The 57,671-nt window shown below is 71.4% G+C and carries 50 protein-coding genes; 23 read left to right on the top strand and 27 right to left on the bottom strand.

The window, feature by feature from the left end; all coding sequences use genetic code 11:
• Positions 1–36 precede the first annotated feature (36 nt).
• The gene (locus IH26_RS0124875) at positions 37–648 is read right to left on the bottom strand and encodes a TetR/AcrR family transcriptional regulator (RefSeq protein WP_030438642.1); all 612 of its coding nucleotides are present in this window, start codon (positions 646–648) and stop codon (positions 37–39) included.
• 81 nt (positions 649–729) lie between these two features.
• Between IH26_RS0124875 and IH26_RS0124870 the strand changes: the two genes are divergently transcribed.
• A complete protein-coding gene (locus tag IH26_RS0124870) occupies positions 730–2,178 on the top strand; it encodes an MFS transporter (RefSeq protein ID WP_051808479.1) in 1,449 nt (482 codons plus the stop codon).
• A gap of 207 nt (positions 2,179–2,385) precedes the next feature.
• Positions 2,386–5,547, top strand: a complete 3,162-nt coding sequence (gene fxsT / locus IH26_RS0124865; protein WP_157437377.1) for an FxSxx-COOH system tetratricopeptide repeat protein — start codon at positions 2,386–2,388, stop codon at positions 5,545–5,547.
• 11 nt (positions 5,548–5,558) lie between these two features.
• Here the strand turns inward: fxsT (IH26_RS0124865) and IH26_RS0124860 are convergent, their stop codons facing one another.
• The 4 genes from IH26_RS0124860 to fxsT (IH26_RS53945) form a co-directional block, all read right to left on the bottom strand.
• Complete coding sequence (locus IH26_RS0124860) at positions 5,559–6,857, bottom strand: HEXXH motif domain-containing protein (protein WP_030438639.1); 1,299 nt, start codon at positions 6,855–6,857, stop codon at positions 5,559–5,561.
• A complete protein-coding gene (locus IH26_RS0124855; RefSeq protein ID WP_051808478.1) occupies positions 6,854–8,098 on the bottom strand; it encodes an FxsB family cyclophane-forming radical SAM/SPASM peptide maturase in 1,245 nt (414 codons plus the stop codon). Before IH26_RS0124855 ends, IH26_RS0124860 begins: the two co-directional genes overlap by 4 nt.
• The gene (locus IH26_RS0124850) at positions 8,095–8,289 is read right to left on the bottom strand and encodes a hypothetical protein (RefSeq protein ID WP_030438637.1); all 195 of its coding nucleotides are present in this window, start codon (positions 8,287–8,289) and stop codon (positions 8,095–8,097) included. Before IH26_RS0124850 ends, IH26_RS0124855 begins: the two co-directional genes overlap by 4 nt.
• A 196-nt stretch (positions 8,290–8,485) precedes the next feature.
• On the bottom strand, positions 8,486–11,392 hold the full coding sequence (fxsT, locus tag IH26_RS53945; protein WP_157437376.1) for an FxSxx-COOH system tetratricopeptide repeat protein: 2,907 nt from the start codon (positions 11,390–11,392) through the stop codon (positions 8,486–8,488).
• A gap of 299 nt (positions 11,393–11,691) precedes the next feature.
• On the opposite strand from fxsT (IH26_RS53945), the gene IH26_RS0124840 reads away from it, so the two are divergent.
• Entirely contained in the window at positions 11,692–11,847 is a 156-nt protein-coding gene (locus IH26_RS0124840) for a hypothetical protein (RefSeq protein WP_157437375.1), read from the top strand.
• A gap of 11 nt (positions 11,848–11,858) precedes the next feature.
• On the opposite strand, the gene IH26_RS0124835 is transcribed toward IH26_RS0124840, so the two are convergent.
• The 4 genes from IH26_RS0124835 to IH26_RS0124820 all read right to left on the bottom strand — a co-directional run bounded on the left by IH26_RS0124835 (position 11,859) and on the right by IH26_RS0124820 (position 14,402).
• On the bottom strand, positions 11,859–12,560 hold the full coding sequence (locus tag IH26_RS0124835) for a polysaccharide deacetylase family protein (RefSeq protein ID WP_245665485.1): 702 nt from the start codon (positions 12,558–12,560) through the stop codon (positions 11,859–11,861).
• 138 nt (positions 12,561–12,698) lie between these two features.
• Complete coding sequence (locus IH26_RS0124830) at positions 12,699–13,679, bottom strand: hypothetical protein (protein WP_051808477.1); 981 nt, start codon at positions 13,677–13,679, stop codon at positions 12,699–12,701.
• Positions 13,680–13,710: 31 nt separating this feature from the next.
• Positions 13,711–13,944, bottom strand: coding sequence for a hypothetical protein (locus IH26_RS0124825; protein ID WP_157437374.1), 234 nt, complete (start codon positions 13,942–13,944; stop codon positions 13,711–13,713).
• 77 nt (positions 13,945–14,021) lie between these two features.
• A complete protein-coding gene (locus IH26_RS0124820) occupies positions 14,022–14,402 on the bottom strand; it encodes a PPOX class F420-dependent oxidoreductase (RefSeq protein ID WP_030438632.1) in 381 nt (126 codons plus the stop codon).
• Between the two features lie 195 nt (positions 14,403–14,597).
• Between IH26_RS0124820 and IH26_RS0124815 the strand changes: the two genes are divergently transcribed.
• The 4 genes from IH26_RS0124815 to IH26_RS0124800 are packed head-to-tail and all read left to right on the top strand — an operon-like array spanning position 14,598 to position 18,038.
• Entirely contained in the window at positions 14,598–15,323 is a 726-nt protein-coding gene (locus tag IH26_RS0124815; RefSeq protein WP_030438631.1) for an ABC transporter ATP-binding protein, read from the top strand.
• A complete protein-coding gene (locus IH26_RS0124810) occupies positions 15,320–16,075 on the top strand; it encodes an ABC transporter permease subunit (RefSeq protein ID WP_030438630.1) in 756 nt (251 codons plus the stop codon). Before IH26_RS0124815 ends, IH26_RS0124810 begins: the two co-directional genes overlap by 4 nt.
• A 17-nt stretch (positions 16,076–16,092) precedes the next feature.
• Entirely contained in the window at positions 16,093–17,379 is a 1,287-nt protein-coding gene (locus IH26_RS0124805) for a sensor histidine kinase (RefSeq protein ID WP_030438629.1), read from the top strand.
• 14 nt (positions 17,380–17,393) lie between these two features.
• Entirely contained in the window at positions 17,394–18,038 is a 645-nt protein-coding gene (locus IH26_RS0124800) for a response regulator transcription factor (RefSeq protein WP_030438628.1), read from the top strand.
• 5 nt (positions 18,039–18,043) lie between these two features.
• Here the strand turns inward: IH26_RS0124800 and IH26_RS0124795 are convergent, their stop codons facing one another.
• Together IH26_RS0124795 and IH26_RS0124790 are read right to left on the bottom strand one after the other, a co-directional pair.
• Positions 18,044–18,715 carry a QcrA and Rieske domain-containing protein gene (locus IH26_RS0124795; protein ID WP_030438627.1) on the bottom strand — a complete coding sequence of 224 codons (672 nt, stop codon included), beginning with the start codon at positions 18,713–18,715 and terminating at the stop codon, positions 18,044–18,046.
• Positions 18,715–19,290, bottom strand: coding sequence for an RNA polymerase sigma factor (locus IH26_RS0124790; RefSeq protein ID WP_030438626.1), 576 nt, complete (start codon positions 19,288–19,290; stop codon positions 18,715–18,717). Before IH26_RS0124790 ends, IH26_RS0124795 begins: the two co-directional genes overlap by 1 nt.
• 119 nt (positions 19,291–19,409) lie before the next feature.
• Here IH26_RS0124790 and IH26_RS0124785 point away from each other — a divergent pair, with 119 nt between their 5' ends.
• Positions 19,410–20,285: a ZIP family metal transporter gene (locus tag IH26_RS0124785; protein ID WP_030438625.1), complete on the top strand. Its 876-nt coding sequence runs from the start codon at positions 19,410–19,412 to the stop codon at positions 20,283–20,285.
• Between the two features lie 9 nt (positions 20,286–20,294).
• Here the strand turns inward: IH26_RS0124785 and IH26_RS56075 are convergent, their stop codons facing one another.
• On the bottom strand, positions 20,295–21,467 hold the full coding sequence (locus IH26_RS56075) for a GGDEF domain-containing protein (protein ID WP_157437373.1): 1,173 nt from the start codon (positions 21,465–21,467) through the stop codon (positions 20,295–20,297).
• A gap of 154 nt (positions 21,468–21,621) precedes the next feature.
• Between IH26_RS56075 and IH26_RS0124775 the strand changes: the two genes are divergently transcribed.
• Positions 21,622–22,938 (top strand): ABC transporter substrate-binding protein, encoded by a 1,317-nt coding sequence (locus IH26_RS0124775; protein ID WP_157437372.1) that lies wholly within the window; start codon positions 21,622–21,624, stop codon positions 22,936–22,938.
• A gap of 304 nt (positions 22,939–23,242) precedes the next feature.
• On the opposite strand, the gene IH26_RS0124770 is transcribed toward IH26_RS0124775, so the two are convergent.
• Together IH26_RS0124770 and IH26_RS0124765 are read right to left on the bottom strand one after the other, a co-directional pair.
• A complete protein-coding gene (locus IH26_RS0124770) occupies positions 23,243–23,794 on the bottom strand; it encodes an N-acetyltransferase (RefSeq protein ID WP_211268747.1) in 552 nt (183 codons plus the stop codon).
• A 126-nt stretch (positions 23,795–23,920) separates the two neighbouring features.
• Entirely contained in the window at positions 23,921–24,508 is a 588-nt protein-coding gene (locus tag IH26_RS0124765; protein WP_034215911.1) for a TetR/AcrR family transcriptional regulator, read from the bottom strand.
• A 77-nt stretch (positions 24,509–24,585) separates the two neighbouring features.
• Between IH26_RS0124765 and IH26_RS0124760 the strand changes: the two genes are divergently transcribed.
• On the top strand, positions 24,586–25,224 hold the full coding sequence (locus tag IH26_RS0124760) for an NAD(P)-dependent oxidoreductase (RefSeq protein ID WP_030438620.1): 639 nt from the start codon (positions 24,586–24,588) through the stop codon (positions 25,222–25,224).
• 43 nt (positions 25,225–25,267) lie between these two features.
• Here IH26_RS0124760 and IH26_RS0124755 read toward each other — a convergent pair whose 3' ends face one another.
• A complete protein-coding gene (locus IH26_RS0124755) occupies positions 25,268–25,630 on the bottom strand; it encodes a hypothetical protein (RefSeq protein WP_211268746.1) in 363 nt (120 codons plus the stop codon).
• Between the two features lie 181 nt (positions 25,631–25,811).
• On the opposite strand from IH26_RS0124755, the gene IH26_RS58225 reads away from it, so the two are divergent.
• Positions 25,812–26,303 carry an ATP-binding protein gene (locus IH26_RS58225; protein WP_245665483.1) on the top strand — a complete coding sequence of 164 codons (492 nt, stop codon included), beginning with the start codon at positions 25,812–25,814 and terminating at the stop codon, positions 26,301–26,303.
• Here IH26_RS58225 and IH26_RS0124750 read toward each other — a convergent pair.
• On the bottom strand, positions 26,204–27,877 hold the full coding sequence (locus IH26_RS0124750) for a S53 family peptidase (protein ID WP_030438618.1): 1,674 nt from the start codon (positions 27,875–27,877) through the stop codon (positions 26,204–26,206). The two genes, IH26_RS58225 and IH26_RS0124750, sit on opposite strands and share 100 nt — an antisense overlap.
• Positions 27,878–28,350: 473 nt before the next feature.
• Between IH26_RS0124750 and IH26_RS0124740 the strand changes: the two genes are divergently transcribed.
• Positions 28,351–30,192, top strand: coding sequence for an ABC transporter ATP-binding protein (locus IH26_RS0124740; RefSeq protein WP_051808472.1), 1,842 nt, complete (start codon positions 28,351–28,353; stop codon positions 30,190–30,192).
• Here IH26_RS0124740 and IH26_RS0124735 read toward each other — a convergent pair.
• The 4 genes from IH26_RS0124735 to IH26_RS0124720 form a co-directional block, all read right to left on the bottom strand.
• Complete coding sequence (locus tag IH26_RS0124735) at positions 30,189–31,655, bottom strand: response regulator (protein WP_157437371.1); 1,467 nt, start codon at positions 31,653–31,655, stop codon at positions 30,189–30,191. The two genes, IH26_RS0124740 and IH26_RS0124735, sit on opposite strands and share 4 nt — an antisense overlap.
• Positions 31,656–31,665: 10 nt before the next feature.
• Entirely contained in the window at positions 31,666–33,711 is a 2,046-nt protein-coding gene (locus tag IH26_RS56070; protein WP_051808471.1) for a hybrid sensor histidine kinase/response regulator, read from the bottom strand.
• 31 nt (positions 33,712–33,742) lie between these two features.
• Positions 33,743–36,208 carry an aminotransferase class I/II-fold pyridoxal phosphate-dependent enzyme gene (locus IH26_RS0124725; RefSeq protein ID WP_051808470.1) on the bottom strand — a complete coding sequence of 822 codons (2,466 nt, stop codon included), beginning with the start codon at positions 36,206–36,208 and terminating at the stop codon, positions 33,743–33,745.
• Between the two features lie 105 nt (positions 36,209–36,313).
• A complete protein-coding gene (locus tag IH26_RS0124720) occupies positions 36,314–36,868 on the bottom strand; it encodes a hypothetical protein (protein WP_157437370.1) in 555 nt (184 codons plus the stop codon).
• A 43-nt stretch (positions 36,869–36,911) separates the two neighbouring features.
• Here IH26_RS0124720 and IH26_RS0124715 point away from each other — a divergent pair, with 43 nt between their 5' ends.
• Positions 36,912–37,586, top strand: coding sequence for a response regulator transcription factor (locus IH26_RS0124715; protein ID WP_030438612.1), 675 nt, complete (start codon positions 36,912–36,914; stop codon positions 37,584–37,586).
• A 4-nt stretch (positions 37,587–37,590) separates the two neighbouring features.
• Here the strand turns inward: IH26_RS0124715 and IH26_RS0124710 are convergent, their stop codons facing one another.
• The 3 genes from IH26_RS0124710 to IH26_RS0124700 form a co-directional block, all read right to left on the bottom strand.
• The gene (locus IH26_RS0124710; RefSeq protein WP_030438611.1) at positions 37,591–38,958 is read right to left on the bottom strand and encodes a sensor histidine kinase; all 1,368 of its coding nucleotides are present in this window, start codon (positions 38,956–38,958) and stop codon (positions 37,591–37,593) included.
• 51 nt (positions 38,959–39,009) lie between these two features.
• Positions 39,010–40,635: a proprotein convertase P-domain-containing protein gene (locus IH26_RS0124705; protein WP_051808469.1), complete on the bottom strand. Its 1,626-nt coding sequence runs from the start codon at positions 40,633–40,635 to the stop codon at positions 39,010–39,012.
• A gap of 277 nt (positions 40,636–40,912) precedes the next feature.
• On the bottom strand, positions 40,913–41,641 hold the full coding sequence (locus IH26_RS0124700) for a class I SAM-dependent DNA methyltransferase (RefSeq protein ID WP_030438609.1): 729 nt from the start codon (positions 41,639–41,641) through the stop codon (positions 40,913–40,915).
• 128 nt (positions 41,642–41,769) lie between these two features.
• Here IH26_RS0124700 and IH26_RS0124695 point away from each other — a divergent pair, with 128 nt between their 5' ends.
• Entirely contained in the window at positions 41,770–42,579 is an 810-nt protein-coding gene (locus IH26_RS0124695; protein ID WP_030438608.1) for an SAM-dependent methyltransferase, read from the top strand.
• 241 nt (positions 42,580–42,820) lie between these two features.
• Positions 42,821–44,593, top strand: a complete 1,773-nt coding sequence (locus tag IH26_RS0124690; protein ID WP_157437369.1) for a putative bifunctional diguanylate cyclase/phosphodiesterase — start codon at positions 42,821–42,823, stop codon at positions 44,591–44,593.
• Here the strand turns inward: IH26_RS0124690 and IH26_RS0124685 are convergent.
• The 3 genes from IH26_RS0124685 to IH26_RS0124670 all read right to left on the bottom strand — a co-directional run bounded on the left by IH26_RS0124685 (position 44,574) and on the right by IH26_RS0124670 (position 50,499).
• On the bottom strand, positions 44,574–47,036 hold the full coding sequence (locus tag IH26_RS0124685) for an IPT/TIG domain-containing protein (RefSeq protein WP_030438606.1): 2,463 nt from the start codon (positions 47,034–47,036) through the stop codon (positions 44,574–44,576). The two genes, IH26_RS0124690 and IH26_RS0124685, sit on opposite strands and share 20 nt — an antisense overlap.
• Before the next feature lie 215 nt (positions 47,037–47,251).
• Complete coding sequence (locus IH26_RS0124680; protein WP_063763741.1) at positions 47,252–48,775, bottom strand: serine hydrolase; 1,524 nt, start codon at positions 48,773–48,775, stop codon at positions 47,252–47,254.
• Between the two features lie 368 nt (positions 48,776–49,143).
• Positions 49,144–50,499 (bottom strand): mycothione reductase, encoded by a 1,356-nt coding sequence (locus tag IH26_RS0124670; protein ID WP_030438604.1) that lies wholly within the window; start codon positions 50,497–50,499, stop codon positions 49,144–49,146.
• A 158-nt stretch (positions 50,500–50,657) separates the two neighbouring features.
• On the opposite strand from IH26_RS0124670, the gene IH26_RS0124665 reads away from it, so the two are divergent.
• The 4 genes from IH26_RS0124665 (at position 50,658) to IH26_RS61395 (ending at position 53,638) form a co-directional block, all read left to right on the top strand.
• On the top strand, positions 50,658–51,512 hold the full coding sequence (locus IH26_RS0124665; RefSeq protein ID WP_030438603.1) for a LysR family transcriptional regulator: 855 nt from the start codon (positions 50,658–50,660) through the stop codon (positions 51,510–51,512).
• A gap of 320 nt (positions 51,513–51,832) precedes the next feature.
• A complete protein-coding gene (locus tag IH26_RS0124655) occupies positions 51,833–52,738 on the top strand; it encodes a LysR family transcriptional regulator (protein WP_030438602.1) in 906 nt (301 codons plus the stop codon).
• 13 nt (positions 52,739–52,751) lie between these two features.
• Positions 52,752–53,222, top strand: a complete 471-nt coding sequence (locus tag IH26_RS61400) for a hypothetical protein (protein ID WP_030438601.1) — start codon at positions 52,752–52,754, stop codon at positions 53,220–53,222.
• A gap of 11 nt (positions 53,223–53,233) precedes the next feature.
• Entirely contained in the window at positions 53,234–53,638 is a 405-nt protein-coding gene (locus tag IH26_RS61395; RefSeq protein ID WP_051808466.1) for a helix-turn-helix domain-containing protein, read from the top strand.
• Here IH26_RS61395 and IH26_RS0124640 read toward each other — a convergent pair.
• Positions 53,616–54,632, bottom strand: coding sequence for a helix-turn-helix domain-containing protein (locus tag IH26_RS0124640; protein WP_030438599.1), 1,017 nt, complete (start codon positions 54,630–54,632; stop codon positions 53,616–53,618). The genes IH26_RS61395 and IH26_RS0124640 overlap by 23 nt on opposite strands.
• A gap of 255 nt (positions 54,633–54,887) precedes the next feature.
• Here IH26_RS0124640 and IH26_RS0124635 point away from each other — a divergent pair, with 255 nt between their 5' ends.
• Genes IH26_RS0124635 through IH26_RS0124620 form a run of 4 tightly spaced genes read left to right on the top strand, consistent with a single transcriptional unit; the run spans position 54,888 to position 57,451 of the window.
• Positions 54,888–55,892 carry a DUF4331 family protein gene (locus IH26_RS0124635; protein ID WP_030438598.1) on the top strand — a complete coding sequence of 335 codons (1,005 nt, stop codon included), beginning with the start codon at positions 54,888–54,890 and terminating at the stop codon, positions 55,890–55,892.
• Between the two features lie 40 nt (positions 55,893–55,932).
• Entirely contained in the window at positions 55,933–56,649 is a 717-nt protein-coding gene (locus tag IH26_RS0124630) for a hypothetical protein (protein WP_051808465.1), read from the top strand.
• On the top strand, positions 56,646–57,212 hold the full coding sequence (locus IH26_RS0124625) for a cytochrome c oxidase subunit 3 (protein WP_030438596.1): 567 nt from the start codon (positions 56,646–56,648) through the stop codon (positions 57,210–57,212). The genes IH26_RS0124630 and IH26_RS0124625 overlap by 4 nt, the downstream gene beginning before the upstream one ends.
• Positions 57,213–57,214: 2 nt before the next feature.
• Positions 57,215–57,451: a cytochrome C oxidase subunit IV family protein gene (locus tag IH26_RS0124620; RefSeq protein WP_030438595.1), complete on the top strand. Its 237-nt coding sequence runs from the start codon at positions 57,215–57,217 to the stop codon at positions 57,449–57,451.
• The last annotated feature ends 220 nt before the right edge of the window (positions 57,452–57,671 follow it).

Raw genomic sequence — 57,671 nt, 5'->3', positions numbered from 1 at the left:
ACTACCGCCAGCGATACCAATGCTCATCGACGCTGCTCAGCGCCCCGCGAAGCCGTGGGTGAGGGTGTCGAAGAGTCGCTCGAAGCGGGCTCGGTGGTCGGCGAGCACGTCGTCGCGGGGGTCGTCCGCGATGAGGCGGCGGGCCGTTTCCACCAGGACGGTGCCGTAGCCGGCGATGAAGAAGGCGGCCAGCAGGGCGGCGTCGCCGTCGAAGGACGGGTCGTGGGTCAGCTCGTCGGCCAGGGTCTGCTGGAGCTCGGCGGCGATCTCGCGGGCGCGGGCCGTCAAGGCCGGGGAGGCTGCGACCGTACGGAAGAACGGTGTTGACCTGTCGTTGACGCCGGAGAGCGGGTGGCGGTCGTCGACCAGGCGGAGCGTCGTGGCGCGCAGCGAGGCCAGGACGTCGACGCCCGGGGCGCGGTCGCGGACGGCGGAGCGCAGCAGTTCGACGGCGTCGACGGTGCGGTCGAGGAACAGGTCCTCCTTGCGCGGGAAGTGCTTGAAGACCGTCACGCTCGACACCCCGGCCTCGCGCGCCACCTCGGCCACGGTGACCCCGTCGAAGCCGCGCTCGAGGAACATCCGCGCCGCGACCTCGGCGATCCTCGCCCGGGTCTGCGGGCCGCCGCGCGCTCCCGTCCTGGGCATGAGGGACCTCACTCTCTCTTGTGCGACTAAGCTTAGTGACTTAACTTAGTCGAGTAACTGACGCCGTGAAAGGAGTCTGCCATGCGGTCGCTGCGGGATGCCTGGGTCGCCCTGGCGGGGCTGTCCGCCGTCTTTCTCTTCGAGATGCTGGACAACTCGATCCTGAACGTCGCGTTGCCGACGATCGGCCGCGAGCTGCCCGCCTCGACCACCGCCCTGCAGTGGGTGACCGGCGCGTACGCGGTGGTGTTCGGTGGCCTGATGCTTGCCTTCGGCGCGGTCGCCGACCGGTTCGGCCGCCGCCGGGTCATGCTGGTCGGGCTCGCCCTGCTCGGCGTGGCCAGCCTCGCGACCGCCTTCGTGACGACCGCCGAGCAGCTGATCGCGGTCCGGGTGGCGATGGGCGTGGCGGCGGCGATGACCACACCCGGCTCGATGGCGCTGGCCTTCCGGCTCTTCGAGGACGACGGGCTGCGCGTCCGGGCGATCAACATCATCTCGACGGTGGGCCTGGTCGGGCTGGCGATCGGCCCAACCGCCGGCGGCTTCGTGCTCGCGGTCGCGCCCTGGCAGGTCCTGCTGCTGGTGAACGTGCCGATCGCCGGGCTGGCCTTCCTCGGCATCCGGTTCGGCATCGCCGCCGACGACCCGGCCGGCCTGCACCGCGACCCGCTCGACCTGGCCGGCGCGCTGCTCGGCACGGCGACGATCGTGCTCGCGCTGGTCGCGCCGACGCTGTTCGTCAACGAGGGCGCCGGCTCGTGGCTCCCGTGGGCGGTCACCGCCGCGGCCGTCGCGTCGGGCGGCCTCTTCGTCCTGCGCGAGCGCTCGGCGCGGCACCCGCTGCTCGACCTCGAGCTGGTAGCGCATCCGCTGGTCGCCAGCGGCCTGGCGTTCAAGGCCGCAGCCGGGCTGGCCACCGCCGGCCTGGGCTACCTGGTGACCCTGCAACTGCAGCTCGACTGGGGCTGGTCGCCCGCGCTCGCCGCCATCGGCCTGCTGCCGCAGGTGATCGTCCTGGTCGCCGGCGGCGCGCTGCTCAACCCGTTCGTCAAGCGGGTCGGCCTCGAGCGGGCCGCGTGGCTGAGCGCCGCGACGGTGGTGGCCGGGCTCGCCGTCTACGCCCTGCTGAGCGATTTCGGGTACGTCTGGGTGGCCCTCGCCCTGGTCATCGTGGCCGCCGGGATCCGGGTGGTCGGCGTGGTCGCCGGCACGAACGTGCTCCGCGGCCTGCCCGCCGACCGGACCACGATCGGGGCGGCGCTCACCGACACGGCCACCGAGGTCACCTCCGGCGCCGGCATCGCGATCACCGGCACCGTCCTCGCGGCGGTCTTCACCGGCAGCATCGCCACCCCGGACTGGAGTGCCGCACAGACCGCGCAGTTCGAGCACGCGGTCACGATCGCCGGGCTCACCCTCACCGTGCTGGCCGCCGCCCTGGTCGGATGGGGTTTCCTCCGCAGCCGACAATCGGTCACCCGCGAGCCCGATCGCCGGGTGGTGGTATCCAGTTCGGTAGGTGAATGATTCCGAGGCACGGTGCCGCAACGACCCCGGGAGATCGATATTCGCGTCGCACCAATTCGCGTGCGACGGCGCGCCGCGCACCATTCAGTGATTCCGGCGATTCCACGCCGTACCGTACTTGGATATCCTTTCCTTCCGAGGATCTGCGGCGCGTCGGAGTGGATACCCGTGTCAGAAGCGCGTTTTAGCCAAAGCCAACTCGACGGTTTGATCGATTCTCTGCTCCAGGTCCCCGGCTTGGCCGACCGCGCCGCACGGGACGCCCGGGTGCAGGAACTGCGCAGCGCGCTGAAGCGCCCCTTCGATCCACCGCGACACGACGCCGTGCAGGACGACCTGTCCACCACCGTCGCCGCCGCGGTGGCCGTCTCGGGCGGCCTGCGCACCCTGGCCCGGATAGTGCACCAGCACCACCCGGGTGAGGCCTCGTCCCGCTTCATGGAGCTGGCCAACGATGTCGTCGGCCCGTTCCTGCTGGCCCAGCCCGACCGCGATCGGCTGCGGGACAGCCTGACCCAGATCTCGATCGTGGACATCGCCGACGCGGTCACCGTCATCGGCGACGTTCCGGAGCTGCGCACGCTGCAGATCTGGCGCGACATACCGGCGGCCATCCGCGTCATGGAGCGGCTACCCCTGTCCGAGTCGGGCGTTCCGCCGCTGCTGGCCTTTGTGGATCGTCTGGCCGACATCGAGACCGGCCCGGTGGAGGCCGATCTGCGGGAGTGGCTCGCCATCGTCGCCAGTGGCATCACGGCCGAGAGCACCCGGCCGTCCCAGCGGCCGGGGCCGGTCCTGAGCGGCGACACCCGCACGCGCGGGCGACGAGCCGACGAGCCGGGCCTGATCTGGAGCGGCGTGCCGATCCGCAACCGCAACTTCACCGGTCGCGTGGCCCTGCTCGACCGCCTGGCGGAGGCGCTGCGGACCAGTTCCACGACGTCCGTGCTGCCGCAGACCCTGCAGGGCCTCGGCGGTGTCGGCAAGACCCAGCTGGTCATCGAGTTCGTCTATCGCCACCTCGACCAGTACGACCTGGTCTGGTGGATCCCGGCGGAGCAGACGGCCACCGTGCTCAACTCCCTCGCTCAACTCGCCGACCGGCTGGGCCTGCCCTCCGCGGAGGACCGGCAGGAAACCGCCCGGGCCGTGCTCGACGCCCTGGCCGGGAGCGATCTCGCCTGGCTGCTCGTCTACGACAACGCCGACGATCCGTCGAGCCTGCAGCAACTGGTGCCCTCCACCGGTGGCCACGTCATCGTGACCACCCGCATCCAGGAGTGGAGCAAGGTCGGCGTCGCCATCGAGGTCGACGTCTTCAAGCGCGAGGAGAGCATCGAGCTGCTCGCCAACCGCAGCCGGGACGTGCATGGCAATCCGCGCATCTCCGCGCTGGAGGCGGACGAGCTGGCCGAGCGGCTCGGCGATCTCCCCCTCGCGCTGGAACAAGCGGTCGCCTGGTATCTCGCCACGGCCATGCCGGTCCGGGAGTACATCGATCTGCTCGACAGCCACACCAAGGAACTGCTCGACGAGGGCAAACCGGCCAACTACCCGCTGACCGTCGCCGCGTTCGTCGGCCTGGCGGTGGAAAAGTTGCGGGACGCGGCCGAGGCGACGGCGCAGTTGTTCGCGCTGTTCGCCTATCTCGGCGGTGAGCCGATCCCGCTCTCGCTGCTGCGGCACGGCAGCAAGGCCGCGGTCACCGAGCCGCTGCGTACCATCCTCGGCGCGTCGATCCCGATGAACCGTACCGTCCGCGATCTGAGCCGGTACGGCCTCGCCAAGGTCGACCCGTTGCAGCGCATCCAGGTGCACCGCCTGGTGCAGCGCGTCCTGCGGGACACGCTCAGCCCCGAGCAGCGCGAGGAGACTCTCCGCAACGTGCAGAACCTCCTCGCCGCCGCCAACCCCGGCGACCCGGACGAGCACGGCGAGTGGGAACGACAACGCGACATGGGCCCGCACATCGAGCCGGCCGACATGATTCACTCGCAGACGTACGCGTCGCGGCAGGCGGTTCTGGACCACTCCCGCTACCTCTACCTCAGCGGTGACTACGAGAACAGCCGCTATCTCGCCGATCAGGCGGCCAAGGCGTGGGCCGACGTGCCGGGCGACCCCCAGCTCGGCCCGGACGGCGAGCAGACGTTGATGGCCAAGGCCCAGCTCGCCAACGCCACGCGTACCCTGGGCGACAGCCAGACGGCCGCCGCCGTCATGGCCGACACGTACCGCCGCTTCCCGGCCAATCCGCTGCTCGGCCCACGGCACGAATTCACGCTGATCACCGGCAACCAGGTCGGCCTGGACCTGCGGATCGCGGGCCGCTATCAGGAGGCGTTCGAGTTCGACCGGGAGAACGTCGAGCTGCATCGGGAGGTCTTCGGGCCGGGCGAGACGTACACGCTGCGCGCCGAGGCCAACCTCGCCGTCGACTACCGGATGCTCGGCCGGTTCCTCGAGGCCCAGGCCCTGGACCGGCAGATCGCCGCGCACTGGGCGGATGTCGACGCCTCCGACCCGCGGGCCCTGTACGCCTACATGAATCTGGCCCGCAGCGAGTACGGGCTGGGTGCGTACGGCGCCGGGCTGGAACGGCTGGAGGCGTGGCGGGGTGTGCTTCAGGACCGCTCCGGGCCCGGGCACAGCCAGGTCCTGCTCGCCGGCCGGACGTACGCCATCATCCTGCGCAAGGTCGGTCGGCTGGCCGAGGCGGCCGAGGTCATGCGGGAGATCCGCGACCGTACGGAGAAGCGGTTCACCCCCGACCACGAGTTCGCGGTGGCGGCGACGATGAGCTACGCGAACGTGCTGCGCGAGGTCGGCGAGGTGGAGGAGGCGCTCCGGCACATCGCCGACGCGCTGCGCCGCTACCGCGCGAACTTCGGCCCGACCCACCCGCTGAGCCTCGTCGCGCAGGTCAACGAGGCCATCGCCCGGCGTTCCGTCGGCGATGTCGAGGTGGCGCAGACTCTCGACGCCGACTGCTTCGATCAGCTGGGCCGGGTGCTCGCCCCGGACCACCCCTACACGATCTGCGCCGGAGTCTCGCTCGCCACCGATCACGCCCGGGCGGGTCGGCACCAGGAGGCGCTGCAACTGTCCCAGGCGATGCTCGATCTGAGCCGGGAAGCGGACCGCGGCGCGGCCGACGCACGGGACGGCGCCGAGCACCCGTACGTGGTCATGCGGGCCATCAACCTCTCCCACGACCTGCGAGCGACGGGCTCGGCCGAGGCCGCCGAGGCGCTCTTCCAGGAGTCACTGGCCAGCCTGCGCCGCGCGCTCGGCAGCGGTCACCCCGAGGTCGTGCTGGCCGAGCAGGGCTACCGGCTGGAGGGCGACATCGAGCCGCCCCCGACGTAAGAACGGCCGGGTCAGGCGGACGCCGTCGCCCGATTGCGCTCCCGCCAGGCTTCGTGGACGCGGTGCAGGTCGTCCTCGGCCGTACGCACCAGGTCCGCGGGAGCCACTTCGGCGAGCATCTCGTCGGTGGTCTTGCGCAACTCGGCGATCAGCCGGGCTCCGGCGGGCGTCACCGCACCCGACTCCTCGATCGAGCGGAGGCCGCGGTCCACCTGAAGCCGTGATTCCACGAAGCGACGCTCGGCGAGCTCCGCCATCCCCGGCGCGCGGCGGAGGGCCCGCCACGTGTCCGCCACGCCCACGAAGGCGTAGACACCCTGCAACAGGCCGGGGAGCGGGCGCGGGTCGAGGCGCCACGGCGCGAAATACCGGCGCTCGTGGCGCGGGTCGGTCAGCGGGATGAGGTCCAGCAACGCACTCAGCTTGGAGTGCTGGAACTCGTGCACCATCGTTACCGCGAACTCCTCGGGCGACGGCGGGAGCGTGAGGCCGAAGACGCCGAAGGCGTGCCTGATCGTCGCGCTCCGGGCGGTGCGCGCATCCTCCTGCACGAGCGGGACCAGGGTGCGCAAGCCGGCCGCGAGTTCCCCGGCCCGGGCCGGCACCAGCTCGGCGAGCAGGCTCCAGGCGCGGGCGAACGCCTCCTGCCAGAGCGCCACCTCCGCGTCGGGCAGCCGGTTCGCCGGGGGCGCATGATGCCCGTGCCGGTACGGGTGCACGTCGTCCAGCCCCAGGGTGATCGCCAGCCCGCCCGCTTCGGCTCGCAGCGCCCGCACCGGATGCCAGCCTTCGCCGGCCAGATCGAGGGTTTCCTCGCCGTCCGGCGTCCACACCCGTACGCGAAGGTGTCCGCCCTCGACGAACGCCTCCGCCCGGGCGGCTTCCGGCACCTCCAGGGCTCCCCGGCCGGGAAGGACGATCGCGCCGTGGTACACCGGCGCGTCGGCCGACCCGTCGATGCCCGCCGATGCGCAGGCCGTCACCGCGAGCGCGCCGAGATGCTGGAAGTCGACCGGCGCGGCGCTGCCGTGCTCGATCGCCCGGGTCGCGATGCCGGTCCAGGATCCGACCAGCGGCGCGCCGATGACCTCGCGGAATCGATCCGGCGCGGCCCACCGCACCCGTTCCAGGGTCGCGGTGACCTCCGCGCGCCCGGGCAGGTCGTCCGGCCAGTTGTCGAGCAGATGGCCGATCAGCAGGAGATGCTTACTGACCTGGGCCTCCGTGAGCCGATCGATGGCCTCCGGGCCGCCGGCGCCCGAGGCCAGCGCGGTGAAGGTCTCCGGTGAAAGGCTGTGATACCTGGTCATGGCGCTCCCGAGGAGGACACCAGCTGCCGGACGTCGTCAGCTAGGCGGCCGTACACGTGGTTGATGAGCTTGGCGAGGTCGGCACAGTAGACGGACGGGTTGCGGAAGCCTTCGCCCCGGCGGTACCGATGGGCGTAGTGGCCGCCCCCGCACACGCGATGCAGCGGACAGTCCAAACAGTCCGGAGAGAGCGCGCGCAGCCCGATCTGCCGGGCGATCATTCCCGGGTCGGCCAGCACCGCGTCGAGGTCGTCGTGCCGCACGTCCAGGCCGGTGGCGCAGGCGCCCTCGTACGCCGACTTGAGTGCGTCGACCTGTTCGAACGCGCCATCCGACTCGACCACGACCACCCCGGACGGGCTGAGGCCCACCTGTTCGCTTCCGCTGTCGCCGCCGAACACGAGCCGCATGATGTCCTCGAACAGCCGGATCCGCACCGGCGGTTCGGGACCGGCGGTGTACCAGTGGTCGAAGATCGCGATGAGCCAGTCGGCGTACGGCGTCTCGCCGGCGCCCGGCCGGCCGGGTGGCTCGTCCCAATTCGCGTGCGGCAGGAGGAAATCGATGGCCGGCGGCTCGAACTTGAGAAGTTGCTCGTAGCCGGCGACCGGATCGGTGTCCGGGGCGACGGTGCAGAGAATGCCGCCGAAGACCGGCCGGTTCTCCGGCCGACGCAGGAGCTCCAGAGCCGCGGCGACGGCCGCGAAGCTGCCTCGCCCGTTGCGCGTACGCCGATGCCGGTCGTGGTCGGCCTCGACGCCGTCCAGGCTCACGCCGACCCGGATATCGTGCCGGCGGAGCAGCTCGATCATCGCCGGGTCGAGCCGTACGCCGTTGGTCTGCATGCCCATTTCGACCTTGCAGGTCCCCGGTAGCGACGCACGCACGGCGGTCGCCAGTTCCGCCAGCCGGCCGCGGCCGTACAGCAGAGGTTCGCCGCCGTGCAGAACCACCCGGACGCTCCGCAGATCATGTACACGGACGTGGTCGGCAAGCCGGTCGAGAGCCGCTCGCCATGTCTCCGCCGACATGGCGGCCGGTCGCCCTCGCCAACTCTGGTCGGCCAGCTCGTACACATAGCAGTAGTCGCAGGCGAGATTGCAGCGTTGGTGAACCTTCAGGACCACCTCTCGCAGGGGGGTGGGCCGCCACCCGCTCGCGCGGAGGGCGGCGACGTCCAGCGTGACGTACGGCCAAGGCGCGGCCGCACGCTGGGCGGTACGCACCGGGTCAACGGTCATACGTCTGGGGTGACGGACTGGAACGCCGAGATCACACCGTGCGGATCGTCGATGCTGGCGATGACTTGACGGAGTGACCGGGCCAGGACGCCGGAGGCCGCATTTATCAGGTCGAGAGGGATGTTCGAGACGTCGATCAGCGGGATCGGTTGTGGCTCGGCGGCCTCATCGGGCACGGAAACGGCGTTCACGGAATATCCTTCCCGCCACGCTTTCCGCACCGCGGAACGGCAGCGTACACGCGGCGTTTTACTGTCCGAATTTTACCAAATGCGCAGAATGTCCATTGCACATGGTAGACCTCCCGTGGGAAATTTAGCGACCTGCCGCCGATCGCCGTTGTCAAGAGTTGTCAGATCAGGTTTGTCAATTCTTGTCAGCACCGCGTCAGGTGGACGGCGGCTCGATATCGCATTCGATCCGAATCCCGGCGGCCACATCGGCCACCATGGAATGGTCGCGCCCCAGCGTACGACGGAGATCCGCCAGGACCTCGTCGAGCGTGGGCGCCGAGGCACCCGGGCTGCGGCGATCGATCGTCAAGTTGGCCGCCGCCGCCAGCGTGTCCGAGTGATAAATTCCGCGCACCTCCTTCGCGATCGACCAGGCTCGCTCGGAAAGCGTGAGCGCGGCGTCCCGCTCGTCGGCGAGGGCCATGTCGGTCGCTAAGTTGATCATGGCGACGATCGTGAACGGGTGACGCTCACCCACCCCGGCCGAAAGACCCCGGTAGGCCGCCTCGTCGGCCCGCCGGGCCTGGTATCGCTCGCCGCGCGCCCGCAGGACGACGGCCAGGTTGACCTGAGCGGCCAGGGTCAGCGGATTCGACGAACCGAAGGCATGCTCGTACGCGGTGACCGCGTCGACCGCGTACGCGTAGGCCTCGCCGGGCCGCCGCCGGTCCCGCAACGCGTTCGCATAGCTCATGACGGTCGCGAGGGTGTATTCGTGATCGGCGCCGAACGAGGCGACCAACTCGTCGTACGTCTCGCGCAGGAGCTCGGCCGCGACGTCGACCGCGCCCATCCTGCGCCGGGCCAGCGCAATGGTGCGGCGGGCGTGCAGGATCCCGTGGTCGCCGGGCCGCAACAGGCGCTGCCCGATCTCCAGCGAGCGTGTCTGCACCTCGATGACGTCCCGGTACCGGCCGAGACCGTAGAGATCCTCAGCCAGGGCGTTGACCGACAGCAGGGTGAGGCGGTCGCCCTCGCCCCGGAAACGCCGGTGATGATTCACCTCCTGCCGGTCCACCTCCTCCGCCGCGGCGAAGTCGCCGAGCAGCCGGAGGGAGACGGCGAGGTTGTGCCGGCTCGCGATCGTCCGGTCGTGTTCCGCTCCGTATCGGAGCACGTGCCGCTGCCAGCTCGCCTGGTCGACCGCGAGCGCCTGCTGGTACTCACCGGCGATCCGCAGGTCGGCCGCGTGGCTACGGGCCATGTCCAGGGCGTACGGATGGTCCTCGCCGTACTGCGGATTGGCCCGGAGCCGCTGCATGGCATCGGCTGTCAACTCCCGGGCTTGACGGTATCGGCCGAGCGCGCGCAACGCGTTCGCCCATTCCCGGGTGGCGAGCAGGACCAGGCCATGATCGGGGCCGAGCAGGTCGGACCCGCGCCACGCCTGCACCGCCGCCTCGCCGAGCCGCCGGGCGTCGTCGTAGTCACCGATCAGGTAGCGGTACCGGATCTGGTGGTGGACCGCGACCAAGGCCGGCATCTTGTGCGCGTGGATGAGATCCGCGGGCAGAACGTGCGGCGCCATCGCGCGGTGCATGTCCCAGAGCCCGAGGTCGTCCGGCCAGCCCTGGTCGGCCGCGGTCAGAATCTCCTGCACGTTCTGACGGGCCCGCTCCTGATCCTCGCCCGAGAGCGCGTCGCGCAGGGCAAGGCGCATCAGCGGCTGGACCTCGATCCGCTGGTCCTCGGTGTGCAGCCGGCCCAGGCCGAACTTGTTGATGTCCTGCACGGCCCGCCGCAGCTCGATCGGATTGCTCAGGGTCCGTCGTAGCCGGGGCGAGACGTCACCGGCCGCGCCGCGCCGGAGCAGCGGGATCGACACCGGCTCGGACCCGAACCAGGCGAAGAGCTCGAACACCAGCACGGCCGCCGGGTTCGCGGTGTCCAACCGGTCCAGGGCGATCTGCAGGGCGGCCGCCACGGTGTACGGGTAGTGGGCGGGCTCCGCGTCCGCGCTGGAGAGCAGTTGCGGCTCCGGATCGTCCAGCCCCGCCAGCAGGTCGTCCCAGGACTGTTCGGTGGCCAGCCGCAGCGCGGCGAAACCCTCGAGAGCGAGCGGCAGCCGCCCGAGCCGCTGAGTCACCTCGCCCGCCTGGTGACCGGTCATCTGGCCGTCCCGCTTGCGCAGGAACTGAATGGCTTCGGCCAGATCGAAGTCGGGCACCTCGAGACCCATGTTGCCGCTGCCGTGGGACCAGGCGGGATCGCGGCTGGTCACGATGACGTTGCCACCGACGGACGGCAGGAAGCCGCGGATGTCGTCGCCCTCCGCGCCGTCGAAGACGAGCAGATAGTTGACCTGCTGAGACTCCAGCCGGCCGAGCACACCGGCGATCGTCTGCTCGGAGTTGTGGCGCAAGGGCAGGCCGAGCCGCTCGGCGAGACTGACGAGCGAGGCCCGGGCCTGTTCGGGCCGGTCGGAGGGCACCCACCACACCACGGAGTACTGATCGGCGAAACGGTGCACGTACTCCCGGGCCAGTTGGGTCTTGCCGACCCCGCCGAGGCCGTAGAGCACCAGCGGCGCGTGCGGATGGTTCTGATGATGCTGGCGCATCGTGTCCAGCAGGATCTCCCGCCCGGTGAAGTGCGAGTTGCGCTCCGGCAGGCTGCCGACGATCGGCTGCTCGGCCGGACCGGCCACGCGGTCGGCATCGAGCCCGGGAGCGGGCGGCAAAGGCGGCGGCACGGCCTCCGGTTCCGGAGCCGGTTCCGGAGCCGGAACCGCTGGTTCGGGCCGCTGAGCCGGCCTGGTCCTGATCCAGAGCCGGTGAGTGTCCCGAAGCAGGGTCGCGAGATTCTGCTCGGAGACCGCCATCACGGCGAGCACCGTGACGATGGACTGCACCTTGCCCCAAGTCGGAATCTTGTCGCCACGGAGCACGGCGCTCACCGTCTCGTGCGAGACCGATTCCAGCATGGACTGCTTGAAGATCGCCCGACTGATCGCGCGGGCGGCGGGCCGCCCGGCAAGGTCGTAGAGCAGATGCATCGCCTCGACGAAGTCACGATTCGGCCCCGGGGGAAGCCGATCCCGACCCGGGAGTGCGATGGCCACGCAGCACGCTCCGAACCGCGCAGAGTGTCGTCAAGTTATGTCAGATGCTCAGGATCCCACGGTCCACGATGGCGGAACAACCTCCGAAAATTCCGGTCCCGTCGACCTTGGCGGCTCGCCGGGGGTGGGAAGCGGAATTGGATCACGACAATCCATTTCGCAACGAAAATTGTAAAGGTGCGTCGGTGTTAAGTCAGCGCGCGGGCGGGAACGCCCGGCCTCGGTTCACGCTCAAGGAGTATCGGAACTCATTGAGGAGAACCCCGGCGATGGAACACTTCGACCCCACCCTGCTAGGCGTGGCGCTGCTGGTCTGGCCCGCGACGAAATCGCTGGTCTACACGGGCGCGGCGGCGGTCAGCCTGTGGTCACGAAAACCGAGCCGCCGCGCGGAGGCACGACGGCTGCTGCGGCTTCTGGCTGCCGCCGGAACCGACCGGAACAACGGCCGCTGATCCGGCCGATTTCAGTTGACGTAGTTCTCCAGCAGGGCCGGGGTCAGGCCGGACTGGTGGATGGCGGTCAGGGCGGCGGTGACGTCGCTGACGAAGGCCGGCCGGAAGTGCATCAGGATGATGTCGCCGGGCTCGATGCGGTGGACCGCGGTCTGGTAGTAGACCTTGCCGTTGTTGACCGTCTCGGTCCAGTCGAAGGCGGCCTGCAGACCGCAGTCGTGGACCGCCCGCAGGGTGTTGTCGTCGTAATTGCCGTACGGCGGACGGAAGAACCGGGGCGTGATGTGGAACGTGGCGTGCAGCAGGTCGCGGGCGCCGCAGATCTCGTGGCGCTGGGTCGCATACGGCAAGCCGCGCATGCTCGGGTGGGTGAGCGTGTGGTCCTCGATCACGCCGCCCTCGCTCGCCAGCCGCTGGAAGAACGGCGGGTTCTTCGCGGCGACCGGGCCGATCAGGAACATCGTGAACGGGATGTGCGCGGCCGCCATCAGCGGGCCGGCCGTGGGCAACTGGACCTGGCCGTCATCCATGGTCAGGAAGGCGACCCGCTGGCGCACCGCGAGCCGGTGATACATCGGGGCCAGCGCCCCGGTCGGCGCGGTGATCGGCTCGGCCGCCGGCGGCGGCCCGAAGGCCGGCAGGCGCTTGCCGTCGAAAACCGGAACGGGAGTTACGCCTTCCGAGGGTGCGGCGGAGGCGCTCGCCCGCACCACGGACGCTGCGTGCGGTGCGCTGTGACTGCTGCACCCCGCCGCGATCAATATAGCCGCCACCAGGGGAAATGCCACTACTAGCGTACGGCGTCCGGATCGGTGGAAACGCATGGCCGCCACCGTAGTCAGCGCTTCCTGTCAACCTCCTGTGACCCAGGCCCGGTGCAGATTCATCATCGAGCGGATCCCGGAACGGATCTCCTGCAGATAGCGGTCGGGGTTGGTGGCGCCCGGCGCGAGGGGCACGCTCGCCCGGCCCGGGTCGAAGCCGACCGTGTCGATCCCGCAGCCGTACCGCAGGGCGAGCATGCGCACAGCGTCGGCGTGCTGGAACGGCACGTAGATCGGGGAGGTGACCACCAGGATCCGGTCGGTGGCGCGCAGGTCGGTCCGCCGCGCCCAGAACTCGTACGTGTCCGCGGTGTGGGCCCGGCGCTCGGCCGGCTCGCTCGACGGCGCGGCGAGCACGTGCACGTCGACACCGGCCGGGTGCCGGTAGGTGCGTACCGACCAGGAGCTGTGGCCGACCGGGCCGTCCGACGCCTCGATCGTCGGGGGCCCGTCGAGGTGGAAGGCGGCGCGCAGGCCGGCGTCCATCGCGTCCACCTCGTAGTCGCAGCCGGCGAGGCCGGGCACCTCCTGCTCGGCCCGGCCCAGCGGCCGGAAGCTGCCGAGCGCGGCCAGTTCGGGGACGGCGACCCGGCCCCGGTCGATCAGCCGCGCCGCGTATTCGGCGCGCTGCAGGCAGGACCGGGCCAGGCCGCCGAGAACGAGCAGGTGGTCGTACGACCGATGGGCCGGCGGTCGCGCGTCGACCAGCTGCAGCGCGGTGGCGGCGTCGTGGACCAGCCGGGCGGTCGGCGCGTCGAACCGCGGCGCCTCGACCTGGTCACGCTCGGCCCCGCCCTTCCTCCGGCGATAGTCCCAGTGCTCCCGGGAGAAGTCGTCCAGCCAGGTCAGCAGCGCGCCGAGGCCGGCCGAAGGCAGGGTGCCGCCGAACCGGTCGACGAGCGCTCGGATCGGCTCCGCGGAGATCCACGCCTCGATCTGGGCCCCGAGCGCCTCCGCCCGGAAATCCGGCTCGCAGACGGGCAGCGGGACGGGGGCGAAGCCGGACATGACTCCCATGATGCCGGGCCGCCGTTGGTGGTCAGCCGCGCAGCCGCGCCGTCCACAGCCGACCCGCCTGCTGCCGGTCGAGGATCTCTCGGATCTCGTGGGTCTGCCCGTCCGAATACGTGTCGAGCAGGGCATGCAGGTCGTTCAGTTCGGCATGGCTGACATACGCCGCGAGCTCCGCGCCCAGCTGCCGCCGGCGCCGCCGGTTCGCCGCGCGCAGCAACAGATCGGCCCGGAACACAAATAGACGAGCTCGTAACTCCATGGCGGCCCTCCGGCGTCATCGACGGCCAGACCTGTGACTCAGCTCACCATACGCCCGGAAGGCCGGACATGCGCGGGTCAGATCGTGACGGTGATGCCGATGACCGGAGCCTTCCGCAGGTGGAAGGTCTTCGCCAGCCAGTTGCCGACCCGGGAGAGCAGGTATTTGCGGGCCACGATCGCCCGGGCCGTCCGGGTGCCGGCGTCGTCGAGGACCTGGGCGGTGCCCTCCGCGGTCGGGGCGCCCTCAGCGATGCGGCCGCGGAGGTCGCAGACCGTGACCCGGACCCGGCCGTCGCGGCGGATGCGCTTGACCTTCCCGGCGTCGGCGTCGGACACGATGTACATCAGCCCGTCGATCGTCGCCTGCCAGACCGGGGTCATCACGGCGGTGCCGTCCTTGCGGTACGTGGTCAGGCTGACGTACTTGCTGCGCGCGATCTCTTCCGGCACGGCCATGGACGAACGGTACCGCCCAGCCGGCCGCCCTGACGCGCCTAAGTCACGCTCAAAGCTCGATGGGGATCTGTTTCATAGTCTTGCTGAGGGCCTCGACAGCATTTGACAAGCCGTGACCGAGGGGTGGAAACCCCCAGGCGGAGTCGGCTGGTTACCGGCTTCTGGCCACGGACCGCGCTGCCTAGCGTCGATCGTGTGATCGAACTACGTGAACTGACCAAACGCTACGGCGGCCGGGTGGCCGTCGACGGGCTCAGCTTCCGGGTCCGGCCGGGGGCGGTGACCGGCTTCCTCGGCCCGAACGGGTCCGGCAAGTCGACGACGATGCGGATGATCCTCGGCCTGGACGCCCCGGACCATGGCGAGGCACTGATCGGCGGCGTCCGGTACGCGGAGCTGACCCGGCCGCTGACGTCGGTCGGCGCGCTGCTCGACGCGGGGGCGTTCCATCCCGGCCGCAGCGCCCGGGCGCACCTGACCGCGCTCGCCGCAAGCAATGACCTCCCGGGATCCCGGGTCGAACAGGTGTTGCGCGTCGTCGGCCTGTCCGGGGCGGCGAACCGGCGCGCCGGCACGTACTCGCTCGGCATGCGCCAGCGGCTCGGCGTCGCGGTGGCCCTGCTCGGCGACCCGGGCGTGCTGCTGCTGGACGAGCCGGTCAACGGGCTGGACCCGGAGGGCATCCGCTGGATCCGGGACCTGCTGCGGGCGCTCGCCGCCGAGGGCCGGACGGTGTTCGTCTCCAGCCACCTGATCGCCGAGATGGCGCTGACCGCCGACCGGCTGGTGGTCATCGGCCGCGGCCGGTTGCTGGCCGAGACGACGGTCACCGAACTCGCCGCCGGCGGGGACAGCCTGGAGGACGCGTTCTTCCGGCTCACCTCGGAAACCACCGACTACCGCGGAGTGGGAGCGTCATGAAGAACGTGGTCCGGATGGAGTGGATCAAGCTGCGCAGCGTCCGGTCGACCTGGTGGCTGGCGGTCGCGGCGGTGGTTTCGATGGCCGCGGCCGGGGTCGGGGTGGGGCTCGGGTACCGATCGCACACCCCGGTCGCCACCGCCGCCCAGATCCTCGACGACAGCCTCGGCGGCGCGATCCTCGCCCAACTGCTTCTCGGCGGGCTGGGCGTCCTGATCGTCACCGGCGAGTACGGCAGCGGGATGATCCGCTCGACGTTCGCCGCCGTCCCGCGGCGCCGGGCCGTGCTGGCCGCGAAGGCCGCCGTCTGCGGCGCGGCGGCGCTCACCGTCGGCCTGGCCGCGAGCTTCGCCGGCTACCTGGGCGGGCAGCTCGCGATCCGCGGCACCGCCATCCCGGCCGCCTCGCTCGGCGATCCGGCGATCCTGCGCGCGGTCCTGCTGACCGGCGTCTATCTGGGTGCCACCGCACTGATCGGGGTCGGCATCGGGACGGTCCTGCGGCACTCGGGGGCCGCGATCGGCACGCTGTTCGGGCTGATGTTCGTGCCGATGATCGTGGCCGGGCTGTTCGGCGAAAGCGGGATAGCCGTCGGCCGCTTCGTACCGCTGCTGATGCTCTTGAATTCGATCGCGGTGACCTCGCCGGTGCCCGGGCTGTTCGCGGGCTGGGTCAGCGCGTCGCTGATGTGCGGGTACGCGGCGGTGGCGCTCCTGTGCGGCAGTGTGCTACTCCGGCATCGCGACGCATGACCGGTGACAATGAGCCGATGACCGCGCTGCGCGCCCCGTTCACCACGCCGGCCCTGCGCCGGGCGGTGTTCTGCGTCGCCGGCGTGGTCACGGCGGTCGCGGTCCTGGCCGTGCCGGCGATCGTGCCGGCTTCCGGCGTCCTCATCCTCTGGGGGACCGGCGCGTTCTCCAGCCGCCCCGCCCCGGTTGTCGCACCGGTCTTCCTGGTTCTGTTCCCGCTCACCATCGTGCTCCTGGTCGTGCTGGCCGTCCCGCTCGGGCGCGCGCTGGGGGCGGCGCAGCGGGCGCTCGCGGACCGGCTGCTCGGCGAGCAGGTGGCGGCCGCCGACCGGCCGGGCTGGCGCGCCGTGGGGTATGCCCTACTCAAGGTGCCGCTGGCCGTCCCCGAGGGCTACGGCGCGTTCTGCTACGTGTTCGGCCTGGTCAACCTCAGCTACCCGGTGTGGTGGCCGCTGTTCCGCAACCACCCGCCGGGCACCGTCCTCGGGCCGGTGCGGGCGCTCACCCCGTTCGGCACCATCGCTACCCGGACGTTCGCCGGAACGTTCCTCATCGCCGCGGCCGGCCTCGCCATGCTGCTGGTCGCGCCGTGGCTGATGCGGGCCGGCACGACGCTGGACCTGGCCGCGATGCGCCGGCTGCTCGGTCCGCGCCGGCTCGCCGAGCGGGTCCGCGAACTGCAGGCCAGCCGGGCCCGCGCGATCGACGACGCGGCCGCGATGATGCGCCGGCTGGAACGGGACCTGCACGACGGCGCCCAGGTCCGGCTGGCCACGCTCGCGATGAACCTCGGCATGGCGACCGAGAAGCTGGGCGCCGACGGCCCGCCACCGGACCTCGCGCAGGCCCGCGAACTGGTCGCGCTCGCCCACCGCGGCGCGAAGGACGCCCTGGCCGAACTGCGCGATCTGGTACGCGGGATCCACCCCCCGGTGCTGGACAACGGACTCGGCGACGCGCTGGCGACGCTCGGGACGAGCAGCGCCATCCCGGTCGCGGTGACCGTGGAGCTGCCCGACCGGCCGGCGCCGGCGATCGAGACCATCGCGTACTTCTGCGCCGCCGAACTGCTCGCGAACGCGGCCAAACACAGCCGGGCGACGCGGATCGAGCTCGCGGTCGTCCGATCCGGCGCGGGCCTGCTGCTGTCCGTCGAGGACGATGGCGTCGGCGGGGCGGACCCGCACGGCGCCGGCCTCTCCGGTCTGGCCGGCCGGATCGGCGTGGTGGACGGCCGGATGCGGGTGCGAAGCCCGGCCGGCGGTCCGACCCGGGTCGAGATCGAGCTGCCCACACACGTGTGAACGGAGGCGACGGCATGCGGGTGGTGATCGCGGAGGACGCCGCGATGATGCGCGAGGGGCTGGTCCGGCTGCTGACCGACCGCGGTTTCGAGGTGTGCGCGGCGGTCGCCGACGCGGAGGCGTTGCGGTCCGCGATCGCCGCCACCGTGCCGGACGTGGCCATCGTCGACATCCGGATGCCGCCGACGCACACCGACGAGGGGCTGCGCGCCGCGATCGACATCCGCCGCGACCATCCCGGCGTCGGCGTGCTGGTGTTCTCGCAGCATGTGGAGACCCGCTACGCCACCCGGCTGCTCGCCGACCGGCCGTCCGGCGTCGGCTACCTGCTCAAGGACCGGGTCGCCGACGTCGCCGACTTCGTGGACGCGCTGACCCGGGTGGCGAACGGCGGCACCGCGCTGGACCCGGAGGTGGTTGGCCACCTGATGCGGGCCGGGCGGGACACGACCGGGCTGGCGTCGCTGACTCCCCGGGAGCGGGAGGTGCTCGCGCTGATGGCCGAGGGGCGGTCCAACGCCGGGATCGCCGCGGCCCTGGTCATCACGCCCGGGGTCGTGGAGAAGCACGTGGCGAACATCTTCGCGAAGCTCGGGCTGCCGGCCTCGGACAACGACAACCGCCGGGTGCTGGCCGTCCTCCGCCACGTCGGCGGCTGACCGGGTCACTCCCGCGGAAGCAAGATCTGGATCTCGCCGTCGACCTCGCGCACGTGGAAGGAGGGCAACGGGGCGGGCGGATTCGGCAATTGCGACCGGATGACCGTTCCGTCGTACGCGAAAGAGGTGCGGTGGCACGGGCAGGCGAGCCTTTTCTCCGGCGCGTTCAACCCGAGTCGGCAGCCCTGATGCGTGCACGTGCCGGACCGGGCCGACAGCACGCCCGAGATACGCATCACGAATCCGGAGACGACATCGGTCTCGAAGCCGACCACGCCGTCGCCCGGCAGGTCGCTGCTCGCCAGCACCCGGTGCCACGAACCACCGTCCGCCGGGTCCAGGGCGGTCGAGACGGCGGGCCGCTCCGGGCCGCCGCCGAGAGTGCGGTCGGCGGCCACGGCGACGGCCGCCGCCGCGGCCGCCGCGGACGTGCCGATCAGAAACGTGCGCCGGCCGCGCGGCGCGGTGACCCGCGGCGGGTCGAACGTCTCGGCGCTGCCGGCGACACGCTCGCGCAGGCCGGCGATGAACTCCGGGCGGGGTTCCTGCTCGTCCGAGGTCGCCGCGCGGATCGCGATGGCGGCCCGGACGGCCTCCGCCTCCTCCGCCGTCATCACGAACGGCTGGGGCCGCCGACGCCGGATCAGACGGTCGACATAGCGGCTGAACTCGCGCATCAACGGTCCACCCCTCCTTCGCCGTCCAGTATCGCGGCCGCCTGTCGCAGCGCGCGGAACTGCAGGACCTTGGCGTTGGCGATGGTGATCTGCATCGACGTCGCGGTCTCGCGGATGGTCGCGTTCTCCAGGAAGCGCAGTTGCAGGATCCGCCGGTACCGCTCGGGCAGCGCCTCGAGCAGCCGGGCCACCCGCCCGGCCGCCGCACCGGTGCTCGGGACCGCCGGCGGCTCGGGAATCTGCTCGAACTCCCCCGGATCGATCGTCGTGATCTGATGCCCGAGCGTACGGCGCCAGTGGTCGGCCAGCACGGTACGGGCGACGGCCAGCAGGTAGGCGCGGACCTCGCCGACGCTCGCCGCCTGGCGAACCCGGGGCACCGCGGCCAGGAACACCTCGGCCGTCAGGTCCTCGGCGTCGGCCCGGTTGCCGACCTTCGCGAACATCAGCCGGTAGAGCCGAGCCACGTTGTCGTTGTAGATGTGCTCCCAGGAGGCGTAGGCGTCGGCCGGAACGGCCCGCAAGGCCCGCTCCGTACGCTCGGCGGCCTCCGCCTTCCGTCGTGGAATCGCCACGGCTTCACCCCCGGGAACAGATACGTCCCAGGGTTACACCCGCCGGCCTACGACTTGTAGGAGTGCCGAGCCTTAGGTTAGCCTCCCCTTGCCTGTAGACCTCGCGTCGGGAGCGCCCCATGTCCGCCACCAAGATCGCCCTGCTGGGCGCCATCGCCGGCTTCACCATCTTCCTCGGCCTGCCCATCGGGCGGCTGCGGAACCCGGCGCCGCGACTGCGGGCGATGCTCAACGCGACCGCGGTCGGCATCCTGGTGTTCCTGCTGTGGGACGTGCTGGCGCACGCCTGGGAGCCGATCGACGGCGCGCTCGGCGAGCACCACTACGGCTCCGCCGTCGGTAACGGCGTCGTCCTGGCCACCGGGCTCGGCGCCGGGCTGCTCGGCCTGGTCTACTTCGACCGCTGGGTGGCCCGGCGCGGCGGCGCCGCCCGGCCGGTCGCGGTCCCGGCGCCGGAGCCGGTCGCGGTGCCGGCCGGTGGCGGCGACCGGGCCGCGGCACAGGTGACCCTGGCGCCCCAGGCGACGGGCTGGCGCAGCCCGGCCGGCCAGCTGGCCCTGATGATCGCGACCGGGATCGGGCTGCACAACTTCGCCGAGGGGCTCGCCATCGGCAACTCCGCCGCCTCCGGCGAGATCGCGCTGGCGGTGCTGCTGATCGTCGGCTTCGGCCTGCACAACGCGACCGAGGGCTTCGGCATCGTGGCCCCGCTGGCCGCCGCCGGGGACCGCCCGTCCTGGGGCTACCTGACCACGCTCGGCCTGATCGGCGGCGGCCCCACCTTCCTCGGCACGCTGGTCGGGCAGCGCTTCACCAACGAGACGGTCTCGATCGCCTTCCTGGCCCTGGCGGCCGGCTCGATCCTGTACGTGGTGATCGAACTGCTCGCCGTCGGCCGCAAGATGGGCGTCAAGGAGATCACAACCTGGGGCCTGCTGCTCGGCCTCCTGGCCGGCTTCCTCACCGACGCGATCGTCACCGCCGGCGGCGCCTGACCGACACCGTCACGAGGCGAGCGCGGGACTGGGCGGGTCGACGACGCAGACGCCGAGTTTGCCGCGTTTGGCCTGGTACATGGCGTTGTCGGCCTTCTGGAGCAGGGCGTCCAGCTCGGTGCCGTGTTCGGGGAAGACCGACACCCCGATGCTGGCGCCCACCGACACCGGCTTCCCGTCGAGCTCGATCGGCTCCCGGATCGCGTCCAGGATGCGCCGGGCCACCTCGGTCGCGTTGCCGACCGAGGTCACGTTCGGCAGCAGGATCGCGAACTCGTCGCCGCCGAGGCGCGCGACGGTGTCGGTTTCGCGTACGCAATCGGTCAGCCGTTCCGAGACGTGCTTGAGCAGCAGGTCGCCGATGTGGTGGCCGAGCGTGTCGTTGACCTGTTTGAAGCCGTTGAGGTCGAGCCCCACGATGCCGACCGGTTGCCGGGTCCGGGCCGCGAGATGCAGCGCCTGCTCGGCCCGGTCGCGGAAGAGCGCGCGGTTGGCCATCCCGGTCAGCGAGTCGTGCATCGCCTGGTGGTGATTGGTCTCGGCCTGGCGCTCGACCCGGCGCTGGTAGGCGATCAGGATGGCGCTGGAGAGCACGAAGGTCATCAGGTCGAGGGCGAACACCCCGGCCGCGAGCGACTGGAGCGCCCGGTTCCGCCGGTCCACGACCGCCAGATACGCCTCGAGCTCGCGGCGCTCGCGCTCGACGCTCGCCACCGACATCCGCCGCAGCTGGGCGAACTCCAGGGCGGCGGGCTGGATGTTGGCCTCGACGTCGGCCTGGCGGCCCTGCTGGCCCGCGGTGACGACGGCGCGCAGCGTGGTCTCGTACTGCTGGTAGTAGTGCTGGATCTGGGCGACCTGGAAGGCGGCGTCGCTGCCGCCGGTCCGGGCGATCCAGGTGAGCCGTTCCTGGGCCGCGCCGATCGCCGCGCGCAGCCCCAGCCGGTCGAATTCGGCGCCCGTCGCCAGGTACGCGTGCAGCGCCTCGTCCTCCGTGCTGACCTGCACGAAGACGCTCTCCCAGGCGCTGCTGACCCGGTTCGACGCGCGCACCTGATCGGTGGCCCGCCGGGTGCTCAACGTGCCGCCGATGGTGATCGCGGCGAGGGCGGCGAGGCCGACGGCGAGACCGCCCATCGCGATCCGCCGAACGCCTCGGCGGGACAGCCAGTTCGTACGCATGATCACCCGCTCTCGGCCCGCCGGGGCTCGTTCGGCCCTTGTTCGCCTCAGTTCGGCCGGCGCGACGGCGCCTTGAACACTGCTCGGGTGCGGCTTCGGATCAGTTTTTCCGAATCGTCGATGCGGAACCCCGCGAGTCCACACACTGAACTCCGTGTCGACGACTGTTTCGCGACGGGGCCTGATCCGCATGGGCGGGGCGCTCGTCACTGCCGCGTCCCTGCCCACTGCCGCCGCCTGTGCCCGCGGCGGAACCGGCTCGGGGAACGGCGGCGCGGCGCTGCGGATGAAGTGGTGGGGCGGCGACGCGCGGACGAAGGCGTACCAGGCGGCCCTCGACATCTACGGTCAGAAGCACAAGTCCGTGACGATCAAGACGGAGTCGTCGGGCTACGACGGCTACTTCGACAAGCTCGACGCCGACCTCGCCAGCGGCCAGGCGGCCGACGTCATCCAGATGGACACGGCGCTCGTCAACGAGTACACCGGCCGGGGCGTGCTGCGCGCGCTGGACGGCTACCTCGGCAACCAGCTCGACCTGACCGGGTTCCCGGACGCGCTGCTCGAGGCCGGCCGGATCGGCGGCAAGCTGTACGGCGTCCCGTCGGGCACCGGCGGCGTGCTGGTCACCTACGACGCGACCGTGCTGAGTCACGCCGGGGTCGCGCCGCCGCGGGCCGATTGGACCTGGACCGACCTCACCACGTACGCGACGAAGCTCACCAAGACGCTCGGGCACAACATGTACGGCGTGTCCGACGGCGGCGGTGACGACGTCGGCGCCTTCGAGATCTTCCTGCGGCAGCGCCGGAAGGAGTTGTTCACCGCATCCGGCAAGCTCGGCTACGCCGCGGCGGACCTGGCGGAGTGGCTGACGTACTGGGACGGCATGCGCAAGCGGCACGCGGCCGCGCCGGGCGAGATCACCTCGGCGGCGCACAACGACTCGGCGAAGAACCCGCTGATCACCGGCCACGTCGCCATGACCTTCGGCTCCGGGCTGGAGATCTCGCTACCCCCGCTGACCAGCCACGATCTGGACTTCGTGCCGGTGCCGGGCGGACCGGCCGGCTCGGCCGAGGGCCAGTATCTCAGCGCCGGCGTCCTGCTGAGCGTCTACGACCGCAGCGTCGCCGCGGCCGAGGCGGCCGGCGTGATCGGATTCTTCGCCGCGGACGACGACGCCATCAGGACGATGGGCATCACCCGAGGGATCCCGCCGACCGAGAAGGCCCGCGCCATCGCGGCCACCCAGCTGAAGCCGGCCCAGCAGCGCGCGCTCGCCGCGACCGACGTGGTGGCCAAGCGGGTGGCCGCCGCGCACGCGGCCCCGCCGCCGTCCCCGCCGAGCGGCGCCAGCCAGGTGAAGGAGATGCTCTTCCAGAACAACCTGGCGGTGGCCTTCGGCCGGAAGACCGTCGCCGCGGCCGTCGAGTCGTTCCTCGCCGGGGCCGACAGCGCGCTGGCCTGACGGCCACCCCGGCCAGGGGGCACGCCAGCTCGGATGGGCCGCCCGGCGCTGGTGCGCAACCAGGACCGGCAGATCCAGCAGGATCTCGCCTGGGCCGCCGACCACGGCCGGCTGCCTGCCCCGGCGCCTGCGGCTGGGTCTTCACGATGACGGACGGCCGCGTGGTCGCCTCGGCTCCCGCCCCGCCCGGCCTGCCGCTGACGGCCGCCCGGCAGCGGGCCGCGTCCGGCCGGGCGGCCGAGACCGCCACGGTGCAGACCCTTGCGGGTACGCACCCAGGCGACCGCCGGCGGCGCGGTCCAGGTCACGAGGCGCGCGGCAGCGCGAGCCAGTCCTGCCAGGTGATGTCGCGGCCCAGATAGCGGGGCTGCTGGAAGGGCCAGTCGGTGGCGATCCATTGCGGCACGAGCGCGTCGAGCGCGCGTTCCGCGTCACCGTCCACAAGGTGGTCTACCACCCACCAGGAGACTTCGCCGTCGGAGCCGGTGCGCTCGGGTGGGTCGATGTAGACGCAGCCGAGGATCGCCGTCTCCGGCTCGTCCAGTAGCGCATAGTTGAACGACTGGTGCGCGGCTATCTCTTTCTCGTGCCGCAGCAAGTCGATGCGGTCCTCGTCATAGGTCATCGTCTCCTTGGGCCAAGACCAGGCTGGGCCGAAGATCTCCCACAAGCGCTTTCGGGATCCCATCACGGCGGGGTAGTCGAGCGCGGTGTCCGCCTCCCGGATCGGCCGCAGGTGAAGCGCGGTGTCGGGCACAGGCACGTAGTGGGGGTGGACGAAGTCGTCAGGCAGCCAGCTCATGTGGGCCGAGGATACCGCCGGCCGCCGCGGGATGATCCAGACGGTCAGGTGCACGCGACCATGGCGTATTCGTATAGAAATTGTTGCGCGCATCCGCGCTGCTGCGCCCTCCGCGCGATCGTCTCGCAGCCGTGTGTGCTGACCAACCGGCCCGATCGACTACCTGTCGTGCGTCGGCTGTCACCCGGAAGGGCTCAGCGCGGCCCACAGGGTAGCCGAGTAGCCGGTCACGGCCCCCCGGTCGGGGGCGCCGCCGCGGAAGTGGCTCAGGAAGGCGTGCTGGAAGCAGGCGCCCATCAGCAACCCGGCCGCGGCGACCGGGTCGGCGTCGGCGCGCACGCGGCCCAGCTCCTGTTCGGCTCGCAGGTAGCCGGCGAGCCGGTCGTTGACCTTGTGCGGCCCGGCACCGAGCTGACGCAGCCGGGAGCGGTGGATGTCGAAGATCGCCGGCTCCGCGAAGATCGACCCGAACAGCGGGAAGTTGTCGTGGTAGAACGCGGTCGCGGCGGTCGCGATCGCGTCGAGGTTGCCCTCGACGGTCCCGCTGCCGGGCGCGGCACCGAGGGCCCGGTGCAGCGGCTGAAAACCGGGCGACCGCTCCTGCAGCACGCCGAGGAAGATCTCCGACTTGTCGGCGAAGTGCTTGTAGAGCGCGGCCTCGGAGAAGCCGGCCGCCTTCGCGATTTCCTTGGTGGTGGCCCGGGCCAGGCCGCGTTCCCGGATCACTCGCAGCGCGGCGTCGAGGATCAGCTCGCGGGTCTGGGCCATCTTTTCCCCTTGACATGGTGAGCGTTTACTAACCATCCTAGTGGTGAGTAAGTACTTACCAACCTAGGGATGTCGTCATGCGCCTGATCGTCTTTGGAGCCACCGGCCGCATCGGCCTCGAGATCGTCCAGCGCGCTCTCGCCGCTGACCATCGGGTCACCGCCGTGGTCCGCGATGCTGCGCGGCTTGCCGTGTCCGACGAGCGGCTCGAGGTGGTCGAAGCCGACCCGTTCGACCCGGCCGCGATCGCGCCGGCGGTCAAGGGCCAGGACGCGGTGCTGTCGGCGCTCGGACCGCGCCCAGGCGGGCCATCCACGGTCTGCAGCCAGGGCGCCGCCGCGATCACCGAGACGATGGGCCGGGTCGGCGTGCGGCGGCTGCTCGTGGTCTCGGCATCGGGGCCGTACATCGATCGCGGCGACGACCCGCTGACCCGCTTCGTGGTCAAACCGCTGCTCAGTCGAATGCTGCGGGAGGGCTTCACCGACCTGCGGGCGGCGGAGAAGATCGTGCGGACGAGCGACCTGGACTGGACTATCCTGCGGCCCTCGCGGCTGACCGACGGGCCGGCACCCGCACGGATCCGGCGCTCGCGCGACCGCAACCTGCCGTTCGGGCTGTTCACGCCGCGGGCTTCCGTCGCCGCCGAAATGTTGCGGGTCGTCGACGACCCGACCGCGGTGCGGCACTCGATCGCGCTCGCCAAAGCCTTTTGACTCGGGTCACATGAAGCCGGAGCCGTCGATGTGGCCGCCGTCGTCATGAGTTCTTGGGCTGGGTGTTTGTTGATTCGAGGTGGTGGGTCATGCGTTCGAGGACACGGACGGCGGTGCGGTATTCCTCCGGGCTGATGCCGGACGTGGATAGTTCGCGGAATGCGTCGACCCGCGAGGCGACGGTGGTGAGGCGCCGGTTGCCTCCCGTAGTGAGGGCGAGCTGGCCCGGCGCCGGTCGGGTCGCCCAGCCGTCGGTGTGGACAGTGTCGATGGCGGCGGTCAGCGTGGCCGCGTCGGCGTTGGCGGCGAGGGCGGCCAGGATGTCGGTTTCGGCTATCTGACCGGCGTCTCCGATCACGTTGAGGACCTGCCAGGCGATCCGGGTCAGGCCGAATTCGGCCAGCATAGCGTCCATGTAGCGGGTGAGGGCCTGGGAGCCTGCCCCGCCAGCCGGTCGACCTGACCGCCCTCGCCGCGGTCGCGGTGGCCGGCGAATCGGCCCGGGTCGAGGAGCGCGCCGTACGGATGACCCTGGCCGCCCCGACGGCCCGGCGCCGGTCCGGGGCATCCGGTCCGCGCTGCGGCGGGTGGTCTCGGAACTGCTGGCCAACGCCCTGTCGCACGCTCCACCGGGCGGCCTGATCACGGTGACCGTGCGCACCGTCCGGGACCACGTCGAACTCGCCGTGGCCGACACCGGCGAGGGTTTCGATCCGGCCGACGCCGACCGCCTCTTCGATCGCTTCCACCGCGGCGGCACCGCCGGTGACCGCCGTTTCGGCCTGGGCCTGGCCCTACTCATGGAGGTGGTGACCAGCCACGGCGGCACCATAGTGGCCGACGCCTGCCCGCGCCGGAGCCGGTCGCCCGGCCCGATCGCGGGATATCGCCGTGCCCCGCTGGCATGGCGCCGCCGGAACGCACGTGAACGACGAAGGCGCGCCGCGACGTGGTTGTCGCGGCGCGCCCCGGGCCGGATTCAGCTCACATTGACGGCGGTGTCGTCGATCAGGAACGAGGTCTGCGCGCTGGAGTCCTCGGTTCCGGTGAAGGTCAACGTCACCGACTGGCCGATGTAGGCGGATAGGTCGAGCGTCTTCTGGGTGTACGCCGAGGCGTTGAGGTTGCTGTAGGTGGCCAGGGTGGTGGAGCCGGCCTTGACCGTCAGTTTGTCGTATGCGGTGGAGGTGGTTGTCTCGGCGGTGTTGATGCTCAGGTAGAACGACAGTTTCGCGGTGGTGCAGGTCGAGGGGATGGTGACGGCCTGCGAGAGGGTGTCGGTGTGGGTCGAGCCGTAGCCGTCCAGCCAGGCGAAGTAGCTGCCGGCGTGTGGGGTGCTGCTGCCCGAGGCGGTGGTGATGACGCCGCTGCTGGCGGTCCACGTCGTGTTGCCGGACTCGAAGCCGGGGTTGCCCAGCAGCTGGCCCGCGGTGCAGGTACCACCACCACCGCCGGTGCCGCCGCCGCCGGATCCGGTGGAGCTGAACGCGGCGACACCGTTGGGGGTGCCGAGCCCGGTCGGGCCGTCCCAGCCGCTGCCCGCGGTGCAGATCGGCGCGCCGCAGCTGCCGTTGCTACCCGAGGTCACATCGTTGAGGTTGCTCTGGTGCGCGTACGGGTAGGACGCCGGATAGTCCGAGCTGCCCGGGGTACCGGCGAGGGCGTAGACACCGGCGATGATCGGCGCGGAGGCGCTGGTACCGCCATACACCGACCAGCCGGACGCGCCGTAGGTCTGGTAGACCGCGACACCGGTGGCCGGGTCAGCGACCGCGGAGACATCGGCCTCGGCCCGCTTGGAGCAGCTGGTGGTGACGGTCTGCCAGGTCGGCTTGCTCTCATACGCCGAGCAACCCGAACCCGCGCTCGTCCAGGCCTTCTCGGTCCAGCCCCGGCTGGCCGAGGACGACTTGGTCAGCGAGGTACCACCGACCGCGGTGACATACCGCGAGGTAGCCGGATACTCGGCCCCGGTGCCGTCGTCGCCGGAGGACACGGTGATCGCGACGCCGGGATGGTTCAGGTCGGCGTCCTGGCTGGTCTCGCTGCTGCTCTCCGAGCCGCCCCAGCTGTTGGAGACATACTTGGCGCCCAGCGACACCGCCGAATCGATCGCGCCGAACAGCGAGTTGTCATCGGCCGACGCCGCCTCCACCAGCAGAATCTTGCAGTTCGGGCAGACCGCCGAGACCATGTCCACATCCAGCGAGATCTCACCCGCCCAGCCACTATCCGCAGTCGGCAGCGGGCTGGTCTGGCCGCTGCCGTTGACCTTCTTGAAGCAGCCGTTCGCGGTGGTACACGCCGGCAGACCGAACTGGGAACGGTAGGTGGCCAGGTCCGACTCGGCGTTCGGGTCATCGAACGCGTCCACGATCGCCACGGTGGCGCCGCTGCCACCGGTCGGCAGAGCGTAAGCACTCTTCAGATCCGCCGGGCTGATACCCGACGGGGCGGCCGCAGCCGCCAGTGCCCGCACCGACTTCAGGTCGGTACGGCGCAGCGCGAAACAGCGCATGATGCCGGGACTGGTGACGGCGGCACAAGAAGGCGTGACCGAGACGGACGCCGCCTGTGCGGGCAGCGCCATGCCGGTCACGGTGCCGGCGGCGACGGTGATCGCCGTCAGCACGGTGCCGAGAACAGGTTTCATCAAAGGGCTCCTCGTCGGCCCGAAGGGGGGTGGTAGCGACAGTTAACCCAAAGACGAGGACCAATGGAATAAGAAAAGGCCAGATATGGATCAACTGATATGGAAGCGGAGCGTCCCCTCATCCTCCATGAATAGATACATGTAAAGATAAGTATTCGTCGCCGGGCGACTAAGACTCCCTTAAGGTTTTCACCCGGGGATCACAGGACGCGCACACTCGACGGACAAGGACCGGGCATAGCTTTCTTCTCGTTCGAGCCTTCTGGCTGAGGAAACACGAGAGAAAGGGGCCACCGACATGGCCATCAAGATCCTCCCGAAGAAGCCCGCCGCCAAGCCCGCCGCCAAGAAGTCGGCGTGCACGACGGCGAAGCCGAAGGCTACCGCGCACAAGCCGGCACGGTAACGGCCAAGTCGGGGCCGGCGGAGATCCGCCGGCCCCGCTCCATGTCCGGGAAGGGCGTTCGGTCACGATGTCAAACCATTCTGCTGGCGGGCAGATCGGCACCGCCTGGCGCACCCTGAAACGTTTCTGGCCGTTTGCCGTGCCGGACCGGAAACTGCTGATGTACGGCGGCGCGCTGGCCTTGCTCGCGGCCGGTTCCGAGGTGGCGGCGGTCTATTTGTTCGGCGTCATAACAGATGAGGCGCTGTCCGCCAGGAAACTGTCCGCGTTCTGGGCGCCGGCCGCGCTGTGGCTCGGCGCGGCGGCCATCGGGGCGTTCGCCACCTTCCGCGCCGACTGCATGACCTCGCTGGCCGGCGAACGTTTCCTGTTCCGGCTGCGCAACAGCGTCTTCGCCCGCGTGCAGCGGCTGCCGCTGGACTTCCTGGACAGCAGCCGGCTCGGCGACCTGATGACCCGGCTCACCGACGACGTCGAGGCGATCGAGGGGCTGGTCGCGTCCGGGCTGATCCGTACGGTCACGGCTCTGGTCAGCGTGGTGGCGTTCGCGGCCGCCGCGTTCGTGATCCGCTGGGACCTTGCCCTGGTGGCCTGCCTGCTCGTGCCGGTGTTCTGGCTGGTGTCCCGCTCGATCGGCGGCAAGGTGCAGGCGGCCGCCCTCGACGAGCGGCAGAGCAACGGCAGCATCGCGAGCGTCGTCGAGGAGAGCCTGTCCAACCAGGCCGTCGTGCAGGCGTACAACCGGCAGCAGGTCGAGGAGCGGCGGCTCGCCAAGGAGGGCCGGACGTGGCTCGAGGCGCGGATGGCCGAGGCGCGACTGAGCTCGATGTACGGGCCGATCGTCCAGGTCGTCGAGACCGTGTGCATCCTCGTCGTGCTCGGCATGGGCGCGTGGGAGCTGTCGTCCAGCCGGATCACGCTGGGCGGCCTGCTGTCCTTCGCCGCCTTCCTCGGCTACCTCTACCCGCCGATCCAGTCGCTCGGGCAGTTCTCGCTCACCGCGGCCGAGGCGGCCGCCGCCGTCGAGCGGCTCGACGACCTCGCCCAGATCCCGCCCGCGGTGGAGGACGGCGGCGCTCAGGACAACGGGTGGCGCGCCCGGGGCCGGATCGACGTGCTCGAGGTGGGCTTCCGGTATCCGCGGGCCGAACGCTCCACGGTGGACGGGCTGTCCTTCTCGGCCGATCCCGGCGAGCTGGTCATGCTGGCCGGGCCGAGCGGCGCGGGCAAGTCCACCGTGACCAAGCTGCTGCTGCGCTTCTACGACCCGGCCGCCGGGCGGATCCTGATCGACGGGCGGGACATCCGGCAGATGCCGCTGGCGACGCTCCGCGAGAACGTCACCCTGCTGCATCAGGAAAGCCAGCTCTTCGGCGGCAGCGTCTACGACAACATCGCGTACGGGCGGCCGTCGGCCAGTCCCGACGAGGTGATCCGGGCCGCGCGGATGGCCGAGGCGCACGAGTTCATCGCCCGGCTCCCGGAGGGCTACGACACGAACATCGGGCATCGGGGGCGGCTGCTCTCCGGCGGCCAGCGCCAGCGCATCGCCATCGCGCGGGCGCTGCTGCGCGACACCCCGATCCTGGTGCTCGACGAGCCGACGACCGGCCTGGACCGGGAGACCTCGGCGCGCATCATGGAACCGCTGCGCCGACTGATGGCCGGCCGTACCACCATCATGATCGCGCACGACACGCGGCTGGGCCTCGTGCCCGACCAGATCGTGACGTTGCCGGGCGGGTCCGCCGAGGAACCGCCCCCCGCGACCCCGCCGCGCCGCACCCCGACCGCGCGAATCCCGGCCCTGACCACCCCGCCGCACACCGGCCCGATTCCGGCCCTGGTGCCGTCCCGCTTCGTCGGCCGGGCAACGCCGAGGGCCACCGGCCGAGCCCAGCTTCCCTAGGCGGACCGGGCCGCCAGGGCCGGTTCGCCGAGCATCCCCTCCAGCCAGGCGCGGACCTCGTCCTGCGAGGCGCGCAGGTCGGGCAGGACCGCGGCCGCGCCGGCCAGGTCTCCGTCGGCGGCGGCCATGCCCACGAAGGCGCAGGCGCGGGCCAGCCGGATGCCGCCGAGCAGTTCGCTGGCCTCGCGCAGCGTCTCGGCCGCCGCCTGGACTCGCAGCGGCGCGGCCTCCGCGACGGCCGAGGCCAGCGTGTCCACCCGCGCCTCGAGGTCGTCGAGATAGGCCCGGATCATCCGGCGTACCTGCTCCTCGTCGCCGTCGCAGCGGCGTCGCAGCCGGGTGATCGCCGCCGGGTCGACCTGGGCGGCGGTGGGTCCGGGGCGGCTGAGGACCTCGAGGAGGGTCTCCTGCAGCTGGGTGAGATCCAGCGGCTTGGTCAGGAATGCGTCCATGCCCGCGGCGAGACATCGTTCCCGATGCCCGGCCGACGCGTCCGCGGTGACCGCGACGATCGGCGTCCGGCCGGTCAGGTGGCCGTCGCGCTCGGCCGCCCGGACCCGCCGGGCGACCTCCACCCCGTCGATGTCGGGCAGGTGACGGTCCACGAGCAGGACGTCGTACCCGCCCTCACGCAGCGCCTTCAGGCCGGCCAGGCCCTCCTCGACCACGTCGAGCTCGTGCCCGAGCCGGCGGAGCTGGCGCTCGGTGAGCAGCCGATTGACCGGGTTGTCCTCGATCAGGAGCACCCGCAGGGTTGCCGGGCGACCGGCGGGCTCGTCCGCGGCCACGCCGGTCGCGCGCAGGTCGACATCGAGGGCCAGGGTGGTCACCCGATGTGTCTCGGCGACGGTGAGCTGCGCGCCCAGCCGCCGGATCATGCGGTTGGTGAGCAGCAGCATGGGGTCCTCGGTGCCGGACGGCGGCGTGTCGGTGGTCAGCGCGGTGATCTCGGCCGCGGTGAGCCCGGCGCCGTCCCACCGTACGCAGGCCCGGATCCGCACCGTCCGATCGGCGAACGCGCTGGTCCGCTCCACCGAGAGCCGGATGTCGCGCCCGTCGTGGCGTACCGCGCATTCGGCGAGGCCCAGCAGGGCGTGGCGCAGCGCGTCGCCGTCGCCGTCCACCGTGGCCGGCACGTACGGGTTCACCTCCGTGCGGGGCGGCGCGACCGGGTCGGCGGTGGCGGCGACCTCGGCGAGCAGTTGCTTGACCGGGATCCGCTCGGCCGGGCCGGGCCGCGGGTCGGTGAGCACCTGGACGAGGGCGGTGACGCGGTCACCGGCCAGTAGCAACGCCTCCCCGCCCGCCCGCGCCTCGCGCACCAGCGACCGGCCCTCGTCGTCCAGGTCGGTGGTGCCGAGCAGTTCCAGGAAACCCAGCAGCGAGTGCAGCGGCGTACGCACCGCCTGGCCGATCGCCGTGGCCAGGAGGCTTCCCACCGCGGGCTCGATCTGTCCCGTCACGAGCGGCTCCTCAGGCGCGTACGGCACGCAGGGCGTGGGCGTCGACCTGCGCCAGCAGGGACGCGATGTCGACCGGCTTGGGTAGGAAGGCGCTGGCGCCGGCCGCCAGCAACCGCCGTTCGGTGCCCGGCGTGAGGTCCGCGGTCACCATGATCACCGGCGTGGCCGCGACCGCCGGATCGACATGCCCCCGGACCGCGGCCAGGATCTCCCCGCCATCGCTGCCGGGCAGGTGCAGATCGAGCAGCACGAGGCAGGGCCGTACCCGCTGGATGGTCTCGACGCCGTCGGCGCCGTTGGTGACCGTCACGAGGCGGATGCCGGGCCGCCGCGAGAAGATCCGCCGCATCAGCGTCAGGTTCGACGGGTTGTCCTCGACGTAGACGACCGTCTCCGACTCCGGTTCGGTAGCGGCGACGGGGCCGTTCTCGTCCGCGGGCGCCGCGGCGAGCGGAAGCTCGACGGTGAAGGTCGAGCCGCTGCCGACTGTGCTGTCGACGGTCAGCCGGCCGCCCATCGCCGCCACCATGCTCTTGGTCAGCGTCAGGCCGATGCCGGTGCCGTCGACTTCGGTGGTCTCGGCGCCCAGGCGCTCGAACGGGGTGAAGACGTCGGCCAGCCGGTCGGGCGCGATACCGATGCCGGTGTCGGCCACCTCGATGCGGACCCGGCCGTCGCCCTCGTGCCGCTGCCAGCGCACGTCGACCCGGCCGGCCGGCCGGTTGTACTTGATCGCGTTCGACAGCAGGTTGACCAGCACCTGGGTCAGCCGCTGCTGGTCGGCGCGGACGAAGGTGACCGCGTCCTCCACCGTGATCGCCAGGGTGATGTGCTGATCGGCCGCCGTGGTCCGGACCAGATCGAGACTGGCGTTGACCACCTCACGTACCCGGATCGGCTCGAGCGACATGGACAGGTTCCCCGACTCGATCCGGGAGATGTCCATGGCGTCGTTGATCAGGCCGAGCAGGTGCCGGCCCGCGCGGCGGATCTGCTGGACGTTGTCCTGCTCGTCCTCGCCGAGCTCGGCGAACTCCAGGAGCTGGGAGAAGCCGAGGATCGCGTTGAGCGGCGTGCGCAGCTCGTGGCTCATCCGGGACAGGAACTCGCTCTTCGCCCGGCTGGCCCGTTCCGCGACGTCGCGGGCCCGTTCGGCCTCGTCCCGCGCGGCGCCGACCGCCTCCGCGGCGGCCTTGCGCTCGGTGACGTCGTGCAGCACGCCGGAGAAGCCCACCGGAACACCCTCGGCGTCGAAGACCGCCCGGCCCTTGACCTCCATCCAGCGGACGCTGCCGTCCTTGGCGAGGAACCGCACCTCCCGTACGCCCGGGCGCCCGGCCATCGCGGCGACCATGTGCTCGGCGGCGAGCGCGCGATCGTCCGGGTGCACGTTGGCCATCGGATCGGCGCCCACCGTGTCGACGACGGGCCGGCCGGTCAGCTCGTGCCAGGCGTTGTTGACGTACGACAGGTTGCCGTCGGATCCGATCCGCACGACCACGTCGCCGATCTCGTCGAGCACCGAGCGGTGCCGCAGCTCCGAGGCCTCCAGCCCGGCGATGGCCCGCCGCGCCGCGAGCGTGCGGGAAACCAGATGACCGAACAGATCGAGCAGGCGTACGCAGGCCTCGGGCACCCCGCCGGCGCCCGCCGCGAATTGCCAGCAGATCAGGCCGAACACCGCGCGCTCCTCGACCAGCGGCGCCACCACGGTGACCCGCTCCGGGCCGGAGCCGAAGACCTCCGCGGCCTCGCCGGCCGGGATCAGTGCCCGCCCCTCCTGGAGGAGGTCGGCCAGCGGGCCGGCCTCCATCAGGCGCAGCACCTGGGGAAGGTGCGGCTCTGCGCCGTAGCGGTGGGCCGGGACGAACTGCTGGCGGTCGGGCGCCTTCTCGTACCGCACCATCTCCACCGCGCCGGCCGTCCGGGAGACGGCCTCCGCGTCGGCGTCGAGCGTGCCGTCCGCGCCCCCGTGGGCCACGTCGACGAAGTCCGCCGCCAGCCGGGCGATCAGCTCGGCGAGGTCCCCGTGGCACTCCGGTGGAGTTTCGCTCACATGTGCCTCGTCGGCCCGATCCGGCGGAACCTTAGGCTCCGACGGCAAGTCCCTCCTCGATCCGGTTCAGCACGTCGTGGTGGAAACCGTCGGTGGACTGCAGGTAGACCCAGCGTCGCTCAGGCTTCGCGCCGAACCGGGACTTCTGCAGGTCGGCGCTCATGCCGAAGAGCACCCGCCGGGCGCCGTGCCGCTGCGCCGAGCGGACGGCCTGCCAGAGTGTCTGCTGGTACGAGTGGTGACTCGCCACGTACCGGTAGTCCAGGCCGACGAAGAGCGGCTGGACGTGCTCGGCCCCGACGTGCTGAAGCGCGAACGCGACCGGCTCGCCGGGCCCGTCGTGCAGGGTGAGCGTGACCAGCTCCCAGCCCGGCCGCGCCAGCACCGCGTCGAGCAGCCGGCGCGGCAGCGGGTAGACGTTGAGCTCCAGGTTGCGCGCGTGCACGTCGCGGTACAGGCGGTACAGGTGGTCGCGATCCTCGGCGGACAGCGACGCGGCCTCCGCCGAACCACCGGCGTACGTGTCGATCCGGTACCGCTCCTCCCAGGCCAGCACCTTGGTGCGCTGGTGGTAGCGGGCCTTCTTCGGCAGCCCGGCGAGGAAGTCGGCGTCGCCCGCGAAGTCGATCGAGCGAGTCCACGTGTCCAGCACCGGCACCCGGGCGAAGCCCTCGCCGAGCAGCACCTCGTGCAGTCCGGCGTCGCCGTCGGGCAGGTCCCGCAGGACGATCGCGGCGGCGCCGGTCCGGTCCTCCTCGGCGCGGGCGGCGGCCAGGATGAGCCGCAGCGCCGGGCGCCAGTCGCCGGTCCGGTCCAGGTACAGATGGTCGCCCTCGCTGAGCAGCGAGCCCATCCCCACGACGGTCGAGGTGAGGTAGTACGCATCCTCGGCGCGCCGCCGCTCGACCTCGATCGACACGTGCGGCGCGGCCAGCATGTCGTCCTTCCACAGGGCGGTGGTGAAGAACGTGGCGGCCACCGGCCGGCCGGTCCCCGCCTCCCGCACGATCCAGTAGCGGAACGACCAGCGGTGCTCGGGCTCCGCGTCATCGCCGGCGAACGCGTCCTCCAGGGCACGCAGCCCTTGCCAGTCGAACACGCCCCGGCCGCCCAGCATCGCGTCCCACTCGGCCCGGTCGATCGCCTCGATCGTGGTGTGCTCCTCCAGCCGAAGCCCACCGGAACGGGCGGCCGGCACGTGGGCGACGGACGAGCGCAGGCTCACCGGCCGGCCGGCGAGCTGCCGGCGGAACGCCCGCTGCAGCGTCGCGAGGTCGTCGCCCTCGTCGGCGAGAGCCCGGGGCAGGGCGTCCGCGAGGGCCTCGACGAGACCCGCGACGTCGTCGTCGGTGTGATGTGCGGTCAGCGCGATCCGGGCGCCGGAGCGCTTCGCCGCCACCGCCGGGAACGTCGCGGTGTCGACGAAGAAGCCGGCGTCGCGGAGCCGGCCGGTCAGGTTGTACGCCACCCCGGGCCGCCCGGCGCCGACGCAGCGGATCGGCGCCTCGCTGGGGCTGACCACCGGCAGGCCGTTCTCCGCGGCGAGCTGGTTGAACAGGCGGATCACCTCGGTGAGCCGGTTCTGGCGGGCGACCACCTCCTCCGACAGGTGCAGCCGGGCGGAGGCCAGGACGGCGCCGAGCATCGGCGGCTGCACCGGACCGGAGAAGATCAGCGGCCCGCCCACGGTGAACACCTGCCGGCGGGTCTCGGCGTCCGGGAAGGTGATCGCGCCGCCGGCCGCGGCGAACGACTTGTTCAGCGATCCCGCCACCACGCTGCGCCGCAGGGCGAGCGGGCTCAGGTTCTCCAGCGCGTAGCCGCGACCGTGCCGGCCCATCCAGGAGAACGCGTGCGCGTCGTCGAGGTAGAGCCAGAGGTTGTCGTTGGCGGCGACGAGCCGGTTGAGCTCGTCGATCGGGGCGAAGTCCGCGTACATGCTGTAGAGACCGTCGGCCGCGTACCACACCCGCCGGTGGCTGGAGCGGTGCTCGTCGAGGCGGCGCTGCAGCGTCCGCAGGTCGTTGTGCGGGATCAGCTCGACCCTGGTCCCCTGGCACTGCACGAGCTTGGCGGCGGTCTGGACGCTGTGGTGCACCTGGTGGTCCAGCAGGAGCACGTCGCCGGACTCGAGAACGGTCGGCAGCGCGGCCAGGTGACCGAGGGTCGTGCTCGGGGTCAGGATCGTCTCGCGACCGAAGAGCGCGGTGAGGGCGCGCTCGGCCGCGCCGTACGCCGGGGCCGAGAGGAACGCGCGCGAGGAGGAAAACTGCGTCCCGTACCGGTCGACCGCGTCGATCACCCCGGCGCGCATCGCCGGATGCGTCTCCAGTCCGAGGTAGCTGCACGACCCGAAGTTCACCAGGTGCCGTCCGGCCAGGGTGATCGTGCGGCCGTCGAGGCGCTCGTCCTCGGCGAGGTTGTGCAGCATCCCCCGGCGTACGCCATCGGTGATGACCTCGTCGAACGCCTGCTTGATCTCCTCGGCTCGCGCCATCGACCCGTCCTCCCACGCACTGGCTTCTGCGGTCTCGCCAATCGGTTGCCCGGGGGCGTGGGTTGAGAACGCGCGCGGCACTGTGACATGGCCGACCGCCGGCCGCTATCCCGCGTACTCCTCGGCGATCCGCGCGTGCGGGCCGTCGAGCCAGTACGCGGTGATCACCGACGAGTGCGCCGGGCCGTCCAGCCGGATCACGATGGTCGTGTCGCTGCGCCGGGTGTAGCTCGCCACGTAGCCGTCGATCGGCTGGGCGTCCACGGCGTCGACCCGGGTGGCCGAGTACGCCACGGTCGCCGTGCCGCCCTCCGCGGTGATCTCGTACTCCTTCTGGTCGGCCGGCGCGGACGTGGCCGGGTGCACCGACGGCGTCGTCGACGGCTTCGGCGCTGGGCGCTTGGTCGCGGCGGGCCTCGGCGCCACGGTCGCGGACTTGGACGGCTTCGGCCGGCTCGGCGTGCTCGACACCGACGGCGCCGGGGTCACGTCGTCGAAGCCCAGGTGGACCTCGGTGTACCGGCGATTGACGTCGATCGCCACCGGGGACTCGGCGGTCAGCGCGGGCGCCAGCCCGACCCGGACGCCCAGCCAGGAGACCGTGACAGCCACCGCCGCCACGGCCATCCAAGCGGCGACATATTTGCAGCTACGCAGCATGATCACAGACTCCCTCGGTTGTATCTTCGTAGCCATGCCGCAGGTGCTGGTGATCGAAGATGATCCGGATGTACGCGACGCGGTCGGCCGGCTACTGGTGGCGAGCGGTCACGTGGTGCGGCTGTCCGAGACGGCCCTGGGCGGGCTGCACGAGGTGACGACGTGGCAGCCGGACGTGGTCGTCCTCGATCTCGGCCTGCCCGACCTGGACGGCACCGCGGTGCTGCGCCGGATCCGGGCGACCTCGCTCGTGCCGATCCTGGTCGCGACCGCCCGGGAGCAGGAGAGCGAGATGATCCGGCTGCTACGGGCCGGCGCGGACGACTATGTGGTCAAGCCGTACTCGGCCGAGCAGATCGAGGCGCGGATCGCCGCGCTGCTGCGCCGGGGCGCCGGGCGGGTGAGCGCCGAGCTGGTGGTGGGCGGTCTGGTGGTCGACCGGCGGGCCCGCACGGCCACTCTGGACGGGACGCCGCTGAGCCTGTCCCGACGCGAGTTCGACCTGCTGGCCTACCTCGCCGGGCGGGCCGGCACGGTGGTCACCCGCCGGCAGCTGCTGCAGGACGTGTGGCCGTCGGAGAGCCATTCGGCCGAGACGGTCGACGTCCACCTCACCTGGCTGCGCCGCAAGCTCGGGGAACGCGCCGCGGCGCCGCGCTACCTGCACACCGTGCGCGGGGTCGGCATCCGGCTCTCGCCGCCCGGCGAACCGGCCTGACCGGTCACAGGCGCGCATGGGTACCGCCCAGCCGTTTCCAGAACTGTCCACGCGGCGCCGCCGGCGGCGGCTGGGCCGGGTCGTCGGCGAGCGCGAGCCCGAGCGTGAGCACCACTCGCGCCCCGCCCAGCTCACCGCGGTCGATCTCGAGACGCCCGCCGGTCTCCTCGGCGAGCCGCCGGGCGATGTCGAGACCCAACCCGGTGGAGTCGCCGTCGCTGGCGCCGCGCCGGACGGCAGCCTCCGGATCGGCGAACCCGGGACCGGCATCCTGCACGGTGACCGAGGCGGACTGCGGGCCCCGCTCCACCGAGACCCGGCAGGCCGCGGACTCCGGAGTGTGGTGGAAGACGTTGCCCAGCAGCACGTCGAGGGCCTCGGTCACCACCGACACCGCGGCCGGCACCATGATCGGCTCGGCCGGCATCTCGCCGAGTTCCCAGGGCCGTTCCTGGTCCTCGGCGAGCGCACCCCAGAACGCCGCCCGGTCCGCGACCACCTCGGCCAGGTCGCAGCGCAGTCGCGGCCGGGCGGCCAGCGGCCGGCTCGCCTCGACGATCACCGCGTTGATCTCCTGCTCCAGGCGGTCGACGACGTGCAGCTGCCGGTCCCGATCGGCGCCCGGCGGCAGCGCCTCGGCGTTGAGCCGTACGGCGGTCAGCGGCACCCGCAGCCGGTGTGACAGGTTCGCGGCCAGCGCCCGCTCGGCCGCCAGGAACTCGAGGAACTGGTCGGCGAGGCCGTTGAGGGCCGCGCCCACCTCGGCGATCTCCGGCGGCCCGCTCGGCTGGGCCCGGGCGTGCAGCCGGCCGGCGCTCAGGCTCGCCGCGGTCCGGGCCAGGTCGCGCGACGAGCGGACCACCCGGGCGGCGAGCCGGTCGGCCAGGAACGTGCAGAGCGCCACCAGGACCAGCGCCTCACCGACGAGCACCAGCCACGCCTGGCCCACCCCGGCCTGCAGGGTGGCGGTCGGCACGTACACCTCGATCACCGCGACCTGGCCCTGCGGCAGCGCCACCGGGCGCAGGTAGGCCAGCCCGCCGGGGACGTCGACCCGGGTGGCGCCCGGCCGCTGCCGGGCCCGCTCGATGTCGGCGTCCGGGACCTTCGAGGCGCCGACCGTGCCGAGCGCCGGCAGGTGCGCGGCCAGCCGGCCGTCCTGGCCCGCCCGCGTACTCATGATCGAGTTTTGGACGAGATCGCGGTCGGTGGCCACCACGACGACGGCGGACAGGCCGAGCGCCTGCCGCTCCGCCTCCCGCAGCGCGCGGTCCTCGGCCGCGCTGCCGACCGGCAGGCCCAGCGGAATGACGAACGCCAGGGCCACCAGCGTCGTCACCGCCAGGGCGACCAGGACATAGCTGCGTCTCATGCGGTGCGGCCCGTCGGTCGGAGATCGGGTGCAGAACGATAACTTGTCGGCTCAGAAGGTCAAGGCCCAGGAGTTGAGGACGCCGGTGTCGCCGGCGCATCGATCCCGGACCCGCAGCATCCAGGTCCCGGCCGCCGGCTCGGCGGAGGCGTCCACCGTGAAGCCGCGCTTGACGTCGTCGGCCGAGTCCAGCCGGTTCGACGACTCGAGGCGGTAGGCCGTGCCATCCGGGGCGACCAGGTCGATCTGCAGGTCGCCGCGGAAGCTGTGGGTGATGTCCACGTCGACCCTCAGCGTCTTCGGCGCCTTGCCGGGGAGGTTCGCGGTGATCGGGGACTCGACGACGGCCCGGTCCGCGATGTCGAAGTCCGCCGGGTTCGCCAGCCGCGTCCCGGCCGGCGCCGACGTCAAGGCCGGCGTCGAGCTCGCGGTGCACGCCGGGTCCTCCCGCGACGGTACGCGTACCGCGTCCCACGCCGCCCGGACCGCTTCGAACTCGGTGCAGCCGTTCGGGTGCAGCTCCAGGGCGGCCTCCAGGGTCGCCGTGCGCACCTGGCGGTACGTCCAGCCGGAAGTCTTGCGCAGCAGGGCGTGGTAGAAGATCTGGCCCGCCGGCCCGATGCCGATGCCCTTGACCGTCCCGCCGTCGCAGGTCGGGCCGGCCCAGCCGGAACCCGCCGCGATCAGGTGGAACCAGTGGTTCAGCGGGCCGGCCGCCGCCCGCACGTCGGCGTTCGGGATGGCCGGGTACCAGCAGTTCGGGTCGCCGGCCCGCGACGGGTCGACCAGCCCCTCCGCCAGGGCGGCGAAGATGTCGGCGGTGCCCTCGACGAGGCCGCCGGTCTCGTTCGAGATGCCGCTGTCGCCGCCGGGCGTGTGGCAGAAGACGCCGCGCCCGAGCATGGTCCGGTCGTCCGTCGCCTCGTCGTCGGCGGCACTGTCGGTCCCGGCGCAGCGGTAGAACGCGGTGACGTCGTCCGGGCCGGCAACCTTCCGGGGCGTACCGCCGCTCCCGTCGATGCCGTCCCGCCCGAACCTGGCCTGGAGCATGTCCCCCGACGCCGTCCCCGCGGTGCCCATCCCGGTGGAGTACTCGTCCCACGAGCCCACGTAGTCGCCGGTGTGTGCGTCCACGAACGCGTGCACCCGGCCGGCGCCGCCGTGCTCGACGACCACCTGCCAGACGAGCAGGGACCGGTCGCCGGCGACCACCCCGAGAGCCGGGTCGCCGGCGACCGTACCGGGATGCCGCTGCCGGGCGACCGCCACCGCCCGCGCGGCCGGCACCCGGGGCGTGATGTCGACGTCGATCGGCGCCGACCCCGCGGAACTGCTCTTTACCGCACCGGTGCGATCGGTGACGACGACCACGTCGCCACCAACAAAGACACGCAGATCCTGATAGGTACGAGAGTAGTTGGCATAGTTCAGACCGCTTTCTGTGGTAGTGACGGATCGGCGGGTGAGCGACTCGCCCGGGGCCCGGGGAAAGCCGGTGGACTCGCCGGTGACGAACTGGTCGGCGGCCGCGGCGCTCAGCGCGGCGCGGTCCGGACCGGCCGCCTGGCCGCTGCCCGGAAAGACGCCGCCCACCGCGATCCCGGCGCCGAGGAGGGTGAGCGCCACGCCACCGAACGCGGTGACGCGCCGCCCGGGCCGGCGCCACGACCTCAGCACGCGGCGGCTCCCCGGCCACCATCGATCGTCGTCATGCCGGAAGTCTCGGCGGCCGGATCTTAAGAGCGCAGGAAGAGTCGCTATCGGAGCCGTAACATCCGGCCCGGGAAAGCACGAGAAAGGGCGCCCTGGCAGCCGCTGGGGTCGGCGGCCAGGACGCCCGGATGGCGGATCAGAGATCGACACGGAGGCTAGCGCCGACCCGTGAATCGCCGTTGAAATTCCGCTGAAAGCTCACGTCGCGGGGGCCGGTCGGAGTGCGGGCCCGGGTGTCGTCCTACTGCCGCTGGGTGAGGAAGACGTGCTCCTTGCCCGGGCGGTCGGGGGCGTCGCGGATGTCGGGCACGGTGAAGCCGTGGGCGAGCAGGTCCCGCTCGACCTCCTGGCGTTCGCGGAACCGGAGCGTCGAGGTCGAGCGCAGCACCTCGTCGCCGATGGTGGTCGAGCCCTCGAAGGTGACCAGGGGCGGCGACACGTCGGTCACGGTGCGGGTCACGACGGCGGTGCGGCCGTCCGGCAGGGTGACCGGCGTCGGGGCGACGTCCCAGCTCTCCCAATCCCGGACCTCGGGGCGGCGGGTCTCGAAGGCGAACCAGCCGCCGGGCCGGAGCGCCGCGCGGACCGCGGAAAGGGTGGCGGCCCAGTCCTCATCGGCGACGAACACCTGCGCGACGTTGCCGGTCATCACCGCCAGGTCGGCGGCCTCGTTCCGGCCGAGCAGAGCGGTCGCGTCGCCGTGGAGCCAGGTGACGAGGCCGGCCCGCGGTTTGGCCCGGGCGACGGCGAGCGAGGCCTCGGCCGGGTCGACGCCCAGGACCGAACAGCCCGCGCCGGCCAGCCGGATCGCCAGGACGCCGGTGCCGCAGCCGATGTCGATCACGCGGCGGGCGCCGACCTCGCCGGCGATCGCCAGGTAGGCGTCGAGATCGGACCGGTCGTCCCCGTTGAAGGTGTCATAGAGGACTGCTTGGCGGGGGTCGGCGAAGGCGGCGTCGGGTTCTCGCATCGCGGCCAACGTAGCGGCCGGCTGACGGCGTACGCACTCGGTTTTCCACACCGCGCGGGACCCCGCGGGATCGGTTTCCTCCGTAGACTGGCCGGATCACTCGGCGGTGGACCGGAAGCGGGGTGGCGGTGACCGAGTCGAGCGCATGGGTGCCCGAGGGCGTCGATATCACGGTGCCGAACGCGTCGCGGGTCTACGACTTCGCGTTGGGCGGGGTGCACAACTTCCGAGTCGACCGGGATTTCTTCACGCACGCGGAGCAGGCGATGCCGCAGTTGCGGTTGCTGGCTCAGGCGAATAGATCCTTCCTGGGCCGGGCGGTGCGCTGGCTGACCGAGGCCGGGATGCGGCAGTTCCTGGATCTCGGCTCGGGCATTCCGACGCTGGGCAACGTGCACGAGGTGGCGCAGGAGACGCATCCCGGCACGCGGGTGGTGTATGTCGACATTGATCCGGTCGCGGTGGAGCAGAGCAACAGCCTGCTGAGTGCCAACCGGTACGCGACGGCGATCCGCGGGGACCTGCGTGACCCGCAGGCGATCCTGCGGGATCCGAGGTTGCTGGAGTTCCTCGACTTCTCCGAGCCGGTGGCCGTGCTGATGGTGGCGGTGCTGCACTTCATCCCCGACCGGGACGACCCGCGGTCGATCATCCGCGAGTTCGGCGGCGCCCTGATGCCGGGCAGTTACCTGGCGCTGTCCCACGGCACGCTGGAGTCGACGCCCGAGGGTCGTGCGCAGCAGGAGACCGTACGCAAGCTGTACGAGCAGACCCCGACGCCCTTCGTGGTCCGGGACCCGGAGCAGGTGGCCGCGCTGATCGAGGATTGCTTCGACCTGCTGCCGCCGGGGGTGGTCAGCGTCGATCAATGGCGTCCCGACCCCGAGGACGACGAGTTGCCGCAGCCCGTCCTGGCGGCGGTCGGCCGCCGCCGATAGCAGCGGCATCACTCTCCTGAGTGACGGTTTCCCTGCCCGTTTTCGCATTTGACGCCTAACGACCGAGGCGTCATGCCGGGCGAATCGGACCGCGCGGCGCCAGGACTTGCGGGAACGCCGGCATCCCCAGGTTGCCAGCGACTAGGGGCGGCACTCGTAGCGGTGTGATCCGTCCACGGTGCACGCTAGGCGACGGCCGATCACGCAGGGTGCCCGGCCGGACGTGATCGGGGACGGCGTCATGACGCGGACGGGTCCGGACGGTGCCGACGAGCCGGCGTTGGACGCCCTGACGCAGCACTGGCTGCGCCAGATCGCGGCGCTGGGGTTCCTGCCGCACAAGGCCCACGCTCGGGTCGTGCTGGGCGAGCAGCTGCGGCTGTTGGTGGCCGCGGCCCGGGCCGAGCCGTTCGACCCCGCGCCGGCCCGGCAGGTCGGCGCCGCCCTGGTCGCGGCACGGGTGGCGGCGCCGGGGGTGCTGGGCGTGAGCCTGCCGCTGCTGGCCGAGCGGCTACCGGGCCTGGTCGGCGGCGACGAGCCGGCCGTACGGTCGCGGATCCAGCCCCTGCTCGGCCGGATGGCCGACGGATTCACCGCCGCCCTGCGCGACACCGCGATGCTGGCCGCGGAGGAGCTGAACCGCTCGGAGCGGGTCGCCTGGCGCGATGAGCAGCGTCGCCTGCAGGGCGAGCTGAACCAGGCCCTGCTGCACGACGTGGTCACCGACCTGCCGAACCGGGTCAGCCTCCGCGAACACCTGGGCGCGGTCATCACCACCGCCCGGCCCGACGCGCGGATGAGCGTCTGCCTGCTGCGCGTCGACGACTTCGCCGACCTCAACGACGCCCTGGGCCACGCCACCGGCGACGATCTGCTACGCACCATCGGCGTACGCCTGCGGGAAGTCGTCGCCGACCTGCGCGGCGCGTCGGACCGCTACCTGCTGGCCCACCTCGGCGGCGAACAGTTCGTCGTGGTCGTCAGCGGCACCACCGGCGTCGACGAGGGCATCAAGCTCTCCCGCCTGGCCCAGCACGCGATCGGCAACGCCAGCCTGCCGTGGGTCGACGGCTACCAGCTGCGGCTGCGCACCACGGCCGGCATCGTCGAGGACCGCGTGGCCGGCACGACCGCGGACGACTGGCTGCGCAACGCGCACATCGCACTGGCCTGGACCGACGCCGACCGCCGGCCGTACGCCGTCTTCGACCCGACCCGGGCGGCCGAGGACCTGCGCCGCCATCGGCTGGCCGTCGCGATGCCGGCCGCGCTGGAACGCGGCGAATTCCAACCGCACTTCCAACCGCTGTACGCGCTCGCCGACCGTTCCCTCATCGGGGTCGAGGCCTTGGCCCGCTGGCGGCGCCGCGGCACCACCGCGACGCTCGGCCCGCAGAACTTCATCACGCTCGCCGAGCAGACCGGCCTGATCCGGCCCCTCGGGATGTCCCAGCTCCGCCAGGCCTGCCAGCGCGGCAGCGGCTGGCACGCGGCCGGCCACCCGCTGCTGATCAGCGTCAACGTCTCCGCCCTGCAGCTGTCCGAGCCCGGCCTGGTCGCCACCATCGACGACATCCTGGATCAGTCCGGCCTGCCGGCGAGCGCGCTACAGCTGGAGATCACCGAGAGCACCGCCGTCGACGGCCCCGACGACACCCTGTCCGACCTGACCGACCGCGGCATCCAGCTGGCCATCGACGACTTCGGCACCGGCCACGCCAACCTCGCCGCGCTGTCCCGGCTCCCGGTCACCACGGTCAAACTCGCCCGGGAGCTGGTCGCCGACCTGTCCGACACCGACAACGCCGCCGCGTCCGCCGTCGTGCACCGCACCATCCAGCTCTGCCACGACCTCAACGTCACCGTCACCGCCGAGGGCATCGAGACCCGCACGCAATTCGACACCCTGCGCGCCCTCGGCTGCGACCACGGCCAGGGGTTCCTCCTGGCCCCGCCCACGAGCGCCCGGGACATCACCCAGCTGCTGAAGGCGATCAGAACGTCGCGACCGTGAAGGTGGAGCCGCTCGTGACGTCCGTCTGCGAGTATTCGGGGTCGGTCATGGCCGCGTTCGGCGCCCCATTGCTGACCACCACGAGGTTGTAGGCGCCGTTCAGCACCGGCGCCGCCGCGTACAGGGAAGCACTGATCGGCTTGTTCAGGGTCAGCGTGCCCGATCCGCCGCCGTTGCCGGCGGCGGCCGAGAGACCGGCGCTCGTGTTGGCGACCACCGAGCTGATCGTCGTGCCGGCCGGAATGCCGAGCGAGTTCGGGCCGATCACCGAGCCGACGTCGTTGGACACGAGCGCGCTGCTGTAGAGCGTCGACGAGCCGTCGGCGATGGTCGCGCCCGCCAGCGGGTACTGGGTGCTCAGCGAGGCGGGGGCGGAGAGGGTGGCACTTCCGCCGCCCGGCGCGACCGCGACGATGGTCGTCCCGTCCGGGATGCCGGGCGTGCCGGTGTTGAACAGCCGGCCGATGTCGGCCCGGCTGAACGAGTCCGGCGCGGCGACGCTGACGGTGGCGCTGCCCGAGGTCGTGGTCAGCGTGCCGGTGAGGCTGTGCACCACCCCGCCGACGGTCGCCGTGATCGGCGAACCGGCCTGCGGCGACGGCAGCGACATGACCGCCATCTTCGAGTTCAGCACCGCGGTGATGGTGCTCTTCTGCGGAATGTTGGTGTTCAGGTTCTGCGCGATCGGCTGGCCGACGTCGTCGGGGCTGAACTTCCCGGACGGGGAGCCGATCACCCGGCTGCCGGCGGTCGTCGAGATGTCGGTCACGCTGTGGACGTAGCCGATCGGGTCGAAGAACCCGGTGGCGGTGTTGTTCAGCCGCCGGTTGAGCTGCAGCGTGCACACCAGCTCCTGGTCGGTGACCACGAGGGCGTTCCGGCACTCCGCGACCGGCCCGTTCGCCAGGACGCCGGCGCCGGTGTCGGCACCGTTGTACGTGCCGTTGACCAGGAACACCCGGCCGGCCGATCCGCCGGAGCCGAAGTTGATCGACATGAAGCCGGAGCCCTGCACGTCCACGTCGACACTCGACGTCGTATTGGGTGCGGTGGTCGGGGTGATCTGGATCGGATTCGTGAACGAGTACGCACCCGGCAGCGCCTTGGTGCCGCCCGGCGTGGTCACCAGGAGGGTCACGTCGTCCTCGGCGGCGTGCGGCGACACCAGCGCGGTGAAGGCCTTGTCGTTGATCGGCTGGATGTTGGTCAGCGGTGTACCGCCGAGGGTGGCGGTGATGCGGCCCGGATCGGTCGGGAAGTCACTGCCGACGACGGTGATCGTGTTTCCGCCGGCGGCCGGGCCCGCGGCGGGAATCACCCCGGTGGGGGTGGCCACGGTTCCGGCGGTGTAGCTGCTGGTGCCCATCAGCGACCCGGACTGCGGGTTGTTGCTCGAGTAGAAGCACAGCTGGTAGCCGGTCGGCTGGTTGTTCTGCAGCGACAGCGGGGGCAGCGTGACGATGGCCCGGTTGCTCGACACCTTCCGGATGCTGCCGCTGCCCACCACGATCGGCGTCACGCCGTTCATGGGGGACGTCGAATAGATGCCCGGGCAGCCGGCGCCCGGGCCGACCACCAGCACCACCGGCGCGGTGACGCCCGACAGGAAGGCCATCGGCGAGCTCGCCGTGACCAGGACGCTGCTCAGGTACGAGCCGCTGGCCGGGCTCAGGCTCACCGCGTTCACGTTGTACGGGGCCATCGACAGCAGCCCGCCGGACGGGCCGGAGCCATCGTAGAGGCAGAGGCTGTACATCGTCGGCCCGCCGCCGTTCATGGCCACGACGCCCGGCGGCACGGTGAGGCTCACGCTCGCGTTGTTCGGCTGCTTGTTGACGCTGGTCCCGACCAGGTTCGCCGGATTCGACGACCCCAGGGTGGGGTTGCACGAGGACGTGGTGAACACCGCGGCCACCGTGTTCAGACCCGCGAAGAGCGTCGCGTTCTGGTTGGTGTTGACGGTGATCTGGTTGCCGCCGCCGGTCACGCCGCTGAACGGGTTGACCATCACCGGCGTACCGAGATAGATGCTTCCGGCCCCGGTGCGCGGGCTGCTCGAGGCGACCGCCGCGTCGTAGGCGCAGACGTAGTACGGCTTGACCGCGCCGTTCGAACCGACGGTCGGTCCGGTGGTCGGCACCGTGAACGTGATGGCGTTCGCGCTGCGGTTGGTGACCGTGGCCGCCCACGGTCCGGTGGCGCTCGGCGCGGTGTACTTGTCCGGGCAGGGGCCGCTGGACAGCTCCACCGCCGTCGTGCTGGTGTTGAAGTTCGAGTTGGGGTCGCCGATCGTCGCGGTGCCGCCGAGCGGGGCGACCATCGGCCCCACCCCGGTCCCGGCGTAGGCCGCCTGCGGCGCGACGAGCATCGCGGCGATCACCGCGCCCGCCGTCAACCCGGCGCGTACCAGCCGAGCACGGATCCTGGATTGGGACTGGGACATGCGAGGTCCTCCTACGGTCCGGCCGAGCGAGCCGGTGAGGATCGTAACTCCGCGTATCCGTCCAGGTTCGCAGAGTGACGAAACCGGTGCCGCGATCGGCGCGAGCGGCTACCAGCGGCCGGCCCAGGAGGTAAAGGTCTGCCCGTACGACAACGGCTCCGACGTCCTTGCGGCGGCGTCGCGGCCGCGGCACACCGGGCCGTCAGAGCGGGCCGTCAGAGCGGGGCCGGGTGCGGCAGGGTGCCGGGCAGGAGGGCTCGGCCGCCGCCGGCGCGCAAGCCGGCCACGGTGCCGCGGCGCCACAGGCGGCCGCCGAAGCGGAGCCAGCCCACGGTGCCGTCCGGGTCCCGGACGAAGTTGGCGCGGCTGTGCGTGTCGGTGCCGTCGGGGGCCAGGGCGAGGACGTAGTCCCGGCGGTAGAAGGCCAACCGCAGGGCCTCGGTGCCGGACAGCCGTACGCTGAGCCCGCCCTGATCGGCGACCAGGTCCAGCGAGGACGTCAGCAGCGAACCGTCGAAGTAGACCTCCTGCGAGCGGTACGTGCCCGCGTAGCCGGCAAGGGCGGCGGGAGGCAGGGCACGCGGGGTGGCCGGGAGATTGTGGACACCGGCGAAGCGGCTCAGCGCCCAGTCGTCGGAGAACAGCTCGGCGAGCAGGCCGGGGCCGCCCTCCGAATTGGTCAGCACGGTCAGTGCGAAGTCACGCTCGGGGACCATGAGGAAGCCGGAGTGCTGGCCGGCCCAGTCGCCGCCGTGCTGCACCACGGTCGGGCCCTCGGCGGTCGGCCGCAGCAGCCACGTGACCCCGACGCCGTCCAACTCGACGAAGAGCGTGCCGCCGGGGCCGGGGTGCGACTGCATCAACCGCATCGACCGCGGCGTGAGCAGGCCGCGGCCGTCGCCCAGGTGGAAGCGGGCCCAGCGCAGTTGGTCGTGGGCGCTGGAGATCAGCCCGCCGGCCGGGGTGATGCTGCGCGGCAGTGCCCAGAATTGCGGCGCGGGCACCGGCTTGCCGGTCGAGATGTCGTGCGGCACGGCGTACGTCGCGCCGGGGATCTCCGCCAGCGAGAAGCCGCTGTGTGCCAGCCGCAGCGGGTCCAGGACCAGGGCGCGGGCGGCGTGCTCGTACGTCCGGCCGGTCGCCACCTCGATCAGCCGGCCGGCCAGAGCGAGGGCCGCGTTGTTGTAGGCGAAGACCCGGCCGGGCGGGGTGAGCTGCGGCAGCCCGGACATCGCGGCGACATACCGGGCCAGGGCGCCGTCGTCGGAGCCGGTGTCCACGAAGTCGTCGCCGAGCCAGCCGGCGCTGTGGTTGAGCACCTGCCGCAGCGTCACCCGGCCGGAGGCGGCGGCGTCCGCGGTACGGAAGTCGGGCAGGTAACTGCGGACCGTACGGCCCAGGTCGAGGCGGCCACGCTCGACCAGGCGCATGATCGCCGTGCCGGTGAAGGTCTTGGTGGTGGAGGCGACCCGGAAGACGGTGTCCCCGTCCACCGGCGCCGGGTGATCGACGTCGGTGACGCCGAAGCCGCGCACATACTCGGCGCCACGCCACCACAGTCCCAGGGCGACGCCCGGTATGCCGTACCGGGCCATGCCGTCCCGGATCTTCTCGTCCAGCTGCCGCAGCAGCGGCACCGCCGTCTTCCCGGCGGTCTTCCCGGCGACCGGAAGGCCGGCGGCGATCACACTTCCGGCGGCCGTACGCAGCAGCGTACGGCGGGACATCGGCTCAGCCATCGGACTCCCCCAAGCTCGTCGGCGCAGCCCACTCTATCCAGACCAGTCAATGCCGGTCGGCTCGGTGTTCGCGCTCGTGGTGCCGGCTCACCTGCGGTCGCAGACCAGGGGCGCGTCCCAGACCGTGAGTTTCGGCCTCCGGCCGCTGGGCGCGATCGCCGGCGCTCTCATCGCCGCGACAGCCGGAATTCCGGCGGCGCTGTGGGCCGGCGCGATCGGTAGAGTCCTTGCCTGCGGGTGGCTGCCGCCCGCACGCCTGCTGTCATTTCGCGGTCAGGGTGACGACGCCGAAGCCGCCCGCGCCGAGAAGCCGGTCGACCTGATAGCGGCCGATGGATTTGACGGAAGGCAAGGAATCCACCCTGCGGTCAGAGGGCCAGCAGCGCTTGTTCCACGACCTCGGTCAACGCGGGATGGATGTAGAGCACCTCGTTCGCCAGCTGTTGCGCGGTCTGGCCGAGCATCATCGCCTGGATCAGGGGCTGGATGAGCAGCGCGGCGTGCGGGCCGATGAGGTGAGCGCCGAGCAGGCGGCCGCCGGCCGGGCTGGCGAGGATCTTGACGAAGCTAGTGGTGTCCTCCAGTGCCCAGCCGTACGCGGTCTCGGCGTAGTCGCGGCGGCTCACCCGGTACTCGACGCCCTGTTCCCGCGCCGCCTGCTCGGTCAGCCCGATCGACGCGACCTGCGGCTCGGAGAACACGGCGTGCGGCGCCGCGAGAACGGGCAGTCGACGCGGTGTGCCCGGATGCAGCAGGTTGTGCCGGACCACCCGGGCTTCCGCGTTGGCCAGGTGCTTGAGCTGGAAATGATTGGCCGCGTCGCCCAGCGCCCACACGCCGGGCATCGTGGTGGCGCCCGTCTCATCGACCTTCAGATGGCCGTGCCTATCAATCTCGAGGCCGGCAGCCCGGACGTCAAGAAGATCAGTGTTCGGCGTACGTCCGACGCACAGCAGCAGTTGCTCGGCCTCCACCAGCCGGGTGCCGTTCGCGTCCTCGACGGTCACCGCGACGCCGCCGGCGACACGGTCGACCCTCGTGACCTCGCTGTTGAGCATCAGCCGATGCCGGCCGGCCGCGTGCCGGGTGAAGGCCGCCGACACATCGTCGTCCTCGGCCATCAGCAGGCGTGGCCCGCGCTGCACGACGGTGACGTCACAGCCGAAAGCCGAGAACACGAAGCCCATCTCGGCGGCGATGAAGCCACCGCCGACCACCACCATCGACTTCGGCAGCCGGTCGATCCGCATGATGGTGTCGGAGGTGTGGTACGGCACGGCCGCCAGGCCCGTGATCGCCGGGATCACCGGCCTTGACCCGGCCGCCACCACGATCCGGTCCGCGCCGATCCGCTCGTCGCCCACCTGCAACTCCCCCGGCCCCACGAAGCGGGCCGGTTCCGTGAAGACGTCGATCCCCTGGCTCTCCCGGTGCTTCACCGCCGCCTCGTGCAACGGATCTATCCGGCCGAAGACGCGCTCACGAATCGCCGGCCAGTCGACGCCGTCCACCGTCGAACGCACGCCCAACCGGCGCCCCTGTCGCGCGCTCGTCGCGATCTCGGCCGGCACGACGAACATCTTCGACGGAATACAGCCGCGGTTCAGGCAGGTGCCGCCGAACCGGTCCGGTTCGACGATCGCCGTACGGAAATGCCGCAGTTCGTCATTCAGCAGCATGTTGCCGGTGCCGGCACCAACCACTATGACGTCATAACGCCGCATACCCGCAACCCCTTCATCAACCGTTTCACGTCGTGCGCCGATCGATCATCGTCGCCCGATGACGGGTATCGCCAATGCCTTTTCGCGAAACCGTCATGCCGGTCCGGCATGACCGGCGCCCGCTCGGATTCGAAATCAGCTGTGGTTAATATGTCGCCATGGATCTCGACCTGCGACGCCTCCGCTATTTCGTGATGGTCGCCGACGAACTCAGCTTCGTGCGCGCCGCCGAACGGCTGAACATGACCCAGCCCGCACTGAGCCGGCAGATCCGCGCCCTCGAGGACGACCTCGGCGTAACCCTGCTGCGCCGCGGGCCGGTCGGCACCGCACGCACGCCGGCCGGCGACCAACTGCTGGAGGATGCGCGCCCACTGCTCGCCTCGTCGCTCGCCCTGCAACGCCGCGTGCGCCTGGCCGCACGCGAGGAGGACCACTTCACGATCGGCTTCATGCCCGGAGTGATCGTCACCCCGATCGTCCGCCAGTTCCGGGCGCTGGCGCCGGACGTGAAGGTGCAGGTGTTGCACACGGCCCTCACCGACCAGGTCGACTACCTGCTGGACGGGCGCGTCGACGTCTGCTTCGTCCGGCTGCCCCTGCCGGCCGACTCCTTCGAGATCGTTCCCCTGTTCCCCGAGCCGCGCATCGCGGCCCTGTCCGACGAGCACCCCCTCGCGCGCTCCCCGATCCTCGACATCGCCGAGCTGATGCCGTACCACCTGGTGCAGGACCCGGCAGAGGTGCCCGAATGGCGGGGCACCGGAGGCGACGACACCGACTCCGAGCGGCCCACGACGATCGAAGAAAGTCTGGAGGCCGTCGCGTCCAGCACCGGATTCGCCGTCTTCCCGGCCGGCTTCGCCGACTTCTACCGCCGTCCCGACATCCGCTACGTCCCGCTGAGCGGAGTCGCGCCCCGCATGGTGGCCCTGGCGTACCCGAAAAACCGCAAGATGCCGGCCATCGACAAATTCGCGAAGATATCGATCGCCGCTCTCGGCCCGGCCTAGACCCGCTTTCCGGAAACCACTTCCGCGGGCCGGCGCTCCTCGGTCAGTCGACAGGCCAAGGCATGGAACACCGCCCCGACGAGGGTTTCCCTCAGCATCCATCGCAGAAACTTCATCGGTTTCTCCATTCCTCTCGTCGGGTCAGTCCTCCCGCCAATCGTGGGCGACCGTTCCGGTGAACGCCAATGCCGATCGGCGTAAGTGTCATGCCGAAGCGGCATGGGACTTTTTCTGCAGAGCCGGCGATCTCCGCTGCAGATGGCGGGCCGGCGAGGTCTCGCCGCGGTGCCGGGCGACAGAATCTGTTTAACCTGGCGGCCATGGATCTCGACCTTCGACGGCTGCGGTACTTCACCACCGTGGCCACCGAACTAAGCTTCGTGCGCGCCGCCGGTCGGCTGCACATGACCCAGCCCGCGCTCAGCCGGCAGATCCGTGCCCTCGAGGACGACCTCGGCGTCCTGCTTCTGCGCCGCGGCCCGATCGGCACCGCGCTCACCCGGGCCGGCCATCAACTCCTGAAGGATGCCCGGCCGCTGCTGGCCGCGGCGGTCGCCGCTCAGCGTCGCGCCCATCTCGCCGCACACGAGAAGAGCCAGTTCACCGTCGGTCTCCCGCCGGGCGTCATCATCACCCCGATCGTTCGCCGGTTCAAGGCGCTGGCGCGTGATGTCACCGTCGAAGTCCTGCACACCGCCATCACCGGCCAGGCGGACCACTTGACGAGCGGTGCGGTCGACGTCTGTTTCGTACGATTGCCGTTGCCGGACGACACCCTCGAAACCGTGCCCCTGTTCCCGGAGCCGCGAGTGGCGGCTCTCGCCGGCGACCATCCGCTCGCGCAGGCCGAGTCCTTACATATCGACACGCTCGCCGGCTATCCCCTGCTCCAGGATCCGGACGAGGTACCGGAATGGCGGTCCGGCCTCCGCAGATCCGGGACCGGACCGGCCGGCGCCCGGCTCGAGCAGCACCCCGCGGGCATCGACCAGAGCCTCGAGGCGGTGGCATCCGGCGACGGCTTCGCCGTCTTTCCCGCCGGCATCCCACTCTTCTACCGGCGGCCGGATGTCCGCTACATCCGGCTGGACGGCGTCGCTCCCCGTACGGTCGCGCTGGCCTACCGCAGGCACCACGCCCGACCGGAGATCGACGTCTTTGCCCGTATCGCCCTGGCCGAGTTAGCACCGCCGGCCGGGCCTGCCCTACTCTCGGTCCGGCAATGAGCCAGGGGGTGCGATGGCCAGGAGCCTGGCGGAGGTCCGGCGCGATCTTGCGTCGCGGCCTCTGCACGCCAGCAGCGGGTCGCGCTCATGGCATGGCGTCGCTCTGGACGAGTACGGCGGATACCGAGCCGACGGCATTTTCGCCCCGGCTCGCGACCACCACGTTCTCGCGGTCCCGATCGGCTCGTCGGTCTGGGTCCGTCAGGAGCGCGGCGGGCACGCGGTCGGCGGCCCGATGTATCCCGGCGAGGCGGTGCTCATGCCGGCCGGGATGGATTCACGCTGGGACGGCGAGATCCCGGCCCGCCTGCGGGTCAGCATCGACCCGGCATCGCTGCACCGGATGGCGTGGGAGCTGGACATCCCGGGCTACGACCGGGCCGGGCTGGTCAACCACTTCGCCCTCTTCGACCCGTCGATCGACCACCTGACCTCGGTGTTCCGGGCCGAGCTGCGGCACCGGCCGCACCCGGCCAGGATCTGATCTTCGACTCGGTGGCGGTCGCCCTGATCACGCACCTGTTGCGGTGCTACGGCGACAACAGCCCCGAGCCGGAACAGCCGCCGCCGGCCGCCGGCTCGGCCGCGATCCGCCGGGTCCTCGACCACATCCACGACCGGCCGGCCGAGGCGATCGGGCTGGCCGAGCTGGCCGCCGTCGCCGGCATGAGCCGCCACCATTTCTCCCGGTTGTTCACCGCCCACGTGGGCTCGTCGCCGGCCCGCTACGTCGAGCGGGTGCGCATCGAGCAGGCCGGCCGGTTGCTGCGGGCCGGGTCACTTTCGATCGCCCAGGTCGCCCAGGCGGTCGGCTTCAGCGACCAGAGCCACTTCACCCGCCGTTTCCGGCTGCACACCGGCCGTACGCCGAGCGAGTTCAGGAAGTCCGAGACTCGCTGACCCGGGCGTGAGCCAGCCGCCACTGCTGCGGGCTCGCGCCGTACTCGCGGCGGAAGGCCCGGGCGAAATGCGTGGGGCCGGAGAAGCCCCAGCGCCGGGCGATGGCCGCGATCGGCGGCGGTTCGGCGGGCTCCCGCCGGCTCAGCTCGGTGCGGGCCTGCTCCAGTCGCAGCCTGCGGATCAGGTCGCCGGGCGTCGCCCCGATCCGTGCCAGCACGGTGTACAGCTGCCGCACCGACATGAAGTGGGCCTCCGCGAGATGCTGCGGGGACAGCCCCGGTTCTCGCAGATTGTCGCGGACATACGCCATGATCCGGTCGGGCAACCCGTCGTCGGCCGGCGTGCGGTACGGATCCCGCTTCGCGAGCTCCGACAGAATCGCCGCGCGGACCAGGCCGAGAGCGGCGGTGACGGCGACCTCCGCGTACGGGTCGGCCGCCAGGCGCGGATCGCCGGCCATCTCGACGAGCTGCGGCCCGACGAGAGCGGCGATCGGGTTCTCCCGGCCGATCGGATGGAAACAGATCTGGGCGAGATCCGCCGAGGACACCCCCAGCAACGCCCGCGGTACCCGGAACGCGACCTGCTCGCCGACGCCGGGATAGACCCAGGCGTACGGGCGGGTGCCGTCGTGCACCGCCAGCTGACCGGCCTCGATGACGCTCTGCCGTCCGCCGTGGACGGCGACGGACCTGCCCGATAGCTGCACCTTCAGAATCACCCTGGCTGGACCGTCCGCACGCACGTGCCGAGGGGCTCGCGCGGAGATCGCGGGCCGGCACCCGTCGGGGACGACCGTGGCGACCCTGGTGACCCGCACCGGCCCGAGACTACTGGCGTTCCACCTGCTGGCGACCGGTTCCGGGTGCACGACCCTGTTCCGGATCACCTCGCGGTTGACGAAGTCCACCACCGCCGCATGCCGCTCGCCGGGCGGCAGCCAGGAGGTGTCCAGCTCAACGACGGCCGGACCGCTGACCTGTGTTTCTGTCACGCCGGGAAGCCTTCCAGGGAGGCCGGACCGGTTGCTTGCACATCCGTGCCCGAGATCGGCCGAATCCTGCCCCGCGGAACCGGGCGATCCCGTGTGATCCATCCCAACCTCACCGGCCGCACCACGTACCCGCAGGAGGGCCGATGCCGAACCGGCATGCCTATCCACCGGATAGGCATTGGCGGCGCGCGATCGGCCCAGGTCACGATGCGTCGTCATGTCTTGTCCGGCTCAGCCCGTACGGAAGGTCGATCAATGTCCCACCACCAGGATTCAGCTGCCGCAAAGCAGGACCCTCGCCTGGACATCAGCGATGTCTACCTGTTCAAGGGGGAGAGCGGCACGGTCTTCGTGATGAACACCAACCCGGTCTCCGCCGACAAGGGCTTCCACCCCGAGGCGCTGTACGAGTTCCACCTCGACCTCGACGGCGACGCGGTGCAGGATCTGACGTTCCGGGTCAGGTTCCGCGCGGCCGGACCGGACGGCCGGCAGGGTTGGGTGCTCGACCGGCTCGCCGGTGCCGACGCCACCGACCGCAACGCCTCGGGAACCCTGGTCGCGGCCGGCCTGACGGAGGACTTCGTCACGACACCGGATGGCGTCAAGGTCTTCGCCGGCCGGGCCGGAGACCCGTTCTACCTGGACGGCACGGTCGTCACGGCCGTCGTGACCGCACTCCGGAACGGCACCACGGTGGACCTCTCCGCGTTCGACCCGCGACGGGCCGCGAACCTGTTCGCCGGCACCAACGTCACCGCCATCGTCCTCGAAGTGCCGGCTGATCTCATCGGATCGGCGACGATCGGCCTCTGGGCCACCACCGCGCTCGACGACCACCACGGCGGCTGGCTGCAGCTCAACCGGTGCGCGAAACCGCTCGTCAACACGCTGTTCGACGTCACCGAGGCCGGCTTCGACGACTACAACGCCACCGATCCGCGGGAGGACCTCGACAACTACGGAGATCTCGTACGCCGGAAGGTCGCGGCCCTCGTGTCCGCCAACGACACACACTCCGACCCGAACGGCTACGGCACCGCGACGCGGGACATCATCTTCCCGGACGTCCTGCACTACCAGGTGGGCACCGAGGCGGGTTTCGGTGCGAAGGCCCGCAACGGCAGGGGGCTCGCCGAGTCGGCCCCCGAAGCGATGTTCGAGATCGTGCTGAACGCTCCCGTCACCATGGGCCTGGACGCGGGCCACGCCACCGGGACGCCGCGCGCCGAGTTCCCGTACCTGAGCGAACCGGCCTGACGCACCCCGTATCTTCCCTTCCGGCACAGGAGAATCCACCGTGTCCCGCAGAATCCTGGTCGCCAGCGCGAGCTGTGGCTACCTGTTCGTCGCACTGTTCTTCGCCGCCCTGGTGACCTGTCACTGGATACCGCCGATGGCGCCCAGCTGGTCGGCGGAGCGAGTAGCGGCCTTCTACACCGAGCACGCCACCTCGATCCGGGCCGGTCTCGTACTCATGCTCGCCGGCGCCGTGGTGACCGCGCCCTTCGTCGCGGCGCTGTCGAGCCTGATCCGGCGGATCGACCCGAGGCTGGCGCCGCTGGCCGCCACCCAACTCGTGTGCGGCGCCGCGAACGTGGCCGCGATCTTCGTACCGGTCCTGCTCTTCACGGCGACGGCCTACCGGCCGGACCGCTCGCCGGACATCACGATGGCCCTCAACGACCTGGCCTGGATCACCCTGGTCATGAACGCCTTCCCGGCGATCGGGCAGGCCGTCGTGGTAGGCGTGGCGATCCTGGCCGACAAGCGCCCCACGCCGCTGCTGCCGCGCTGGTCGGCGTACCTGAACTTCTGGATGGCCTTCCTCTTCGCGCCCAGCGTCCTGCTCACCTTCTTCAAGACCGGCCCGTTCGCCTGGAACGGCATCCTCTCGTTCTGGGTCGCGGCCGGCGCGTTCGGCGCCTGGTTCCTCGTCATGACCTATCTGCTGGTGCGGGCCGCCAACCGGATGGACGACGACCGGGCCGCGGCCGTCCTCGAACCCGCCGCGTGACCGCCACCGCGGCCCGGACCAAGCACATCCCCGGCGAGTCCGGCCTCTGGGTCTTCCTGTTCGGCGACATGATCATGTTCTCGGTGTTCTTCGGCTTCGTCGCGGTGCTGCACGGCCGGCACCCGGCGATGTTCCGAGCGTCTCAGCAGGCCCTCCACCCCGGCCTGGGCCTGCTGAACACCCTGCTCCTGCTCACCGCCTCGGCACTGGTCGTCCGCGGGCTGCGGCACCTGCGAACCGGCCGACCCGCACGGACGCTGCCCTGGGCGCTCCTGTGCGCGCTCGGGTTCGCCGCCATCAAGGGCTCCGAGTACGCCCTCGTGATCCGCGCCGGACACACCCCGAGCAGCAACGACTTCTTCATGTACTACTTCGTGTTCACCGGTATCCACCTGGCTCACCTGACGATCGGGCTGGGCGCGCTGACGGTCCTCGTCGTGCTGTCCCGCCGCCCGTCCCTCGGCCCGGGCAAACTGCTGCTCGCCGAGGGCGCGGCCGCGTACTGGCACATGGTGGACCTGCTCTGGCTCCTCCTCTTCCCGCTCTTCTACCTGGTGGCGTGACAATGTGGGTCTTTCCGGCACTCGTCGTTGCCACGCTGTCGAGCTGGCTGCTGGGCATCGAAGGCGGCGGCATGTCGACCCCGATCGGCTGCGCGGTCGTGACGATCGCCTTGATCAAGGTACGCGTGGTCGGCCTGCACTTCATGGAGCTGCGCAACGCCCCCACCGCCCTCCGCGGCGCCTTCGAGGTTTACGTCGTGGTCACGGGCGCCGTCCTGCTCGCGCTCCACCTGACTTAATTTATTCTACATATGGGTAGCGCCACGTCTGGTATCTGTGGCATGTTTCCAGCCATGACCACCGACGCGCGCACCGGACCCGCACCGGCCCCGACCGGGCCGCTGAGCACGATCGACTACACCGAGCGGATCCCGAACAACGTCAATCTCGCCGGGGACCGGCGGCTGCAGCGGGCGCTCGAGGGCTGGCAGCCGAAGTTCCTGGACTGGTGGAAGCAGC

The sequence above is a fragment of the Actinoplanes subtropicus genome (assembly GCF_000721705.1).
GTDB classification, from domain to species: Bacteria; Actinomycetota; Actinomycetes; order Mycobacteriales; family Micromonosporaceae; genus Actinoplanes; species Actinoplanes subtropicus.
Note: the sequence above shows the minus strand (reverse complement) of the source record. Positions and strands in the feature narration are given on the sequence as shown.

Bases quoted from the DNA above. Each gene is read 5' to 3' on its own strand.
- IH26_RS0124670 (WP_030438604.1), bottom strand. From the start codon at position 50,499: ATGCGGCGTTATGACGTCATAGTGGTTGGTGCCGGCACCGGCAACATG.
- IH26_RS0124875 (WP_030438642.1), bottom strand. From the start codon at position 648: ATGCCCAGGACGGGAGCGCGCGGCGGCCCGCAGACCCGGGCGAGGATC.
- IH26_RS0124805 (WP_030438629.1), top strand. From the start codon at position 16,093: ATGACCGCGCTGCGCGCCCCGTTCACCACGCCGGCCCTGCGCCGGGCG.
- IH26_RS0124860 (WP_030438639.1), bottom strand. From the start codon at position 6,857: ATGACCAGGTATCACAGCCTTTCACCGGAGACCTTCACCGCGCTGGCC.
- IH26_RS0124620 (WP_030438595.1), top strand. From the start codon at position 57,215: ATGTGGGTCTTTCCGGCACTCGTCGTTGCCACGCTGTCGAGCTGGCTG.
- IH26_RS0124755 (WP_211268746.1), bottom strand. From the start codon at position 25,630: ATGCTGGCCGAATTCGGCCTGACCCGGATCGCCTGGCAGGTCCTCAAC.
- IH26_RS0124800 (WP_030438628.1), top strand. From the start codon at position 17,394: ATGCGGGTGGTGATCGCGGAGGACGCCGCGATGATGCGCGAGGGGCTG.
- IH26_RS61400 (WP_030438601.1), top strand. From the start codon at position 52,752: ATGGCCAGGAGCCTGGCGGAGGTCCGGCGCGATCTTGCGTCGCGGCCT.
- IH26_RS0124855 (WP_051808478.1), bottom strand. From the start codon at position 8,098: ATGACCGTTGACCCGGTGCGTACCGCCCAGCGTGCGGCCGCGCCTTGG.
- IH26_RS0124710 (WP_030438611.1), bottom strand. From the start codon at position 38,958: ATGAGACGCAGCTATGTCCTGGTCGCCCTGGCGGTGACGACGCTGGTG.
- IH26_RS0124765 (WP_034215911.1), bottom strand. From the start codon at position 24,508: ATGGCCCAGACCCGCGAGCTGATCCTCGACGCCGCGCTGCGAGTGATC.
- IH26_RS0124720 (WP_157437370.1), bottom strand. From the start codon at position 36,868: ATGCTGCGTAGCTGCAAATATGTCGCCGCTTGGATGGCCGTGGCGGCG.
- IH26_RS0124740 (WP_051808472.1), top strand. From the start codon at position 28,351: ATGTCAAACCATTCTGCTGGCGGGCAGATCGGCACCGCCTGGCGCACC.
- IH26_RS56075 (WP_157437373.1), bottom strand. From the start codon at position 21,467: ATGCGTACGAACTGGCTGTCCCGCCGAGGCGTTCGGCGGATCGCGATG.
- IH26_RS0124655 (WP_030438602.1), top strand. From the start codon at position 51,833: ATGGATCTCGACCTTCGACGGCTGCGGTACTTCACCACCGTGGCCACC.
- IH26_RS0124680 (WP_063763741.1), bottom strand. From the start codon at position 48,775: ATGGCTGAGCCGATGTCCCGCCGTACGCTGCTGCGTACGGCCGCCGGA.
- IH26_RS0124665 (WP_030438603.1), top strand. From the start codon at position 50,658: ATGGATCTCGACCTGCGACGCCTCCGCTATTTCGTGATGGTCGCCGAC.
- IH26_RS0124810 (WP_030438630.1), top strand. From the start codon at position 15,320: ATGAAGAACGTGGTCCGGATGGAGTGGATCAAGCTGCGCAGCGTCCGG.
- IH26_RS0124830 (WP_051808477.1), bottom strand. From the start codon at position 13,679: ATGTCCGGCTTCGCCCCCGTCCCGCTGCCCGTCTGCGAGCCGGATTTC.
- IH26_RS0124820 (WP_030438632.1), bottom strand. From the start codon at position 14,402: ATGGCCGTGCCGGAAGAGATCGCGCGCAGCAAGTACGTCAGCCTGACC.
- IH26_RS0124700 (WP_030438609.1), bottom strand. From the start codon at position 41,641: ATGCGAGAACCCGACGCCGCCTTCGCCGACCCCCGCCAAGCAGTCCTC.
- IH26_RS0124760 (WP_030438620.1), top strand. From the start codon at position 24,586: ATGCGCCTGATCGTCTTTGGAGCCACCGGCCGCATCGGCCTCGAGATC.
- IH26_RS0124825 (WP_157437374.1), bottom strand. From the start codon at position 13,944: ATGGAGTTACGAGCTCGTCTATTTGTGTTCCGGGCCGATCTGTTGCTG.
- IH26_RS0124785 (WP_030438625.1), top strand. From the start codon at position 19,410: ATGTCCGCCACCAAGATCGCCCTGCTGGGCGCCATCGCCGGCTTCACC.
- IH26_RS0124690 (WP_157437369.1), top strand. From the start codon at position 42,821: ATGACGCGGACGGGTCCGGACGGTGCCGACGAGCCGGCGTTGGACGCC.
- IH26_RS0124635 (WP_030438598.1), top strand. From the start codon at position 54,888: ATGTCCCACCACCAGGATTCAGCTGCCGCAAAGCAGGACCCTCGCCTG.
- IH26_RS0124750 (WP_030438618.1), bottom strand. From the start codon at position 27,877: ATGAAACCTGTTCTCGGCACCGTGCTGACGGCGATCACCGTCGCCGCC.
- IH26_RS0124685 (WP_030438606.1), bottom strand. From the start codon at position 47,036: ATGTCCCAGTCCCAATCCAGGATCCGTGCTCGGCTGGTACGCGCCGGG.
- IH26_RS0124795 (WP_030438627.1), bottom strand. From the start codon at position 18,715: ATGCGCGAGTTCAGCCGCTATGTCGACCGTCTGATCCGGCGTCGGCGG.
- IH26_RS0124725 (WP_051808470.1), bottom strand. From the start codon at position 36,208: ATGGCGCGAGCCGAGGAGATCAAGCAGGCGTTCGACGAGGTCATCACC.
- IH26_RS0124870 (WP_051808479.1), top strand. From the start codon at position 730: ATGCGGTCGCTGCGGGATGCCTGGGTCGCCCTGGCGGGGCTGTCCGCC.